Raw genomic sequence first — 56393 nt, forward strand, 5'->3', positions numbered from 1 at the left:
GATCTCGCTGACGCCCGCGCTGCTACGTTCCGGCGGGGCCGGTGGGGCGATCCCTCGCGGCTGAAGATTGCGGAAATAGACATTTGGCCCGGCGAGAAACATGTGCCGATGCTTGGAGCCGGGGATATAGATGAGGAAACCGAGGATCGCGAGGACGTGTATCCAGTAGAACACGCCTTCCCAGATATGCGCCATTGGTGCGGCCGGGGCGAGCAGGCTCGCCAGCCTGACGCTGAGCGGACGCCAGCCTGGCGCGCCGCCATCCAGGATGCGGAATGCGGACTCCAGAAGAAGGGAAGCCACGATGGTGACGATCAGGCCATAGATGATCGCCGCGTCGCTACGGCTTGAGCCTTTGAACCGCGCTGGCTTCAGGACATAGCGCTGATACATCGCCAGCCCCACGCCAACGAGCATCGCGACGCCAGCACATTCTTGCAGCAGGGCTATCCAGGTGTTACCCCCGATCGAAGCCAGCGAGAACCCCGGAAACAGCCGCGAGCCGAAAGCCTCCAGCGTCACCGTGAAAAGAACGAAAAAGCAGACAAGGATAACAGCGTGCAGGACGCCAGAGAGCGGCTTGCGAAGCATCCGCCTGTGCAGGCCGACGGCGACTGCGACGCCTTTCAGCCGCTCCAGCGGCTGGTCGAACCGGGCAGCGGCAGGCGCTGCGGCCAGCGCGCGCGCGTAATGCCGACATCGCCAAGCGGTCAGAGCGACTGCCGTGAGCGTCACGGCCCAAAGCGTGTAGGTCGCAGTCATCTCAGCGACTTGTGGTTTGCAGCCGCTCGGAGAGACTTGAGATCAGATCGAAGAGGTCGCATGTGGAGCCATAATGCGCCACGCTGAAGATCGGCGCCTTTGGGTCGGTGTTGACCGCAATGATTGTGTCGGCCTGTCCCATGCCTTCGACATGCTCCGGAGCGCCTGAAACACCGAGCGCTATGTACAAGCGGGGTTTGACCTTCTGTCCGGATTTACCGACCTGTCGTAGTTTCGGCAGCCAGCCGCTATCGACAACGGGCCTGCTGCCGGCAATCTCCGCGCCGAGCAGGTCCGCGAGACCGCGCGCAAGATCGATGCTCGCCTCGTCGCCGATGCCGCGGCCAACGCAGACGATACGCTCGGCCGCCTTGAGGTCCACGTCGCTGAAGTCTGGCAGGTCGATGGCGATTGGCCGTGCGCCGCTTGTCGCGACGGCCGACGAAGCGTCCGCCACTTGCACGCGCTCTGGCGGGATGGGCGCTATATCGGCTTCTTTGAACGCGCCCGGATTGACCATCAGCACCGCCGGCAGGGGCGCTTCGCATTCAGCAAGCACCTTTCCAGCGTACATGCGCGCGACTACCGAAAGCGTGTCGCCATTGCGCTCGATCTGATCGACGTAGCTGATCAGCGGCCAGCCGGTCCGGACCGCGACAGCCGAGGCGACGTCAAGGCCGTTGGCGGAATAGGGGACTACTACCGCGCCGGCGCCTTCGGCGGCGATAGTCGCGCAAAGCTGGCGTGCATAGACGTCGGCCGCCACGATCTCGGCACCTGGCGCGACGGCTGCGATCAGCCGGTCGGCCGAGCCCAACTTCGCACAGGCATCCTCTTTTGAGCTTCCGGCGAAGAACGCAATGACTTCGTCGCCAGGCTCAACCATCTGGCGCGCCGCGGCGATCATCTCCAGCGAAACGGCATCGACCTGTCCGGATCGGCCCTCAGTGCAGGCATAGACCTTCATGGTTCAATTCCTTCCGATGCCCTTGGTCTCGAGGATCGCGACGATGCGGTCGGCGACGCTTTCAGCGTTGTCGCCCAACTGTTCTGCCGCCCCGCTCTGTTCAGGAAGCCGCAATCTCTTCAGCTTTGCGGAAGCCGCGAAATTCGGTGCCCGCCGCTCGCTCCTGTCGATCGGCGTCTTCGAAGCTTCGCGAAGTTTGCTGCCCGAGACGTAGCGCGGCGCCTTGGTAGCCGTCTGCACGCCGAGCACTGCAGGCAGTGAAACCTCATATGTGACTGAGACGCCGGCTCCTCGTTCCTGCGTGACGTGCAGCTTGTCCCCGTCCGCGTTGATGCGGTTCGTGCCGGAAACATGCGGCCAGTCCAGCATGGCGCCGGCATAGGGTGCGAGCTGACCGAAGAGGTCTTCGCTTGATTGCACACCGCAGATGATGAGATCGACTGACCGGGACCGCGCCACATCCACAACTGTCGCGGCAAAGTCCCGCGAAGAGATTATCTCATCTTCGTCGACCGGGACCGCGATCACCTCGTCGGCGCCGCGCGCGGCTGCCATCTGCAGAATCCGGTTGGCCCCTTCGCCGATGCCGAGCGCTGATACTCGTGCGCCGGTCGCCTCCTTGAGCAGAATGGCATCCTCGAGCGCATGGTCGTCGAAATCGTTCAGCTGGAAATCCAGCCATTCCCTATCGATACCAAGCCCGTCGTCGGTCAATAGCAATTCGCCGGCCGCATCCGGCATAATGCGGAGCACAACAAGTATGTTCACGAATCCTCCTCCGGCGAGGCGCTCTGGCAAGCCCCTCACGCAAGGTGGACGATAAATGCATTACCGCGCGGCGCCCAAGTTCGAACTGGTAATAGCAGCTATTACACCGTCGCGAATTGACCGCCCGGTGTCAGCTAACGATAGTCCCTCCCTGCTGCGGTACGTCGTTTTCCCTTCTCGCTGCGCGACGGGAAAAATTACGGAAGCTGCTTTGGAGGATATATTCCGCTTTCTTCTCTGGATTGGTTGGGGAGTACTTATTCAATTCAGAGGAATTCAGCATAAAAGCGGGCGAATAAATGGATTCAGGAGGAGAAGCCAGTGCCTATAAAACAAATCCTTGATACGAAGATCTCGCGCAAGTCGTTCCTGCGTGGCATTCCGGCGGCTGCGGCAGTCGCGGCCATGCCGGGCGTTCAGCTTATCAGCGCCACTGCCGCTGCGGCGGAGTCTGCCGAGACGAAGCCCGGCTATTACGGCGCTCCGCGCACGTGGATGTGGAACCCGAATGCCAACACGATGGTCGACACGTCCAAGTGGAAGAAGGATGGCCCATACGTCATCGGCTTCTCGAACGCGTCGATCTCCAACGCGTGGCGCGTCGCCTTCCAGCATGGCGTTCTGTGGTCGGCTGGTCAGCATCGCGATGACATCTCGCGCCTTCTCGTCACCGACGCCAACGATGATCCATCAAAGCAGATTGCCGACATCCAGGACCTGATCAGCCAAGGCGTGGACCTGCTGCTCATTGCGGCCGCCACCGAAGACGCTCTCGACTCCGTCGTCGGACGTGCGTCGGAGCAGGGCATCCCTGTCGTTATGGTCGACCGCAAGGTCAAGACGCCGGAGAACTATATCACCTATGTGACGGCATCCGACTGGGCGCTGGGTCGCCTGGAAGCACAGTGGCTTTGCGAAACCCTCGGAGGCAAGGGCAACATCGTCATGCTGCCGGGAATCGCCGGCTCCAGCGTCGCGGAAATCCGCATCAAGGCGAACGAAGAGGTCTTTTCGAAGTTTCCCGACATCAAGGTTCTCGAGAAACAGTACTGCGACTGGAATCCGGCGACGGGCAAGTCGGTCATGGCCGCGCTCATCCAGAAATATGGCAAGGACATCAACGGCGTCCTCGCCGACAGCGCGCTGCAAGGCTACGGTGCGATCGAGGCCTATATCGATGCCGGCTACAAGGCTGGTGAGATCCCTCCGATGACCGGAGGCGACGTCGCACGCATGTATCAGCTCGCCAATCAGTACAATATCAAGATGTGCGGCATCGACTATCCGACGTCGATGGGCATCACCGGCATCGAGACGGCACTCGAAGTCCTCAAGGGCATCTCGGTGCCGGACAAGGTCGAGGTCAGCTTCCAGGTGGTGACCTCGCCCGATGCCGATACTGTATCCGTCAAGGGGGACCGTCATCTGCTCGACCATGTCAGCATGGATGATCCGGGCGATCTGTCGCCAAGTAACGGATTGCCGGCCGGCTACAATCCGAGCACGTTCAATCCCGACTACCCGAAGTAAGTCCTCCCTCCCTCCGGTGCGCCCGCAAGATGCGCACCGGCTTTTCATCGGATTGGGTTGGGTGCAGCCATGTCTTCCTCCGTGATCGAACTGCGTCAGATCGAGAAGCAATACCCGGGTGTAAAGTCGCTTGACCGGGTCGACTTCGCGGTTCGGGCAGGCGAGATTCATGCTTTGCTCGGCGAAAACGGCGCGGGCAAGTCCACCCTGACGCGCGTCATCGGCGGGGCAGTGCGCCCAGACAGCGGTTCGATCGCCTATCTGGGCAAGCAACTAAGTTGGAAGAATCCGAGGCAGGCGCGCGAGGCCGGCATCCACGTCATCCATCAGGAACTCGCCCTCTTTCCAGAACTTTCCGTCGCCGAGAACATCCTTGTGGATGCCCAGCCGCGAAACGCATTCGGCATCATTTCAGACAAAGCCCGCCACAGGAGAGCAGCAGAGATATTGGCGCAGCTTGGTGTTGATATTCCAACGGACGCTTACATCGATGAGCTGCCACTTGCCGACCAGCAGATGGTCGAGATCGCAAAGGCTTTGGTCGGCGACCTCAAACTGCTGATCCTCGACGAACCCACGGCAGTCATTTCGGGCAAGGAGGTCGATCTGCTGTTCGAGAACATGCGCCGTTTGCGCGCTCAGGGCGTGGCGATTGTCTACATTTCGCATCGTCTCGAGGAAATCTTCGAAATCGCCGATCACGTCACGATCCTGAAAGACGGACAGGTCGTTGATTCTCGTCCCGTGCGCGAGATGACCCGCGATGAGATGATCACCAGCATGGTCGGGCGTCAGCTAGAACAGATCTATCCGCCGCGCAGTGAGAGCGTTTCGAGGACAAGCAAAACCGTGCTTTCGATTCGCGGCCTCGCGGCAGGTCCGCGCGTACGCGATGTCTCGCTCGACGTCAGAGAGGGCGAGATAGTCGGCGTTGCGGGGATGGTCGGCTCTGGGCGTACCGAAATTGCCGAAGTCGTCTTTGGAATGCGCGACATGGAAAAAGGTACCATTGAGATCGACGGCAAACTGTTAAGGCATCATCTGCCGAAGACGGCTATCGAACGCGGCGTCGGCTTTCTGACGGAGAACCGCAAAGAAGAGGGCCTCTTCCTCAATCTGCCGATCACCAGCAACATCATCGCGCCCGACCTGGGTCGTGTAACAGAAAAGGGCCTGGTGATCCGCAAGAAGGAGCGCGACATCGCGTTGCAGCAAATCGCCGACTTCGCAATTGCAGCGCCGTCACCGGATGTGAAGGTCGGAAGCTTGTCGGGCGGCAATCAGCAGAAGGTGCTGTTCAGCCGCTGGTCGCGGATCTCCAACCGCTTGCTGATCCTCGACGAACCGACGCGTGGCGTCGACATCGGGGCGAAGGTGGAAATCTACCGGCTGGTCCGCAAGCTTGCCGATTCCGGGATCGGGGTCCTCATGATCAGTTCGGAACTGCCAGAAGTTGTCGGCCTTTCCGATCGCGTTGTCGTTATGGCGCAGGGTCATGTGATGGGGGAGGTTGCAAGGGACGATCTCTCCGAAGAAACCATCATGGCGCTGGCCGTCAGAACCGTGGACGAGCGTGGCACGGCAAAGCAGATGGACGTGGCATGACTGCATTTGTCACGGGTCTGCGGCGTAACCGCCTGATGCTGTCCTACTTCATCGTGGCGGGGCTGATCCTGCTCATACTGGTTTCAGGCGGCCTCTTGTCTGATCGGTTCCTGACCTGGCGCAACGTCACCAATGTGTTACAGCAACTGGTCGTGCTGGGGCTAGTCAGCCTCGGCCAGACCTTCGTCGTGCTGATGGGCGGAATCGACCTCGCAATAGGCTCGCTGGTGAGCGCGACAACGGTGTTTCTTGCGAACTTTCTGGATTGGCGTCCAGATCTAGTCTGGGTCGCAGTCCCGGCGGCCCTGGTCGCCGCGGCAGCCATCGGCGCGCTGAACGGCCTGTTGACGGTGATCCTCCGCGTGCATCCGCTGATAGTAACACTTGGCATGTCCTCGATCATCTTCGGCGGCACGTTGATGTACCGAAAGGAGCCCGGTGGCTCGGTGCCTCGCGCCTTCGAGGACATCGCGTACAGCAATGTGGCCGGAATTCCGATCAGCGCGATCATACTCGTCATCGTCTTCCTCATAGCCGGTCTGTGGCTTCAAAGGACTCGCGCGGGACGAAACATCTATTTCGTTGGTGGCGATGCGGAAGCTGCGCGTTTGAATGGTCTGCCGGTTGGCCGCATAACGGTCATGGCCTACGCGCTGTCCGGGCTCTGCGCCGGCATGGCTGCGATCTTCCTGACCGCGCGTACTGGTGTCGGCGACCCGCGCATCGGTGCCGCCCTGACATTACAGTCCATCACGCCCGTGGTGGTCGGCGGCACCATCCTCGCGGGCGGTCGCGGCGGCGTGTTGGGTACGTTTCTCGGCGTGCTTCTTGTCACTATGCTCAACAGCCTGCTGAACTTCGTCGGCGTGTCTTCCTACTACCAGTGGATCATTCAGGGCTTCATAATAATTGCCGCGGTCGGCTTTCATATCGTGCGGAGGAAGTGACGATATGGCTCAGCTCGACGCTACCATGCCGAAACCTCGCCCTGGATTTTTGATGGCTGCGGTCTTCGAACGTTTCGGTCTGCTGATTTTCCTTGGCGTGCTGCTTGTCGCGGCGGCCCTCCTTTCTCCAACGTTCTTGCGGCCCGCGAACCTCGTCAACGTCCTGACCATCGCTGCTCCGCTTGGCATGGTGGTGTTGGGTCAGGCCTTCGTCATCATGGTGCGCGGCCTCGACCTGTCCGTCGCCTCGCTGATGGCGACTGTCGCCGTCCTCGCCACCGCGTTCAAGGCCACCAGCAACGACATGATCCCTGCGATCTTCGTCGCCGCGATCGTGTTCTCCGCCCTCGTCGGCTTCGTCAACGGCTGGCTGGTCGCCAAGCGCAACGTCAGCCCGTTCCTGGCCACCCTTGCCATGATGATCATCCTGCAGGGCGTACGCTTCGCCTACACCGGCGGTGCTCCCATCAGCACGCTGCCGCCCGGCATGTCGTTTCTCGCCTCGGGCCGCATCTGGGGCATTCCCGTCAACCTCATGACGCTTGCGGTGATGGCGATCGTCCTGGCGTTTGTGCTGCACCGCTCGCGCTTGGGACGCGAAATATTCATGGTCGGCAGCAATCCCAAGGCTGCCTTCCTGAACGGCATCGCACCGGATCGCGTAACGATCATCTGTTACGTCATCTGCTCCGTTTGCGCGGGCATCGGCGGCCTGTTCCTTCTCGGCTATGTCGGCACGGTCTCGAACTGGGTCGGCCAGGGATACGAACTCGATTCCATCGTCGCGGCCGTCATGGGTGGCGTGGCGCTGTCGGGCGGACGGGGCAGCATCGCAGGCGCGCTTCTCGGCGTCGCTGTTCTTGTCGTCATAGGCAATCTGGTGCTGCTGCTCGGGTTTCCGATCGAGATGCAGTTGATCATCAAGGGTATCATCATCATCGGCGCCGCGGCCTTCTATCGCACGCGGCTGCCTTGAAGACCGCGGCGCGCCGTAAGTGGAGGAAAATATGACAATCGGGATAGCCGACCGGGGCGGAAGACCCAAACGGGACGAAGAGGTGGACGTCGTCATCGTCGGCGCCGGCCCATCCGGTTCGGTCGCGGCGCTGCATCTTGCACGCGCGGGTATTTCCGTGGTCGTTCTGGAACAGGGGGAGTGGCCCGAATACAACGACTACACCGGCGCGCGTCCCGAACACGAACTGGTCAGCACCAAGCTCTGGCATCCGAACCCCAACGTCCGCGACAGTCCCAACGACTATCCGGTCGACAACTCCACGACGGACATTAACCCGCTGATGTTCGCCGGTGTCGGCGGCAGCGCGACGCTCTACGGTGCGCAGTGGATGCATTTCCTGCCGTCGGATTTCCGTGTCCGTTCGATGGACGGCGTGGCGGAGGACTGGCCCTTCAGTTATGAGGACCTGCTTCCCTACCAGCTCGAGATCGAGCGTGAGGTCGGCGTGTCCGGGCTTGCGGGCGATCCTGCGTTCCCGCCGCGCCCCGCCTATCCCTTCGCCGCTCTTCCGATGGGATCGGTCGGCCGGCGCGGTGCGCTTGGCATGGAGAAGATGGGCTGGCATTGGTGGCCGGGCAGCAACGCCATACCGTCGGAGAAGTTCGGCGAGCTGAATGCTTGTGTTCGCCGTGGCACCTGCCTCACCGGTTGCCCGGAAGGCGCGAAGTCCACCACCGATCGCTCCCACTGGCCTCTGGCGCTCAAGGCCGGCGCGCGGCTTGTCACCAAAGCGCGCGTCAAGGAGATAGAAACCAACGACCAGGGGCTTGCCACCGGCGTGGTCTATGTCGATGCCAACGGCCGCGACCGCCGCCAGCGCGCGCGCGTCGTCATCCTCTGTGCCAACGGCGTCGGCACGCCGCGCCTTCTCCTCATGTCGGGTGGCGGCCGGAATCCGGATGGCCTTGCGAATTCGTCCGGGTTCGTTGGGAAGCGCCTGATGATGCATCCCTTCGCCAGCGTCTTGGCGTCTTACGAGGATCCGCTCGATTCCTGGCGCGGCCCGTTCGGCCAGCAGGTCTATTCACTGGAGTTCTACGAGACCGACGAGAGCCGCGGCTTCGTTCGCGGTTCCAAATGGAATTGCATGCCTTCCGGTGGACCCGTTGGTGTTTCCGGGGCCATGGGATCGAAGGTCTATGTGTCGGAGGAGGGGCGTTTCCAGGACTTTTGGGGCGCGAACCTGCATGACAACGTTGCCCGTCGCTTCGGCCACTCGCTGATCTGGGGTATTGTCGGCGAGGACCTGCCGGAGGAATCGAACCAGGTCGTGCTGTCTAAGGACCTCGTGGATTCCGACGGCCTTCCCGCACCGCAGATCATCTACAAGGTCAACGAGAATTCCAACCGCCTCCTCCAGTTCAACATCGACCGATGCCTTGAATCGGTGAGGGCGGCAGGTGCGATCGAGACGCTGGTTTCCACGCCCGTCCGCGAGTCCGGCTGGCACCTGATCGGCACCTGCGTCATGGGCGACGACCCGACGAAGTCGGTCGTCAATCAGTTCGGCGCCTGCCATGACGTGCCCAACCTCTACATCATGGATGCATCGACCTTCCCGACATCGGGCGCGACCAACCCGACCGCGACGATCATGGCTGTCGCACTGCGCAACACGCGCCGGATGATTTCCGAGCGCCGCAACCAGAAGGCGGCCTGACATGCAGAAGGAAGCCGTTTTTCTCTCCCTCGCCGATTTCCTGATCCCGGCGCACAAGCGGATGCCGAAGTTCAGCGATGTCTGCTCCTTCGCCGATGCGCAGGCCGCGCTGGATTTTCGCGTCGACCTCAAGGACGCCTTCGACAAATCGCTGCAGACGGATCTCGCCAACGGTGCGGAAGCACATCTGGAAAATATCAATCAGAACGACAAGCCCGCCTTCAGTGCTGTCACGACGATTGCGATCACCACCTACTACATGAATCCAAGGGTTCGCGAACTGATCGGGTATCCCGGACAGGAAAACGTCCAGTACGATCCGAAGGAGACGCAGGTGTATGTGACCGACGGTTCGCTCGGACACGTGGTCGCGCGCGGTCGCAAATACCGGCCCACGCCGGGCCTTTGACTCCTCCCAAATCTGTCATGAAAGGAAATCAGATGAATAAGGACGTGTTCGACAAGGGACTCGAAATCCGCAAGTCGGTGCTCGGGGCGGAATTCGTCGAAAAATCGATCAACAGCGCCGACGATTTCAATCGTCCGCTTCAGGAACTCGTTACAGAGTATTGCTGGGGCGCGGTCTGGGGTCGCGACACGCTCGACAAGAAGACGCGCAGCATGTTGAACCTTGCGATGCTGGCATCGCTCAACCGGCCGCATGAGTTGAAGATGCATGTAAAGGGCGCTTTGCGTAACGGCGTCAGCAAGGACGAGATCCGGGAGGTTCTTCTTCAGGTTGTGATCTATGCCGGCGTGCCGGCAGGCGTCGATTCTTTCCGTATCGCCCGTGAAGCTATGCAGGAAGTCGCCGCATGATCCCACGTTCGCCACTCGCCCAGGAAAAGCTGGAGATGCTTGTCGGCGGTCGCTGGACCGCCGCAGCTTCAGGCGACTACTTCGAGTCGGTCGATCCATTCACTGGCAAGCCTTGGGCTCTTCTCCCGCGTGCCGGGGTTGCCGATGTCGATCAGGCCATCGAGGCTGCAGCAGAGGCTTTCCGGGGCGAGTGGCGGACGATGACGGCTACTGCGCGCGGCCAGATACTTTGCCGTTTCGCGGATCTCGTTGCCGAGGAAGCCGAAAATCTTGCCGTGCTCGAGACCCGAGACAACGGCAAGCTGATCAACGAAATGCGGATGCAGTGCAAATACATCCCGCAATGGTTTCGCTTTTTCGGCGGTCTGGCAGACAAGATCGAGGGTCGGGTCATCCCGATCGACAAGCCCGGTGTCTTCAACTACACGCGCCGCGAGCCGCTAGGCGTTGTGGCGGCGATCACGCCGTGGAACTCGCCGCTCATGCTGGCGACATGGAAGCTCGCGCCCGCGCTTGCGGCCGGCAACACCGTCGTCTGGAAGCCGTCGGAATTTTCCTCTGTGTCGGCTGTAGCCTTTTCGAAGCTTTTCGAGCGGGCGGGATTCCCGAAGGGCGTCGTGAACCTGGTCACTGGCTTCGGCAGCGAGATCGGCGACCGTCTCGTCACCCATCCCGCCGTCGCGAAGGTGGCTTTCACCGGTGGCGACGCAACCGGACGCCGTGTATATCAATCCGCCGCAGGCGGCCTCAAGAAGGTGACGTTGGAACTCGGTGGAAAGTCCGCCAACATCGTCTTCGCGGATGCGAAGATGGAGGCGGCAATTCCTGGGCTCGTCTCAGGCATTTTCGCCGCGACCGGCCAAACCTGCATCGCGGGCTCTCGGGCTCTCGTCCAGCGTTCAGTCTATCACGAAGTGACCGAAAAGCTGGTTTCCTTCGCCAGGACCGCCCGTATCGGAGATCCGCTCGACCCCGACACACAGGTGGGCCCGATCACTACCGAGCCGCAACGCAAGAAGGTTCTCGATTATATCGATATCGCCCGCAACGAGGGCGCCAGTCAGCTTTTGGGCGGGAAGACACCTGACGATCCGGCAATCGCAGATGGCTGGTTTGTGGAGCCGACGATCTTCGGCAATGTCTCGCAGTCGATGCGCATTGCGCGCGAAGAGGTTTTTGGCCCCGTGCTGTCGATCATCCCGTTCGAGGACGAGGAAGAAGCTATAGCCATCGCCAACGACAGCATCTACGGCCTTGCGGCGGGCGTCTGGACCCAGGACCTCGGTCGCGCCATCCGGATGCCGGAGCGACTGGAGGCCGGCAGCGTTTGGGTGAATATGTACCGGGCCACCAGCTTCCTTTCTCCGTTCGGCGGCTACAAGCAGTCGGGCTTCGGCCGGGAGAACGGCCAGACCGCCATCAACGAATATCTTCAGGAAAAGAGCGTGTGGATCGATGCCGGAAACTCGATACCCGCACCCTTCGTGCAGCGCTGACCTGATCAAAAGACTTGGGAGGAAATCCATGACCGTACACACCGACGCATCCAAATATCTGGACCCCAAGGTTTCGGCCTTCGTCTCCGGCAAGCATGAGATGCTGATCGGCGGCAAATGGCGCCCATCTGTATCAGGCAAGACGCTGGATGTGCTTGATCCCGCGAATGGCAAGGTTATCGCCGCCGTACCGGCAGGCGAAGCCGCTGATGTCGACTTGGCGGTCAAGGCAGCGCGCGAAGCGTTCAACGGGCCTTGGTCCAGGCTCGTGCCGGCGGCGCGGGCCAAGCTCATCTGGAAGCTCGCCGACCTCATTGATCAGCACGGGCTGATGCTTGCACAAATAAACTCCTATGAATGCGGCAAGCCGATCGGCGATTCCCGCAACGGCGAGGTGCCGTTCACCGCCGAGACCTTCCGCTATTACGCGGGATGGGCGACGAAGCTGAACGGCGAGGCTATGACGATCAATGCGCCGGGCGACTGGCACGCCTATACCCGTCGCGAACCTGTCGGCGTCGCCGGTCAGATCATCCCCTGGAACTTTCCCCTGGCCATGCTGGCCTGGAAGGTCGCTCCGGCCCTGGCAACCGGCTGCACCATCGTGCTGAAGCCGGCTGAACAGACGCCGCTTGGCGCGCTCTATTTTGGCAGGCTCGTGGAGGAGGCGGGTTTCCCCGAAGGCGTCGTCAACATTGTCACCGGTTTCGGTGAAGCGGCCGGCGCTGCGATGTCCGCGCATCCCGATATCGACAAGATCGCCTTCACCGGGTCGACCGAGGTCGGCAAGATGATCGCGCGCGCGGCGACCGGCAACCTCAAGAAGGTCAGTCTCGAACTTGGCGGCAAGGCGCCGACCATCGTCCTCGGCGACGCAGATATCGAGATGGCGGTTGCCGGCGCATCCAGCGCGGCCTTCTTCAACGCAGGGCAAAGCTGCGGTGCGGGCACACGCTTCTTCGTGCATCGCAAGATCTACGACAAGGTGATGTCCGGCGTGGCGGAGCGTGCAGAAAAGCTGCGGCTGGGCGCCGGGCTCGATCCTGCTTCGGAACTTGGGCCGGTCGTCTCGCAGCAGCAGATGGAACGCATCACGCGTCTGATCTCGGAGGGCAGGGGCAGCGGCGCGGAGATCGTCACGGGCGGCGAGCGCGCTGGTGATGTCGGCTACTTCGTGAAGCCAACGATCATTTCCAGCACCACGCCGGAAATGGCAGTCATGCGCGAAGAGATATTCGGTCCGGTCGTGTGTGCGATGCCGTTCGACGATGAGGATCTCGAAACGCTGGCTCAGGACGCCAACGACACTGAATACGGGCTTGCAGCGTCGATCTGGACCAACAACCTTGGTGCCGCGCATAAGCTCGCTGCCAAGATCAAGTCTGGCACCGTGTGGATCAACTGTCACAACTTCAACGACGTCACCATGCCGTTCGGCGGCTTCAAGCAGTCCGGCTGGGGACGCGAACTGGGAGCGCAGGCGCTGGACCTCTATACCCAGACCAAGACGGTCGCGATCCGCTTGCCCTGAGGAGCAGGGAATATGTCCTGCTACGAGATCCTTGACCAGCGGTTTGCCGATCTGATTGATCCGGTCGCCTTTCTGGAAACGGTCCATACCGGCAATAGATGGGCCGAAGGGCCAGTCTATTTCTCCGACATGCGCTGCCTGATCTGGAGCGACATTCCCAATGACCGCATGCTCAAATGGGACGAGGAGACCGGCGCCGTTTCCCTGTTTCGCGGCCATATCGCCAATCCCAACGGTAACACGCGAGACAGGCAGGGCCGGCTGATTACCTGCATGCAGGGCGAGCGGCGGGTTGTCAGGACTGAATGGGACGGCTCCATCACGGTCCTTGCCGACTGCTGCGCCGGCAAGCGCCTAAATTCGCCCAATGACGTCGTCGTGAAGTCGGACGGCAGCATCTGGTTCACGGATCCGAATTACGGCATCATATCGGACTACGTAGGCCGCAAGGATCTGCAGGAGCAGGCGGGCTGCCATGTGTACCGCATCGACCCCGCGACCGGAGCGATCGCCGTCGTCGCGGACGATTTCTTCATGCCGAACGGTCTTGCGTTCTCTCCCGACGAAACCAGGCTTTATATTTCGGATTCGGGCTATCTGACCGATCGCAGCGCCCCGCACCACGTGCGGGTCTTCGACGTCAAAGGCGATCGGCTCGCAAATTCCCGGGTGTTCGCCGACATATCGCCCGGCATTCCGGACGGGTTTCGTGTCGACGTGGCTGGCAATCTCTGGATCAGTGCCTGGGACGGCGTGCAGTGCCACAACCCGGAAGGGACGCTGCTTGGAAAGATACTGGTCCCCGAAATGGTGGCCAACCTGGCGTTTGGCGGACCGCGGGGCAACCGCCTGTTCATCACGGCAACGACGACGGTGTATGCAGTTTTCCTGAATACCCGCCCCACACGGCACCCATTCGGGCTATAATGGGTGTGGATGCGGTTTGCTGCACCAGCGGGCAAGAGCAAATAGGCTTTGGAAACGAAACAGCTTCAGGTGTTTATTGCGGTAGGGTCAGCCGGGAGCTTTTCAAAGGCAGCCGTTGACCTGAACGTGACCCAGCCGATGATAACCCGGCATATTCGCGGGCTCGAGGAGGAGCTTGGCGTCGAACTCTTCTACCGCAACGGCCGAGGGGTGGTACTGACAGAAGCTGGCGTTCTCCTGAAGACCTATGCCGACGAAATCCTCGAGCGCATGCGTCTGGCGCAGAATGCGGTCGCCAGTCTCAAATCCTCGCCAAGGGGGCGACTGGTTCTGGGTGTACCGCCCTCCGTCGGGACCGTTTTGACCGTGCCACTCGTCAAGAAGATCAAGAACGAGTTTCCTCATGTCGCCCTCCAGGTCATCGAAGGGTTCAGCGGTCATATTTTGGAATGGCTGATTGCGGGGCGGATCGATGCGGCGGTGCTCTACAATTCCCCTAACCACCCGTCGGTCCTCACCGAGCCACTGGCGGACGACGAACTTTTCCTAATTGGCCCGACTTTCGGAGACATGCGCCCGCCGCGGGAGCCGGTCGATCTGGGTATCTTCGGACGCGTGCCAATGATCCTGCCCAGTCGGCCACATGGCCTGCGCCGCCTCATCGACAACATTCTTAGCGAGCACGGTATTTATCCGAACATTGAGATGGAACTGGAGGCGATGCCTTCAACCTTGCTGCTCGTCGAAGAGGGGACAGGCTTTACCGTGCTGCCCTATGCGTCGGTCCACATTCTTTTCGAAGCCGGAAGAGTCTCCGTATGGCCTTTCGATCCCCCCATCACGCGCAAGCTGATACTGGCGACATCGTCTCAAAGACCAATGTCATCGACATTCCGCCCGTTGTTCAGAACCGTCAGGACCGAACTTCGCGACATCATCTCGACGCATAACTGGAAACCAAACGGCAAAGACGCGGGGCAAAGATAGTCCACAATTTTAGGACGGATATCGCCAATTCCTACGCTTCGGTCCGCTCGCCCAGTGGTGTCCTGTAGACCGGCTGGCGTTGGAGCGCCGGCCACGCAACAGTGGCAACCAAGGACACGGCACCAATAGCGCTGCGGTTTGTTTCCGATGTATGCGGATGGCTTGTCCTCCCTATGATGGCGATGGGCAACATTTGCCGTGCGAATTATATCGCCGCTGCGCTGTTGAGCCCCGAGCTGAGCATTGGATGACTGAACCATCAGGTGGCTTCTGGCTAAAGTGTCTCTTAGTCTCACTCTCCCGGGCCATGGCCGACCGCTGCGCCGACCGCGAAGAAAACTCCCGGCATGTGGACCCGTCTAAGGTCGCTGTGCGTCTGGCTGCGCGGTTGCCCAAGATGCAACGCGTCTGAGCCCGCCGATTCAGAGTAACCAACGAACAGCAGCCGCAGCGCCGAGACCGCAACTTTAAGTGTCAGCCCGCCAGAGCTATGATTTCGTCAGCTGTCTTATTCGAACAAGGCGAGATTTTCGGCTTCGATGCTAGGCAGATCGGCGAGTATGCCGCTCAGATGGGTCTGCATGGCCTCGACTGCGGCTTCCGGGTCGCGCGCGTCGATCGCATGAATGATCGCTTCATGCTCGGAAATCAGCGGGCCCATCGAATCTGCCTTGCGCAGTTGCAGGTTACAGACCCGGTCGATATGCGCCTTGATGTCGGCGATGACGGACCAGGCCATGCCGCAACCCGCACCGGTCGCAATCGCCATGTGGAATTGCTCGTCTTCGCGCCGGAAGCGGTTGAAGTCCTGTGCCTGCCGAGCGGCTTCCTGCCGCGCCAGGATCCCGGTAATGGACGCGCGCATCCAGGGATCAAAAGTTTCGCAGGCGCGGCGCACGACGGCGGTTTCGATCGCCGCACGAACGAATCGCGCCTCCATCATCTCGCGGGCCGAAATCTTCACCACCACCGTGCCGCGCTTCGGCCGCACCTCGACCAGTTTCGACTTGGCGAGCGCGATCAGTGCCTCGCGAACGGGCTGACGGGACACGCCGAGAGTGTCGGCAATCTCCTGCTCGGAGAGGCGGGTGCCCGGCTTCAATTCGAGCCGGATGATTGCTTCGCGAAGGTCCCGCTCGACCTGGGCGGCCGTGCTGTCGCCAGTTTCGGCGCCTTTTTCGATCTTCAGCGACTGAATGTTCATACCGCTTCCTAGCACATTGACACGCTTCGGCAACTACCATACGGTACCATTCTTACATACACTACCATACAACAGTGAACGAGCCAGCTTTCCATGACCATCGCCAACACATTCATCGTGCCGAAGCTTGACGACAGCCGTCTGCGCAGCGCGCGGTATAGCATGCTGATCGGCGGCAAATCGGTTAATGCCGCGAGTGGCAAGACGATTCTGCGCGAGAGCCCAGGACATCTGGGCAATGTTGTTGGCGAATGGCCGGATGCCTCCGCTGACGATGTGAAGAATGCCATCGCTGCGGCGCGTGAGGCCTTTGACAAGGGACCATGGCCGAGGATGTCGGGCGCGGAGCGCTCGCGGCTGCTCTACCGCGTATCGGAACTGATCCTCGCCAATCTCGACGAACTGGCGCTCGCCGAATGCCTCGAGGTCGGCAAGCCGATCGCCCAGGCGCGCGGTGAGATCGAATATTGCGCCGACCTCTGGGCCTATGCGGCCGGACAGGCGCGCGGGCAGGAGGGCGACAGCTTCAACAACATCGGCGACAACCGCCTCGGCCTCGTGCTGCGCGAGCCGGTCGGCGTGGTCGGCATCATCACGCCCTGGAACTTCCCTTTCATCATCGCATCGGAGCGCGTGCCGTGGGCGATAGGCGCCGGCTGCACAGTGGTGCTGAAGCCCTCCGAGTTCACCTCGGGCACCTCGGTGCGCATGGCCGAGTTGGCGCGCGAGGCGGGTATTCCGGACGGCGTCTTCAACGTCGTCACCGGCTACGGCAATCCTGCAGGGCAGGTTCTCGCCGAAGATCCGCGCGTCGACATGGTGGCCTTCACCGGCTCGGTGCGCGTCGGCACGCTTCTGGCCGAGATCGCCGCCAAGCAGGTCAAGCGCGTCGGGCTGGAGCTCGGCGGCAAGGGTCCGCAGATCGTCTTCGCCGACGCCGACCTCGACGCAGCGGCAGACGGCATCGCCTATGGCGTCTACCACAATGCCGGCCAGTGCTGCATTTCCGGCAGCCGGCTACTGGTGGAAGAAAGCATCCGCGACGAGATCATGGACCGGGTGCTGGCGATCTCCGCAAAAGTTCCCTACGGCGACCCGCTCAACGATCGCACCCGCATCGGCGCGATGATCTCGAAAGCGCATATCGAGAAGGTCGAGAACTATGTGCGCGCCGGCGAGGCGGCGGGTGCTGAGCTTCTCACCGGCGGTCATATGGCCGGCGAAGGCGCCGGGCTCTACTACCAGCCGACGGTCTTCCGCAACGTGCGTCCCGACATGTCGATCGCACGCGAGGAGATTTTTGGGCCGGTGCTCTCGACCATCGCTTTCCGCACAGCCGACGAGGCGGTGGCGCTGGCCAACGATTCCGAATTCGGCCTGTCGGCGACCGTGTGGTCGACCAACCTTGAAAGCGCGATGCAGACAATCCGCCGGGTGCGGGCCGGCCGCTGCTGGGTCAACAGCGTCATCGACGGCACGCCGGAGCTTCCGGTCGGCGGCTACAAGAAGAGCGGCCTTGGCCGCGAACTCGGCCGCTACGGCTTCGACGAATACAGCCAGGTCAAGGGCATCCACATCACCCTTGGGCAGCCAACCCGCTGGTTCAACGGCTAAGTGCCATTTTCACGAAATCCGCCCGGGAGGAGACCCGGCGGAACATCCATCAATGGGAGGAAAGTCTATGCGAAATAAAAGCTTCAAGAAGGTATTGGGCGCAGCACTCGGTGCGACGCTCCTGTCCACGGCGGCCTATGCAGCCGACGTCAAGGCGACGATGATCATCTATCTCGACCCGAGCGTGCAGTTCTTCAATCCGGTGGTGAAGGGCGCTCAGGACGCGGCAGCGCAGTTCGGTGTCGATCTCGACGTCCAGTACGCCAACAACGACCCGGTGCGTCAGAACGACCTGATCGAGGCGGCGGCCGCCGCCGGCGTCGATGGCATCGCCGTCGCCATCTCCAGTTCCGACGCCTTCGACAAGTCGATCTGCGACGCGACCAAGGCAGGCGTCGTCGTCATCGGCTTCAATAATGACGATCTCGAAGGCGCCAAGGGCAATTGCCGCCAAGCCTATGTCGGCATGAACGAGTTTGCGTCCGGATACGAACTCGGCCAGCGCATGATCGAGAAGTTCGGCCTCAAGGAAGGCGACGTCGTGTTCAACCCGCGCGAGATCCCCGAAGCAAGCTTCGCCGTTGCGCGTGGCGGTGGCATCGAGAAGGCGATGGGCGAAAAGGGCATCAAGGTCGAGACCGTCAAGACGGGCCTCGATCTGGCGGAAGCGCAGAACATCATGGCACAGTTCCTGATCGCCAACCCGAACACCAAGGCACTTTTTGGAACAGGATCGGTCACCTCGACGGTTGGTGCCGGCGCGATCAAGGACGCCGGAGTCGAAATTCCGTTCGGCGGGTTCGACCTGGCGGTGGAAATCGTCAACGCGGTCGAGTCGGGCGCGATGTTCGCAACGATGGACCAGCAGCCCTACCTGCAGGGCTTCTATCCGATCGCCCAGATCGCTCTGGCCAAGAAGTACGGCCTGACCCCCACCGACGTCGATACCGGTCAGGGCGCATTCCTCGACAAGGATCGCATCGGCGCCGTCAAGCCGATGATCGGCACCTATCGCTGATCGAAACCTTCATCGGACCTTCCGGCTTCGAGCCGGAAGGTCACATCTTCTTTCCGGCATGAGGGCTGCGGCCTTGACCATATCGTCTACCGACGGCGGCGCCGTCCCATCCCGCACGGCCAAGAGTTCGCTGGCCAGGCAATTGCTCGCCAAGCCCGCAGGCTCGATCTTCGTGGTGTTCGCGCTGATCCAGATCGCCTGTATCGTTGCCGGCCTGCTCTTTCCCGACGATTTTCGATACCTGTCGCCGCAGAACCTCACCATCCTCATGAAGGCGGTGCCGGTGCTCGGTTGCCTGGCACTCGGTGCGGGCATCCTGATGATTGCCGGTGAGTTCGACCTGTCGATCGGTTCCGTCTACACGCTGACTGCTATCGTTATGGCGGTGCAGGTCGGCGACGGGATGAGTGCGTTCCTCGCCGCTCCGCTCGCGATCCTGATCGGCGTGGCGATCGGCATGCTCAACGGCGTCATCACGCTGCGCTTCGGCCTGCCGTCCTTCATCGTGACGCTGGGCGGACTGCTGTTCTGGCGCGGCGCCGTGCTGCTCTACAACGGCGCGGTGCAGGTGCGCTTCGATCCGGGACCGGCCTTCTCCTCGCTCTTCTCGGGCACCTTCTTCGGGCTCAACGCGGCCTTCATCTGGATCATACTGCTGGTCGTTGTCTTCCACCTGCTGCTGCACAATCACTGGTTCGGCAACCACGTCTTCGCGACGGGCGGCAACCGCGCCGCAGCGACTGCGATCGGCATAAATGTGAAACGCATAAAGATAGCTGCGTTCGCCATAGCCGGCGGCATGGCGGCTTTCGCTGGCATCCTGGCGACGTCTCGTGTCGGCAGTGTTCAGCCGGGGCAAGGCACCGGACTTGAGCTTCAGGCGATTGCAGCCTGCGTCATCGGCGGGCTGTCTCTCAACGGTGGCCGTGGCTCGGTGATCGGCATCTTCCTCGGTGTGCTGCTGATCCACACCATCACCAATGTGCTGCTGCTGGTGCGCGCGCCGGGCTTCTACCTCGAGATGTTCATCGCGACGCTGATCGTCGGCGCCGCCATCCTCAACCAGCTCATCGAACGCAAGGGGTCCGCCTGATGTCTGCCGCTCCCCTTCTCGGACTTCACGACGTCAGCAAGCGCTTCGGCGCGCTGACGGCGCTGAAGAACCTATCCTTCCACGTCAATGAGGGCGAAGTGGTTGGCCTGCTCGGCGACAACGGCGCCGGAAAATCGACGACGGTGAACCTGATCTCCGGGATTCACCAGCCGACATCCGGCCACATCTCGGTCGATGGCAAGCAGACGCTGTTCACCTGCCGCACAGACTCGGCCGACGCCGGCATCGAGACGATCTACCAGAACACAGCACTGGTAGATTCGCTTTCCATCACGCGCAACATCTTCATGGGTCGCGAACGCATCAACGGCATGGGTTTCCTCAAACAGTCGGAGATGCGCGAGATCGCGATGGAGGTGCTGAAGTCGGCTGTCCACATCTCCGGCATCGACTCGCCTGACAAGCTCGTAGGCGAGCTTTCGGGCGGCCAGAAGCAGGCCGTAGCTATTGCGCGTGCCGTGTTCTTCAAGCGCCGCGTGCTGCTGCTCGACGAGCCGACCTCGGCGCTGTCGGTGCGCGAGACGGAAGCGCTGCTGAATCAGGTGCTGAAGCTGAAGGCCGAGAACGTATCGAGCGTACTCGTGACACATAACCTCTACCACGCCTACCAGGTGTGCGACCGCTTCGTGATCATGAGTCACGGTACGAAAGTGTTCGACGTGGCCAAGGCGGACACGACCATCGGCCAACTTACGGAATATGTGGTGCTGACATGACGAACCGAGACAACGCTGCCCTAACCGAGGTGGACATCCGCCACGCCATAGATCCGCTGACCGCCGCGTCGATGGGGACCGACGAATTGCGCGCGAACTTTTTGATGCCCGACCTGTTCCAGCCCGGGAAAGTAGCCCTGACCTATACGCATTACGACCGCATGGTAATCGGCGGTGCGGTTCCGCTGGCGCAGGCATTGCCCCTCGAAGCGATCAAGCAGACAGGGACAAAGAATTTCCTCGACCGCCGCGAGCTGATCGTCATCAATATCGGCGGCGCGGGTACGGTAACAGCAGGCGGCGAGGTTTTGGCGACCAGTGCGCGCGATATGGTCTATGTCGGAAGGGGTACGGTCAGCGTCTCGTTCGCTTCCGACGATGCCGAAACTCCGGCGAAGTTCTACCTTCTGTCGGCGCCTGCGCACGCAAGCCATCCGACGAAGCTGATCCGAATCGGTGACGCCAAGCGCGTCGATCTCGGCAGCCAGCAGACGTCCAACGAGCGGTCAATCTTCCAGTTCATCCACCCGGACGGCGCGAAGACCTGCCAGCTTGTCGTCGGTATGACGCAGCTCGCACCGGGTTCCGTGTGGAACACCATGCCCTGCCACATCCACGACCGGCGCATGGAGGCCTACCTCTATTTCGACCTCGCCGAAAACGCTCGTGTCTTCCACCTGATGGGCGAGCCGGACGAGACCCGTCACATCGTCATGAAGAACGAGGAGGCGGTGGTGTCGCCGTGCTGGTCGATCCATTCCGGCGCAGGCACTTCCAGCTATGCCTTCATCTGGGCTATGGCTGGCGACAATGTCGACTACACCGACGTCGACCCCGTGCCGCTGGAAACTTTGCGATGACTGACTTTTCCGCCTTCAGCCTTGCCGGCAAGCGCGTCGTCGTGACTGGCGCCAACACCGGGATCGGCCAAGGCATTTGCGTTGCCGTCGCCAAGGCGGGCGGAGCAGTCATCGGCGTCGGCCGCTCGGCGATGGATGAGACGGAGGTAATGGTCCGGGCTGCAGGCGCAACATTCGCGCCGATCACCTGCGACCTCGGTGATCATATCGCCGCAAGTACGATGCTCGACGGCGCATGGGATTCCATCGGCCCAATCGACGGGGTGGTCAACAATGCCGGCATCATACGCCGCGCCGACGCAGTCGATTTTTCCGAGGCCGACTGGGATGACGTTATCGACGTCAACCTCAAGTCGCTGTTCTTCCTCAGCCAGGCATTCGCGCGTAAGGTGCTGGCGGCCAGCCGTGAAGGGCGCATCGTTAACGTCGCCTCCGTGCTCTCCTTCCAGGGTGGCATCCGTGTTCCCTCCTACACCGCCTCAAAACATGGCGTTCTTGGCGTGACGCGGGCGCTTGCATGCGAGTGGGCAGCGAAGGGCATCAACGTCAACGCCATCGCGCCTGGCTATGTGGTCAGCAATAACACCGAAGCGTTGCGCAATGACGCGGATCGCAGCGCGGCCATCCTCGGTCGGATTCCCGCGGCGCGCTGGGGCAAGCCGGAGGATATTGGCGGCGCGGCAGTCTTTCTACTGGCGCCGGCATCGGCCTACATGCATGGCGCTGTGGTGCCCGTGGATGGTGGTTGGCTGGCGCGATAAGAGTGCAAATCATGACAAACGAGCAGCTTTTCTCGCGACCCGACTCGAAGCCTTGGACTCAGACCCCTGACGGCAATCAGCGGCGGGTGATCCTGCATACCGAAGAACTCATGATGGTGGAGTTCCGTTTCGAAAAGGGTGGCGTGGGCGCGCTGCATTCCCATCCGCACGTTCAGTCGAGCTATGTCACGGAGGGTCGCTTCGAGGTGACCATCGACGGCAAGAGCGAGATCGTCGAAAAGGGCGGCGCGTTCATCGTACCATCGGGTCTGGTGCATGGCGTCCAGGCGCTGGAGGCAGGGCGGCTGGTCGATACCTTCACGCCGCATCGCGCCGACTTTCTGTGAAGCCAAGGCCGCTGATCACGAATGTCGCGATCGGAATCACGGCCGCTTTCGGGTCGGCGATGGCAAGGCCATTAGCGTGGCGCCTACGGCGCCGAATTCGCGACAGAGGGAAAACACGCCTTCACAGGTAGTGGTGATCTGACGATCAAGCGTTGGGATGTAGACACCGGCAAGGAGATTCTCAGCGCGTCGCTTAATGGTACGGGGCGGCTATGGCGCATCGAAAGTGGTGACCAACTAGCGATTTTGATCCGGGCACGGGGTCAATCCATTCAATTGCGTTCGCTGGCAACTCTCAGATTCCAGGAGCGCGCCACATCGATGTGGTGACGCCCTCGTCGACGAGCAGTCTCTGCATCGCGTAAGCTCTTTCCCAGCGGTCGCGCGTATCGTCATACACCGACCTGTTCGCGAGATTGGGATCGACCGTTCGGTCCCAGCGCACGAAGGCGCTTCCGGCTTCACGCAACGAACCAAACTGGCCGATGCCGACCGATGCTGCGGCCGCTCCGCCGAGCGCGGTTGCCTCGCGTACCTTCGGGATACGCAGCTGCCGTCCGGTGACGTCTGCGACGATCTGCGGCCAGAGCCTGCCTTTCGATGCGCCGCCCGCGAGCGTGAGCGGGGCCGTCGAGGCGACTTGGGCAAATTCCTCAACGCGGGCAAGATTGACCGCCGAGACGATCGCTGCGTTCTCCTGGATGGCGCGGAACATCGATCCTTTGTTGGCGATTGCGGGATCGATGGAGAGGTTCAGGAACGACGGAGCTGCATGATACCAGTTGCCGAAATTCATCGCGTCCGAGAATATCGGGATAATCCCGTTGGAGCCCGCCGGGGCCTTCATGGCAAGGTCTTCGATCAGGTCGTAGGCATCCAGTCCGCTTTCGGCAGCAGCGCGGATCTCCTCGCCGCAGAACACATCGCGAAACCAGCGTGCGCTCAGTCCAACGAAGAAGGAGATTGCCTCGGCCTGGTTTGTGCCACTGGTCGCCGCGCTGTTGACGCGGACGCGCATTGTGCGGTCGACGGAACCCTGCGGGATATTGACGACCTGCTGCCAGAACGTGCCGCCAAGCACGGCGGCATCACCAAGTTCGACAACGCCAAGACCAATCGATCCCATCTGCACGTCGCCGCCGCCGGCGACGAACGGGGTGCCAGCGGCAAGGCCTGTTTCGCAGGCCGCGGACGCGGTGACACGGCCGACGACGGTGCCGGGTTCGACAACCCTCGGAAACAGGGAGCGGTCCAGGCCAGCGCGGGCGATAAGCTCGTCGGACCAATCCCGCGTCGTCAGGTCCAGGAGACCGTTGGTGGAGCCGTTGGTTGGCTCGACGGCGATCTCGCCGGTCAGTCTTGCGCCGATCCAGTCGTTGATCATGGAGATTGCGCGCGCCTTCGCAAAGGTTTCCGGACGGTGTTTGCGCAGCCAGTTGAGGCGGGGCAGGGCGCCGAGCGCGAAGGTCTCGCCGGAAATTTCGTAGAACTCGCGCTCGAAATCGGCGGATCGAGCCTTCAGCTCCGCGACTTCCTCGCTCGCCCTGCTATCGACGTTGGCGACGGCCCAGACTTCCTTGCCCGAACCGTCATAAAGAACGATGGCTTCACGCATGCTGGTGGCGCTGATCGCGGCAATGTCTTTGCCGTCAAGGCCGCAGTTCGAGAGCGCCTTGGCGATGCAGCGGCGCAGCAGCGCCCAGCCCCCCTCTACGTCGAAGGACATCGAGCCGGGGACGCTGTCTTCGGGCAGATGCCGCCATTCCTCCTGCGCGAAACCAATCTGGTTGCCGGCGCGGTCGAAAATCACGGCCCGGCCGCTGCCGGTGCCGGCGTCGATGACAAGCAGATGGGTCTTCAATTTCCCCTCCTCAACAGTTCTTCCGCCGTGGTCTGATCGGTGATCAGGATGTTGGCGAGTCGGCCGCGAAGCAGCCCGAGTATGGCGTCGACCTTCTGCAGGCCGGCGGCAGCCGCCGCGCGATTGGGAATACGGCGCAGATCCCCGACCCCGATCGCGACGACATGGCGATGGATATCAAGGTCGATGATCTCACCCTGCGCATCGTAGAAGTAGCCGAGGATGTCGCCCACCGCGCCACGCCGCGCGAAAACCTCGAGCTCGGTACTGGTGCAATAACCGTAGCGTACCAGTGTCGCCGCGTTCGAAACCACGCCGACGCCGACGAGCGCCATGCGCGCGGTTGCTGCCATGTCGAGCACGTAGCGCACATAGGGCTCGACCCGCAGCATCTGCGCTAGCTCCTGGGAGGATACGCGCAGCGGAGTAGGGATCAGATGGGCGTTACTCTGCGGACCGTGGAGGCCGGTCGTGCCTACATAGGCCGAGACACCGCCCGTCAGGCTCACCAGCGATATGTTGTTTTGCGGAAACACGGGAGCGGCATAGCGAAGCGCCGTGGCAACAGTCTCGCCCCAACCGATTGCCAGAAGGTCGTTCGGCTCCAGCTTCTGCATTAGGAAACTCGCCGCCGCCCGCCCAATCCGCGGCACGACCGGCAAATCATTGGCGGAAGGAACGACGCGCGCATCTACAAGACCGAATGCCGTGATCAACTGCTTCTGCAGTGTGAGGCAGCCCGCGTGCGGGGCATTTATCCTGAGTTCGATCAACCCGGTCTGTCGCCCCTTTTCAAGAAGGCGCGATATCTTGATGCGCGAGACCCCGAGTACATCGGCGACTTCGTTCTGGGTCAGTCCGTCATTGTAATAGTGCCATGCGGCCCGCGTGATCTGCTCGACCTCGTCTGGGTCGAATGACGCCGCCGTCTCCGCATCATGGAGCGCCTGTGCCATCTCAAAAATCCTCCCGCATTCTGATCAAATGATCAACAGACGATCATGATGTCAACGTAAAATCGCGTTGTGCGTTGCAATAAGTCGTAAAATCTATTGACAGAAATGCACATACTAACATTCATACATCATATGATCACGATGCCTGGGGAGGAGCGCCAAGTGTCGGCCGGATCATCGACCTCAGATATTTCAGACAGGATCGATCCATGTTCGTTCAGCTTGTGCACATCCGCCTCAAACCGGGCTGCGTGGAGCAATTCCTCGAGGTGTTTCGTGTGAACTATGAAGGCACCCGCGCGGAGCCTGGCAACTACCGATTCGATGTGCTGCAGGATCCCGAGGACGAAAATCATTTCGTCATCTACGAAGTGTTCGAGAACGCGGCCGCCGTCGATGCACATCGGCAGACCGAGCACTACCGCCGGACAACCGAAGGGTTGAAGGCGTTGATGTCGACCGGCGAGCGACAGAAGCAGTTCTTCAATCTCGTGATGCCCGATCACGCGGCGGCTCTGGCGGGAGAGTGATGACCGCGACAGCCAATCCCGTGCCGCTCGTCGCGTTGCGCGACGTCTGGAAGGTGTTCGAGAGCGTCACCGTGCTGCGCGGCGTCGATATCGACATCCGCCCCGGACGGGTTCTGGCGTTGCTTGGTGGTAACGGCTCCGGCAAGTCCACGATCGTCAAGATCATCTCGGGCGCCTATCAGCCGACAGCAGGGACGATCGAGGTCCAGGGGACTCCGGCCGTCCTTGCCCACCCGTCGGACGCACACGCCAAGGGCATCTACATGGTGCCGCAGGAGCCGCATATCTTCCCGAACCTGTCGGTCATGGAAAATCTCACAGCGGGATTAAAGGGCGATACGGCAGCCAACCGCGCGAGGGCTAAGGCCGCGGCGCACGAAATCGGCCTCGACGTCGATTTCGACTCTCCCGGCGGCGAGTTGTCGATCGCCAGCCAGCAGCTTGTCGAGATCGTCCGGGGCCTGCTGCGCAACGCCCGCGTCCTCATTCTGGATGAGCCGACCTCGTCGCTGACCCGCCGCGAAGTGGCGAACCTCGCCCGGCAGATGGAACAGTTGAAGGCCCGTGGCATCGGGCTGCTGTTCATATCGCACCGACTGAACGAAGTGCTCGAACTCACCGACGACACGCAGGTGCTGCGCGACGGAAGGATCGTGTTGAACGCGCCGTCGTCCGAACTCACGACCGATATGCTGGTCGAAGCCATGCTGCCGGCGGACTTCTCAGCTCCCGCCGAAGAGGTGTCACTTCGCGAGCGCCGGACGCACGACCATTCGGTTCTTTCGGTGCGCAATCTGTCCAGCCGTCTTTTCCGGGATGTCAGCTTCGAGGTCTATCCCGGCGAAGTCTTGGGCATCTCGGGTGTCGTTGGCTCTGGCCGGACCGAACTGGCCGAAGCCATCTACGGCATTGATCCTTTCGTCAGCGGCGAGGTGCATATTGCCGGAAAGGCCGCTCCTCGCAGGTCGCCACAGATTTCGCAGGCGATGGGTCTTTCCTACGTGCCGGAAGACCGACACGCGCATGGCATCTTCCTCGCGCTGCCGAGTTCGCAAACCGTGACTGCCGGTCTCCTGTCACTCGGCAGGTCACGTTTCACGCAACGCGATCATGAGAAGTTGCTCACTCAGGACTTCATTCAGCGCCTGCGCATCAAGCTGTCGTCGCCGTTCCAGGTTGCACGCACATTGAGCGGCGGCAACCAGCAGAAGGTCGTGCTCGCCAAGACGCTCGCGCCGGGTCCGCGCGTGATCATCCTCGATGAACCGACGCGCGGTATCGACGCCCGTGCCCGGCAGGACGTGTACCGGACCATTCGCGAACTGACAGCCGAAGGGGTGGGCGTTGTCGTCATTTCCTCCGAGGTTGGCGAGATCGCGGAGGTGGCCGACCGCGTCATGGTAATGCGGCGGGGCCGACTGGTGGCACTTCCAGGCGGACCCAAAACCGTCGAGCAGATTTCAGCGGCGACCTTTGCCGCCAACGGCGCTGCAGCGGCATGAAGAAGATTCTGAAAAGCCGCGAGTTCCTTGTGCTGGCGCTGCTGGTCGTGATGATTCTTGCTGTTTCGACCGTCAACGCGGCTGTGCTGCGGCCGCTTACGCTGATCAACATAGTCAACTCTTCGCTCTTCCTGATTCTGATTGCCATCGGCCAGATGTTCGTCGTCATGACCCGTGGCATCGACGTATCTGTAGGCGCAATCGCCGGGCTGTCGGCGGTGATCTTCGGCATGGCGCTCAACGCCGGAATACCGCTGCCGCTCGCCATGGTCTGCGCGCTGCTCACCGGCTTGGTATGCGGTTGCGTCAATGCGGCTGGTATCGTCTTCGTCGGTATTCCACCGATCATCATGACACTCGGCACGCTCGGCGCCTATCGTGGCCTGATGCGTGTGCTGACCGGCGGAAGCTGGATCGAATCCATCCCGCAATCGATCAAGACACTTGCCGTAACGCGCTACATGAGCGTACCGCTGATGGTCTGGGCCGTGGCGGCGCTCATCATCGTGCTGGCGATCCTGCTGTCCCGCATCAAGGCGGTGCGCAACTTCTATGCGGTTGGTGACAATCGCGAGGGAGCATACCTGCTCGGCATCAACGTCCGGGCAACGGAATTCACCGCCTATGCGCTGGCTGGACTGTTCTCCGGCGCTGCGGCGATCGTCTTTACAGGTCAGATTGGCTTCGTGCCGATGCAGACCGGTTCCGGCCAGGAACTGAAGGCGATCGCGGCCGTGGTGCTTGGCGGCGTCAGCCTGATGGGTGGCACCGGCACGATCTGGTCCGCCGTCATCGGCGCGCTGTTCCTGACGACGGTCGACTCGATGATGATCTTCCTGAAGGTGCCGGGTTCCTGGAACAACGCCGTGGCTGGTGCCGTGCTGCTTGCCATTGTCGTGTTCGACTATTTGATCCGCCGCGCAGTGCGCAATCGACAACTCGCGATGCGCGCGGCGGAAATGCATCACGCCGAACAGGATCACGACACGGGATTCCAGCCGAGGGAGGCCGTGCGATGAAAGCCGCTACTGTCTTCAAGAGCTGGGAGTTCATGCTGGCCGTCGTGCTGGTGCTGGAACTGCTGGTGCTCGGCATGATCAATCCAGCCTTCCTCAACATCGAGAACTTGTTGTTCTCGACCAGCGACTTTGCGCATGTGATCATCGCGGCGATCGGCTTGACCCTGATCATCATGACCGGCGGCATCGACATATCCGGCGTGTCGATCATGGGCCTTGCGTCGATCGTGCTTGGCCTTGCCTTCATAGCTGGCGTTCCTATCGGATTCGCGGTGATTATCGCGCTTGGCGTCGGGATCGCTGCCGGCGCGTTCAACGGAGCCGTGGTCGCCAACACGGACGTCAATCCGCTCATCGTCACGCTGGCGACACTGTTCCTTTATGCCGGCATCGCGACCGGACTTCCGACGCTGCTCGACATGCTGGGCTTCCAGGCCTACGGGGCGGGAGGTTTCGAAGCCTATCAGTACGAAGGCATCACCGGCCTGCCGAAGGAATTCACCTGGATCGGTTCCGGCCGAATCGGCTGGGTGCCGATGCCGCTGGTCGTGGCGCTTCTGCTCGCAGCCGTCGCCACCTGGGTGATGCTGTTCACACGCTTCGGCCGCTATCTCAAGCTGATCGGCGTTTCGCCGGCCGTCGCCCATTTCACAGGCGTTCCCATCAAGCGCACGCTCGTCACCGTCTACGCGATGAACGGTTTCGCCGTCGCCGTCGCCGGCCTGGTTCTGACAGCCTATCTCGGCTCGGCGCGTTCCGACCTTGGCAGCGAGGCGCTTCTCAGCATCATCACCGCCGTCGTACTCGGCGGATCGTCGATCTACGGCGGACAGGGCTCGGTGATAGGGACGCTTCTCGCGGGCTTCGTCCTCGGTTTCATGCGGCAGGGGCTGCTTGCGCTGGGCATCAGCAGCGACGTCGTGCCGGTCATCATAGGTTTGCTGCTCGTCGGCTCGGTCGCATTGAGGATCGGCCTGGCCAAACTGAGCACAGCGCGCGCCAATCGGGCGGCCTTCGCGGCCGAGCGACTGGCCGTGGAAGGGAACGGCGGAAGATCCTGACGGGTACCGTCCGGGAAGGGCCGATGTCGGCTGAAAACTGATCGTAAAGTGGAGGAAAGTGAAATGACAAGATTGAGAACGTTGGGAATGCTGGCGGCTTCCGCCGTCGCGCTGGCCTTGACTGCCAATGCCGCCAAGGCAGTGGATTCGAAGATAGCATTCATCCCCAAGCTCACCGGCGTCGGCTTCTTCGAGTCGGGCGGCAAGGGCGCCGTGGAGATGGGCAAGGAACTCGGCATCGAGGTCAAGTACGACGGACCTTCCGAGGCATCCGTTTCCGGCCAGGTCGAATTCATCAACAACTTCGTCAACCAGGGCTACAATGGCATCGCCATCTCCTCGCTTTCGCCCGACGGTCTATGCGAGGCGCTGAAGCGCGCAATGGATCGTGGCGTGAAGGTCCTGACATGGGATAGCGACGTCAATCCGGAATGCCGCAGCTACTACATCAACCAGGGCACTTCAGAGCAGCTCGGCGCACTTCTTGTCCAGATGGCGGCCGACCAGATGGAAGATCCTTCTGCTCCGAAGAAGGTCGCCTTCCACTATTCGTCACCGACTGTGACCGACCAGAACCAGTGGGCCGAAGTGGCGAAGAAGATCATCGCCGAGAAATATCCGAGCTGGGAAGTGGTCGCGACCGAGTTCTCGAACCAGGATGCCCAGAAGGCCGTGCAGGTGCCGACGGCTCTGTTCCAGACCTATCCGGACCTCGACGCCGTCATCGCGCCCGACGCCAACGCGCTCCCCGGTACGGCGCAGGCAGCCGAAAACCTCGGCATGGGCGGCAAGGTCATCATCACCGGCTTCTCGACGCCGAACACGATGCGTCAGTATGTGAAGTCAGGCACGGTCGACCAGTTTGGCCTGTGGGACGTGGTCGTGCAGGGCAAGCTGTCTGTGTTCATGGCCAACGAGCTCGTGCAGGGCAAGACCTTCAAGGTCGGCGACAAGATCGAGGTGCCCGGTATCGGCACCGTCGAGGTCAGCCCTAACTCCGTGCAGGGCTACAGCTACGAGGCGGACAACAACGGCATCATCCTCTTGCCTGAGCGGACCGTCTTCAAGGCAGACAACATCGACAATTTCGACTTCTGATCGGAATTCGGGCTTGCCGCCGGCCGGTCGGTCAACGGCAAGCCCGAACCGAAAGACGAACTGATGGCCGTATTAAGCAGTCGCCAAGGCGCTATCTGCGTGAGCCCGTTCCTGCCACGTCCTTCGACCTTCTCCGATACGATCACCAGACCGAACCACTTCTGCGACGCGCCACTCATCACTCCGCGCACGCTGTGCTCTTTCCATGCTGTCGCTGTGAGGTAGTTGCTGGATCGTTGCGACGCGTCTGCGCAGCAGCACGGCGCTTGGCAGCGGTATCCCGAAATTTAAACCGCGCCGGCCTTATCGGAAAGAAATCCGCGCACCTGAGTATGGCTAGACCCGCCGAAACGCCTAGCACCAAATCCCAATCCGCTTAGCGCATCCTGCTAATGAGCGGCCCTGCTGGCATCTCAATGCTCCCTCATCGAGTATTGTTTATGCGTTAGCGGTTTGCACTCGCGGACTGGACGGATCTGTAAGAGCTTCTCTAGTACCAGCCCGGCTTGTAGCCCGTGCCCAGCATCCTGTCGTAGACATCCGTCCGCCGATCTCGCAAAACCTGATTAAAGTCGTTCCAGTTGCGCTTTCGGCGGGCGTCCGCGAGGTTCAACTCGGCAACGAGAACTTCTTCCTTGTCGTAGCTCCCAGGCCCGGCTGCTGGCCAGCCGGTATGACTGACGATCAGGCTCTGACCGATGAATGGCTGACCACGCTCGACCCCAACGCGGTCGGCCGCCACTATGAAAAGCGAGTTGCTGTGGGCGGCTGCCATGACCAGAATGTTCGCCATAGCCTCGCGCTGTTGGTCCTGACCGGGGATTGGCACCCAATTCGTCGGTACGCACATTAGTTCGGCACCCTGGAGCGCTGCCAGTCGAAAGCTTTCCGGAAACCAGCAGTCATAGCAAATCTGGCAGCCGATTTTGCCGACGGACGTATCGAAGACGGGAAAGCCGAGGTTGCCGGGTGTGAAATAAAGCGCTTCTTCACCCCAGAGGTGCACCTTACGATATCGTCCGACATAGCCCGATGGGCCTACTATGACGGCCGAGTTGTAAAAAACCTCGCCGTCGCGTTCGGTGATGCCTGCGACGATGTGAATGTCGAGGCGGCGCGCCGCCTCCATCCATGCCAAGGTTGACGGGCCGGCCGGGATCTCCTCCGCCAGGGCACGCAGTTCTTCACGGCTTTCGAACACATAGCCGGTGTTGCAGAGCTCCGGCAGAACCGCAAGCTTCGCGCCCTTTTCGGCCGCCACTTCGAGGAGGGCGATGGATCTGCCGACATTCTCGGCCGTCTTGCCGAAAGCCGGTTCCATCTGGATGCTGGCCACCTTGAGAGCGGCTTCCTTTACGCGTTTGGCCATACCTTGCCTACCCGTCTGGCTGGAACTCAGTCGCGGCCGATTGCCCAGAGCAGTTGCTGCTCGAACAGCTTCTTGTAGCCATCCCAGGCGATGAATTCCGATGGCAACCAATGCGGTCCGACATCCGATGTCCAGACAACCGTGCGACCCTTGCCATAGGTGCCCGACACGAGCAGCGGCAGTGACCGGTAGTCTGAAGAAACCGTAGCATGGACCTCAGCGCCATCCTTCAAGACGACTTCGTTGAAGCCGAGCAGCATCGGCCAATCCTTGCCCAATCCGGCAAGGATCGGGTGGTTAGGCGATCCGGTGATGACTGGAATGAAGCTTTCCGGAACCTCGACGCGATCGTCCACCGGCAGGCAGGTGACTGGCAGCACTTCCTCGACTGGCGTGTTGTGGTAGCGCGCACCACCATTGATACCTTGGAAACTGAAGTAGCCTCCGTACATCAGCAATGCCCCACCCTCGCGCACATAGTCACGCAGCAGGCGCAGGCGGTTGGGTGTCGGCTTGGACTTGATCCAGGTGTCGGGGTGAAGAAGCAGCGTGTTCGCGCCGATATCGGAAAGCACGATTGCATCATATTCCCGCATTGCCTCAAGTGACTGCGGGAATGCCGACTGCGCTTCATGCGAGGGCATGAAACGCACATCGAGCGGGCCATCCTTGAGTGCTGCGAGAAGCTCGTCGGCACCGGTGTGATAGGTAGAAGTCGAGAACTGGTCGAGGCCCTTTACGTGAGAGGATGCCGAAACCCAAGATTCCCCTGCGAGCAGGACTTTATAGCCGGACATGCCGTTCTCCGATTCACATGGACAGATCGTCAGGATAGTCAGACATCCAAGCAATATCCTTGAACTTCTGTCAAGTCACTTGAACATAATTCAGAACGTTGGCGGGGTGTTGACCCAAAAGATGCTGGCGCGGCCCGCGCCGATATTGCGATAGTGGTGCGGCAGGTCTGACTTGAATACGAAGGCGTCGCCCGGTCTCAACTGGAAGACTTGCACGCCTACCATCAGTTCCACCTCACCGCTGATCACGTAGCCGACCTCTTCCCCCACATGCTCGATCGGTCCCGCGCTTTGCCCACCCTCTTCTACATGGTGGATGTTGCATTGGAGCAGGTGGCCTGGGGAGTAGGGGATGACGCGCTCGAGCGAAATTCCCTCGCCACGGCGGAGCGGGTCGAGTAAGATGAGTGGACGGGTGCCGGCGCGGAACACAATGCCCTCCTCGCCGTCAGACTCCTCAAACATCCAGCCGATGTTTGTGCCCAGCACCTTCACCAACCTATGCAGCATGGGTAGCGACGGCGAGGCCTTGCCGTTCTCGATTTTCGACAGCAGGCTTTCCGAACAACTTGCCTCGTCCGCCAGCGCTTTCAGCGTCAGCCCCCTGGTCTGACGAGCGAACCGTAGGCGAGTACCAAGGCGGGCCGCGGTAGAAGGAAGTGCCAAGTCCTCGGCATCGTTCCGGTCGTTGCGCTTCATCAGATCCTCGTGTTTGGGTAGGCTTCCCTCTTGGTACGGGAGACCACACCGAACCCATATTCCCTCAATTGGGCCGGAATGCAATTCCAATCTGTTGACATCTATTCAAGCCTCTTGAATACTTAACTCGAAAAGCGAGTTTATGCTTCATGCCCGCCACTCCTCTGATCAATGGCATGCGACTCCTGGAAAGGCTGGACGCCTTCGCCGCCATCGGCGCGACGGCGGAAGGCGGCGTGAACAGGCAAGGCCTGACGGAGGGCGATAGGCGCGCATGTGCCCATCTCGAGGACATAGCCGTCGCACGCGGTTACTCGCCGCGGTCTCGCAGGACTCTGCTGCAATTCTGCGTGTTGAGCGCGGAGGTTCTTCTGCATTCGACCCTGCGCGGCATCTCAGAGATCATGGCTGGGGCAGGCTCCGTAGGAAAGATATCAATAATCGGCAACAACCAAGAAGGAATGGGAACATGAGCATGACATTGACACGCCGCGGTTTTGCCGCAGCCGCCATAGCCCTGGCGACGATGGCTGCCGCGCCACAGAATGCGGCCGCGCAAGACCTGACAAAGTTGACCTTTATCCAGGAATGGCCTGTTCCGGATGGCTTCTGGATTCCGTGGATTCTCGGATCAAAGAAGGGGTTCTATGCGGAGGAGGGTCTTGAGATCGAGATCGTCACACCCCCGACAGTCGCCGACACGATGAAGTTCCTCGGCACGGGACAGGCACAGGTCGCCTTCACCACCGTCATGGATGTCATCTTCGCCAAGGAACAGCAGGCGCCCGTGATCGCCATCGGTCGCTATGGCAGGAGCAACAACTGGGGCATCCTCAGCCCGGAAGGCAAGCCTCTGGCAATTGCCGATCTCAAAGGCAAGACGATCGGCATCTACAACGACGCCTGGACGCTCGCACAGCTCTCCATGATGCTGGCCGACGGCGGCATGACGATCGACGATGTAAAGACCGTCGCGGCCTCCGACGACACCGTCCCTCTGCTCCTGCAGAACCGTGTCGACGCCATCACCGGCATCACCAATGCCGAAGGTACCGGCATGCAGACGACCGGCGAGCAGAAAGCGGAATTCCTGCCCGCGACCGCGCATGGCGTGCCGAACACGCCGATATTCATGCTGGCCGCCAACGAAACCTGGCTCAAGGACAATCCTGAAAAGGCCAAGGCTTTCCTGCGCGCGACGCGAAAAAGCATCGAGTACGCAGTCGCCAATCCGCAAGAGGGCATAGATGCATTTTCCGAACTCTACGCAAAGGCATACGACGGCAAATTCATCGATCAGCAGTGGAAGGACACGATCCCGCTCTTCGGTGCCATGGATGCCAGCTTGATGGTCAACGACGCCGCCGACTGGACGGCACTTCTCGAAGCACTAAAGAAGTTCGAGGTGGTGAAGAACGTCGAGGCGCCTTCGGCCTACTACACGAACGACTACCTTGCCCAGTAATCGACCAGAGACATCGACATGACCGCCACCGCCCCTTCGCGTCGAGTCGTCCCGGCCTGGACTTATCGCCCCGGCCCCGACGTCTCGGATACGCCGCCGCCCGGACTTGTGGCGGCCCAGCAGATCGCGAAGGGTGCGGCGGCGGCAGGCCTTGCCGTTGCCGCTACCGGCGTCAGCGAGCAGGAGGTGGAGCTTGCCGTAAGCCGCTACCTGATCGCCGAAGGCATCGCGCATGTCTGGACGATCACCAATGTCGGGCTCGGCGAGAACACGCTCGTTTGCTTCCCCACTAATCCGCCCACGACGCTGAAGGCGGCCGAGCGCGACGTGCTGATGGTCGACGTTCACCCAATCACGGCCGACGGCTCCTGGGGTGACTGCACGCGCTGCACGGTAGTCGGAGAATGGCCGGAAGCGCGCAAGGCGCTTTTCGACCTGGAGGCGATCCACTACGAGACGCTGGCGAAATGCCGACCCGGCATGCCGGCCAACGAGCTCTTCGGCATCAGTCATGAGCGCCTCGTTGCCGAAGGCTACGTGCTGCTTGACCAACTGGGTAATATCGGCCATTCGCTTACTGCGGGCGCCGCCTATCTCCACCAGTTCATCGATGCCGGCAATGCAACTCCGATGTGGGGCGCCTGGGCGATCGAACCCTTCGCGGCGCGTGACGGCATCGCCGTCAAGGTTGAGGACCTCGTCTGGTTCGGCCGTGAAAGCTGCATCACGCTGTGATGAATCCCCAGCCCGCCCCAACCGAACTCCCTGCCAAGCTCACACTGAAGGCCGTATCCCGGATATTCGGCGAGGTAACGGCGCTGGCGCCCACCGATCTTTCGGTAGAGGCCGGGGAATTCATCTCCGTCGTTGGCCCTTCCGGTTGCGGCAAAAGTACGATGTTCAACATCATCGCCGGCGTGCTCGCGCCCAGTAACGGCAAGGTGCTGATCGATGGCAAGGATGTGACCAATAGTTCCGGTCACGTCGGCTACATGCTGCAGAAGGACCTGCTCCTGCCATGGCGAACCGTGCTCGACAATATCGTACTCGGTGCGATCCTAACCGGCGGAGCCTCCCGCGCCGAGCGCGAGGAGGGCGTGGCACTGGCGCGGCGCTATGGGCTCGGCGACTTCATCAACCACTATCCGGCGGCGCTGTCCGGCGGCATGCGCCAGCGCGTGGCGCTGATGCGAACGCTCGCCATGCACCACGACGTGATGCTCCTGGACGAGCCATTCGGCGCACTCGACAGCCAGACGCGGCTTGCCATGCAGCAGTGGCTGCTCAGCGTATGGGAAAAGGAAAAGCGCACCATCGTCTTCGTCACTCACGATATCGACGAGGCTGTCTTCCTCGCCGACCGCGTGGTGGTGATGACACCCCGCCCGGGCCGTATCCACGAGATCATTGACGTGCCCATCAAAAGGCCACGCCCTGTCTCCAGCCTTACGGACCCGGAATTCGTACGGCTGAAGCAGCGAATCCTCGCCACAATCTACCAGGACCCGCGGGCCGCGAACGATGAGGCAGCGCACGATGAGTGACACGTCGGCAAACGAAAGCGCGCTCCTGAAGATCATCTATCCCATTGCCGCGCTCATTCTGGTCGTGGTCGCCTGGGCCTTCCTCGTCTGGTTCTACGAAGTGCCGCGTTACGTCATGCCATCGCCTTTCGATGTGGCGAACCATATCGCGGATGATTGGCAAACGCTGGTAAACGGTTTTGGCGTGACATTCGTCGAATTCCTGCTCGGTTTCACGCTTGGCGCCGGGACCGGCTTCGTATTCGCGGTGCTGATGGACATGTCGCGCACCGTCCGCGGCGTCCTCTATCCGATCCTGATCCTGAGCCAGGCGATTCCGATCATAGCGATCTCGGCGGCGCTCACGATATGGCTCGGCTTCGGACTGGCGCCGAAGCTCGTCATCGTTGCACTCGTCGTTTTCTTCCCGGTAGTCGTCAACGTGCTCGACGGGCTGGCCTCAGTTGACAAGGATGTACTCAATCTCGTGCGCTCCATGGGCGCCTCGAAGTTCAGCACCTTCCGTCATGTGAAGCTGCCGGCAACCTACTCGCCCTTGTTTTCCGCCCTGAAGTTGTCCGCTACGTTCAGTGTCACCGGCGCGGTAATCGCCGAATGGACGGCCTCCACCAGCGGCGGGATCGGTGCATATCTGCTCCAGGCAAATTCTCGCCTGAACACGGCCGGTACCTTTTCTGCAATCGCTTTCCTCGCCGCTCTCGGAATCGTCGCCTTCCTGCTGGTGGTGGCGGTGGAATACGTCCTCACACCGTGGAAGAGCGTTAACAAGGCGCGTAGATGGTCGAGGTCATATTGGAAAGTAAACTAGTACCGGATCATGCTGCTCGCCACTTCTGTCGAGAATGAAGACGCTCGAGCAGCTTGGCATACCACTCCTCACCCGTGAGTTCAGGGCCTCCACCGGCAATCAGCGAGGGCGAGAACACGAGATTTCGGTGATGGCGGTGAAGTTGGGTGTTGATCTGCTCAGCAAAACGCTTCAGCCATATGGATGTGCCGCTGTCCAGCAAGGCTTCGTGGAAGGCATCGTGCCTCTGCTCCCAGCGGGCGAGCTCCGCCTCCGGCATGTTCAGGCGCAGCGGTTTGGTCTGTTTCAGCGCGTAGTGCGCCGCTACGATGCGCTGTTCCCACGCATCGTCGCCTACCTCTATCGATTCACGCAACAGGTCGCTTTCCGCGGTAGGCGCCGGAGATGCCGGCGTTCTGTCGCCCTTTCCCGTCGGCAGGCAGGCGGCTTAGCGTTCCTGCAGGCCGCCCGGGGTGACGCAATGCCTGCAATATTTCGTACTATTCAGACGCGCGCCGATCCCGGACACCAACACAACCCTCCCCGGAATTGGTCCGGAAGACCGGCTAAGCAACCCCGCATTTGGTGTAGCGCAAAATCTCATGGGCGTGCTTGAGAATGGGCATATCGACCATCCTGCCGTCCACGGTCAGAACACCGGTGCTCGAGCCAGCATTTGCGATGACCCGTTCTGCCCAGGTAATCTCTTCGGCACTTGGCCGGAACGCCAGACGCGTTGGTTCGATCTGCTTCGGATGGATCAGTAGCTTTCCTCCGAAACCCATTGAGCGGCTGTGCCTTGCATCGTCTTCAACCAGCTGAAGATCGTTGAAGTCCTGTGTTACTCCGTCGATCGGCCGCGCAATGCCTGCGCCTCGCGAGGCGAGAACAAGGCTCGAGCGGGTGTAGGCAAGCGCCAGACGGTCTTGGCCGATCCCGATGTCTGCCGCGAAATCCAGGTTGCCGAATGCCAACCTGTTCGAGGCATATGCGATTTCGTTGGCGTTGAGGACGCCCCTGGCAGTTTCTACGAGCGCAATGATTGGTTTGCTGCTTGCCTGATGGACTTGCGAGCACGTCGAGGCGGATTCAGCCTTGGGAAGCATGACGGCAACAACGGGAAGATTGGCGGCGGTGGCAACGTCTTCCGCATGCCATTCCGTGTCCGCTCCATTTACGCGAAGAACGATAGGCTTCAACGCAGCAGCCTGGTCGAGCATCCCCCACAGCCCATCGCGTGCCTGCTCCTTCTGGTCGATCGCGACCGCGTCTTCAAGATCCAGGATGATGGCGTCAGCAGTCGTGGAGACGGCCTTATCCAGCCGATCGAGCCTGTTTGCCGGTAGAAACAGGAAGAAGGATAGCTCGTCCAGTTGCATCGCGGCTTGATCCTAAGCTGACGGGTTTGTTGAGGAGCGTGCCAACTGTCGTTCCGACCTAGTCAACCAGCGGATGCAATTCCGGTACGGGTCCATAAGAGCGTTCCTCGTTCACGAAGACCGGTGCAGGGGCCGGCAAGGAGACAGCACCGTTGGGCGTTTCGACCGTGATCCGCCTGAGATGCGGATGCTTGGAAAGCGCCTCCATGTCGCTGACTCGGGCGAGGGCGATGTCGGCCGCAAGCAGGGCATCGATGGCAGCACGGCTGTCGAACCGGGAGAAACCTTCCGCGACCAAGGCATCGGTTTCCGAGCGATTCGCCACGCGCGCAACATTGGTTGCAAAGCGCGGGTCGGTGGCCAGTTCGGGCTTGCGCAGGAAGTCACGGCAGAGTTTTGCCCACTCCCTGTCGCTCTGCACCGATATCAGGATGGGTTCTCCGTCGCTGGCAGCAAAGACGCCATAGGGCGCGATGGACGGATGCGCCATGCCGACACGTGTCGGCGGCGTGCCGCCCTCATGATTGAGCAGTGGCGCGGTGAGCCAGTCTGCCATGACGTCGAACATTGCGACCGATATATTGGCGCTCTTGCCGGTTGTGGACCGGCGTATCAGGGCTTCGAGGATGGCGGAATATGCGGTTGCGCCAGTCGCGATATCGACGATGGAAATCCCGACCCGCGACGGCTCGCTAGGGCCGCCTGTGATCGAACAAAGCCCTGACTCCGCCTGCACGAGAAGGTCGTAAGCCTTTCGGTCGGCAAGAGGCCCACTATCGCCGTAGCCGGTGATCGAGCAGATGATCAGCCTGGGATGGTCGCGCGCGAGCCGTTCGGTATCGAATCCGAGCTTGGCCAGCGCGCCGCGCTTGAGGTTCTGCAGCAGCACATCTGCGTCGCCCAAAAGTCCTTCGAGCCTTGCTTTGCCTTCGGGAGTCGACAGATCGAGCGTGACGGATGTCTTGCCGCGGTTCAGCCAGACGAAATAGCTCGACTGGCCCGCCGCTGCCTTGTCGTAGCCGCGAGCGAAGTCACCTTCGGGACGTTCGATCTTGATGACCTCGGCACCGGCGTCGGCAAGCCGGGAAGAGCAGAAGGGTGCGGCCACGGCCTGCTCGATCGCGACCACTTTCAATCCGGCAAGCGGAAGATCTGCGACGGCCATCAGAACGACCTCGGCAATTCGAGCACATGCTCGGCGATGAAGCTGAGGATCAGGTTCGTGGAAATCGGCGCGACCTGATAGAGGCGCGTCTCCCGGAACTTGCGCTCGACGTCGTATTCGGCCGCGAAACCGAAGCCGCCATGAAATTGCAGGCAGGCATTGGCCGCCTCCCACGAGGCCTTGGCGGCGAGGTACTTCGCCATATTGGCCTCGGCTCCGCAGGGCAGCTTTTCGTCGAAAAGCCTGCAGGCCTTGAACCGCATCAGGTTTGCCGCCTCTACCTCGATATATGATTCCGCGATCGGAAATTGCACGCCCTGGTTTTGTCCGATCGGGCGACCGAAGACGTTGCGCTCGCGGACATATTTCGTCACCCGGTCGATGAACCAGTAACCGTCGCCGATGCATTCAGCCGCTATCAAGGTGCGTTCGGCGTTGAGACCGGTCAGGATGTATTTGAAACCCTGGCCCTCCTCGCCAATCAGGTTTTCGGCGGGGATCTCCAGATTGTCGAAAAACAGCTCGTTCGTCTCGTGATTGACCATGTTCGGGATAGGCTGGACGGTCATGCCGCTTTTGACGGCTTCCTTGATATCGACGAGAAAGATCGAGAGCCCTTCTGATTTCTTCTTCACCTCGGCAAGCGGCGTCGTCCTCGCGAGGAGGATCATCAGGTCCGAATGCTGCACCCGGCTGATCCAGACCTTCTGTCCGTTGATCACATAGCGATCTCCCTTACGAACAGCGGTCGTCTTGATCTTCGTCGTGTCGGTTCCCGTCGTTGGTTCGGTCACGCCCATCGACTGCAGGCGCAACTCGCCAGAAGCGATTTTCGGCAGATACTTCTGACGCTGCTCCTCGGATCCGTGCCGGACCAGCGTGTTCATATTGTACATCTGGCCGTGGCAGGCTCCGGAGTTGCCGCCGGAACGATTGATCTCTTCCATGATGATGGAGGCTTCAGTCAGTCCCAGCCCCGACCCGCCATATTCTTCCGGGATAAGTGCGGCCATCCAGCCCGCCTTGGTGAGTGCATCGACGAATTCTTCTGGATAGCCGCGCGCCGCGTCAATTTTCCTGTGATACTCGTCCGGGAATTCCGAGCATAGCGCGCGCACGCCGTCGCGGATAGTCTGATACTGGTCGGTCGTCTCCTGCGACATTTCCCGCTCCTGATGACTTTTCTTATAGTCCCGCAGGGCGGGAGATTTTCGTGCGGAATATGGCGCGGGGCGCGAACCGGTTGCAAATAGCCGATTTGCCTACCTCCCATAGAACACAGATATACCCCGCGTGAGTCCTCGAATACGCAGGTCGCTCGTCGAACCCGCCGCAGGGCCACGCATATCCGTGCTATATGGGGGGTATAATCGTTTTCTCTTTCTCCGCCCCGGTTGAGGTGGAATATATGTTTCGGGAACGAGCGGCCTCCGTTCGTTACCAATGGGAGGAACCAACCATGAAGTCATTCATGCTACGGCTGTCGACGCTTTGTTGCGCGGCCCTTGTGGCAACCGTGGTCCATGCCGGCGTTGATGAACTGCCGCAGCATATCCAGGACAAGCTCTACAACAAGGACCTGATCGACCCCAATCAGCCGATTGGCGACAGCGCATACCGTGATTTTGTCGCGAAGAATCCGCCGCCATGGAAGATCGGCTATGCGTCGTCCTATGCCGGCAACACCTGGCGCGCCGGCGTCATGGATCGTCTGCAGAACGAGCTCATCCCGAAGTGGAAAGAGCTCGGCCTGATCAGCGAAGTCGTGATCACGCAGTCCAACCTGAACGACGCCACGCAGATTCAGCAGATCCGCCAGCTCGTGGATCAGGGCGTCGACGCGGTTATCGTCTGCTGCTCGAATCCGACGGCGCTGAACGCATCAGTCGAATACGCTTACAACAAGGGTGTTCCGGTGTTCTCCGGTATCGGCTACCTGACCAGCCCTTACTCGGTGAATTCCTCCGCCAACTTCGTCGTCGGTGGTCGCATGATGGGCGACTGGATGGCGAAGGAGATCGGCGGCAAGGGTCGCGTTCTCAATGTCGAGGGCATCCCCGGCGCTTCCGCATCCGATAGCCAGAACCTCGGCATCGAATCAGCCATGAAGGAATATCCGGATATCAAGGTCGAGGGTCCGATCGCCGGCATGTGGACCGATCAGGTCGCGCAGGCGGAAGTGCAGCGCTGGCTGGCGACCAATCCGGGCCAGCTCGACGGAATCCTGATCCAGTCTGCATCCGAGCTTGGCGGCCTGCGTGCGCTGCTGCAGTCCGGCAGGCCGATGGTCCCGATCACGATCGGCTCGGAAGAAGGTGCACTCTGCTATTGGCGCCACAATCCCGACTATGTGTCGGGCGCCATCCACGCATGGCCTCCGGGCGATGACTTCGAGATGATCTGGAACATCATGATGCGGACGCTTCAGGGCCAGGGTCCGAAGATCCAGTCGATCCTGACCACTCCGGTGACGATGAACCGCGAAGAGATGATGGCCGCCATTCCGGAGGATTGCTCCGAGCAGTCCAGCGGCTGGTACCATCCGGGCATCGAGAAGTGGGCTGGCAAGGAGTTCCTGGACAACTTCTTCCTGCGTCCGGCCGATCCGGAAAAGTACGATCCCAAGTCGCACCCGGCTGCGAAGTGAAATTGAGGAAGGCGTGTCCGCCTGTGGCGGCGCGCCTTCCTCATTCGTGCCGCCGGCGTTAGGTTTGACTCCGGCAGGCCTTTTCCCACGATAGGATCGTATCCGTGTCTGCAGTCGCCGCAGAATTGGTCGATGTCAGGAAGACCTTCGGTCCGACGGTGGCTTTGGATCGGGTGAGCCTGCGCGCCTATGAAGGCGAGGTTCACGCGATCATCGGCGGCAACGGCTCGGGCAAGTCGACCTTGGCCAAGGTTATCTCCGGCGTCCTGGTGCCCGATCGCGGACAGGTCTCGATATTCGGCAAGAGCGCGACCACGCCTTCCGAGTCGAGGGCGCTCGGGATCGCCAACGTCTATCAGGAAGTCCTGGTGGCCGACGAATGCTCGGTCATGGACAATCTTTTTCTCGGCGCCGATGGACTGTTCGGCGCGGCGGAATCACATGAAGTCCGCTACGAGCGTGCGCGCAAGGTCATGAGCGACCTGCTCGGTTTCGACCTGGATCCCGATACGATCGTCGGCGAGCTTCCGCTGTCGATCAAGCAGTGGATCACAATCGCGCGTGGCATGCTGACGAACCCGCGCGTTTTGATTCTTGATGAAAGCTCGGCTGCGCTTGATTTTGAATCGACCGAGCGCCTGTTCGCCAAGATGCGCGAGATGAAGAAAGACGGCTGCGCCATCTTCATCGTGACGCATCGGATCGCGGAGCTCGTCCGGATCGCCGATCGCGCGACCGTGTTGCGCGACGGCGTTTCCGTCGGCACGCTCGACAAGGAAGACATCACTGAAGAAAACATCCTGCGCCTGATCGCCGGGCCCGAACGGGAACTGGCGCACTCGTCCAGCAAGCCGGTCGAGAAGCAGTCCGATCGCCCGATCCTGAGGCTGACCGATGCTCGCGTCTGGCCGGAGACCGCGCGTTTCGATTTCAACCTCTATCCCGGCGAAGTGGTCGGCGTGACTGGCCTCGACGGGCAGGGGCAGGCCGACTTCGTGCGTGCGCTGGCTGGCGTCCAGGGCCTTCTGGACGGGAAAATCCACCTTGTCAGAGACAAGAAGGCCGAACCGATCACGAGCCTCACTACCGCGCGCGAGAACGGCATCGCCTATGTCTCGGGAGACCGGAAGAAGGAAGGCATCTTCCCGAACCTTTCGATCTTCGAAAACATGGTGATGCCGATCTATCCGGATTATTCGATCGGCGGCTTCCTGAACTTCATAGACCGACGCAAGCTCGATCCGATCTTCGTTCACGAGACCGGAAAGCTCGCAACCAAGATGGGTCATTCCGGTAACCTCATTACCTCGCTGTCAGGCGGCAACCAGCAGAAGGTTTTGATCGCGCGTTCCTTTGCGGAGCGTCCGGGCGTCCTGGTCCTCAATGATCCCGCGCGCGGGATCGACATCGGCGCGAAGCTCGATCTTTACCGCAACCTTCGTGAGTTCTCGGCGCGTGGTAACGCCGTGGTGTTTCTCTCCTCGGAGATCGAGGAGTTCATGGATCTGTGCAATCGGGTTCTCGTCTTCAGAGGCGGCGTCATCTCGTCGACCTTCGAGCCGCCTTTCGATGGCCACGTCATCCTAAACGCGACGTTCGGGCGAAAGCCGGACGCACGCCTTCCCGGCGAGGCCCGAGAAGAGCATCATGAAAAAGGCAGCCGGCGTATCGTTATCGACGAGGGCCGTCCGGTCGCTCGTACCGTACGGCTGCGCCCTGCCATCAACCGGAGGATATCCATGAACCAATCGGGCTTTCTCTTGATAGCGCCCGATATCGCGCAAGGCGGCATGATCCCCGAGCGCTTCGTGGAACGGAACCGGCGTTCGCCAGCGCTCGAATGGGAGAGCGTTCCCGAGGGTACGCAGAGCTTCGCGCTCGCCATTACCGACCCCGACGTGCCGGCCGAGTTCAACTTTCCACGCAGCTTCGCACACTGGCTGGTCTACAACATCCCGGCAGACGCGCGCGGCCTTGCCGAGGGCGCATCGATGACGGCGGCCATGCCCTCGGGCTCACAGGAGCTGAACTCGGATTTCGTAACGTTCAGGATTCCCGGGTTCGGTCGGGGCTACGGCGGCCCATGGCCACCGGATCGCGCCCATCGATACGTCTTCACGCTCTACGCCCTGAAGACGCGTTCGCTCGACCTTGCTCCGGATGCGGATTTGTCCGCGTTCGCGACCGCGGTTCTGCCGGTGACGATCGACCAGACAAGTTTCACAGCAATTTACGGTCCGGCCAAGGCGGCGTTGCCGGCTGCCTGAAAGACAGGAGAAGAAGATGAGCAAATATGGCAGCAGAAAATCCATCGATCTGGAATGGATCGAGCGGTGGGCACGCCGGGTCAATGAAGACCGCGTCATGCCCAAGCTTGGCCGTTTCTTCAATGCAAGGTTCGTGCTCGGTGTCGATGACGTCGACTATCTCCTGCACATGCGCGAGGGCAAGGTCGCCAAGATCTCGGAAGGTCTCGAGCCGTCGGATTTCGGCTATGAATTCGCCCTGCGGGCCCCGTCGTCCGCATGGTCGAAATTCAGCCAGAAGACGCCACCGCCCATGTTCAACGACATCTGGGCCATGGCGCATCCTCTACACAAGCAGCTTCGGATCGAAGGCAACCAGCTGACCTTCTGGCAGAACATGCGGGCCATGCACTGGATGCTGTCCCTGATGCGCGAAGTTTAAGGAGAGCGAGCGATGAACAAACACGATCAGATCGTGGGCCGCTACGTCTATGTCACCTGTCAGGGCAAGACCTACCGGACCTACTATGAAGAAGCCGGTGAGGGCATTCCCCTGGTGTGCCTCCACACCGCAGGCGCGGATGGCCGCGAATACCGCCACCAGCTCAATGACCCCGACATCAGCGCGAACTTTCGCGTCATAGCGTTCGACCTGCCGCGCCATGGCAAGTCCCTTCCGCCGGCTGGCTGGCACCTCGAGGAGGAGGAGTACAAGCTCACGACGAACTTCTATTCGGAGTTCATTCTCGAGTTCTGCCGTGCGCTGGAATTGGACAAGCCCGTCGTCATGGGCCAGTCGATGGGCGGCAACATCTGCCTCGATCTCGCGCTCCGTTACGAGAACGAATACTCGGCGCTGATCTCGCTCGAAGGCTGCGACCACTCTCCAGGCTGGCACATCGATCCCCTGCATCATCCCCATATCCATGGCGGCGAGGCAGTTGCCACGTCGGTATTTGGTCTTATGGCGCCTGACAGCCCGGACGAGTACCGCTGGGAGACCTGGTGGTATTATGCGCAGGGCGGCCCCGGCATCTTCAAGGGCGACCTCTACTTCTACTCGGTCGATTCCGATTTCCGCGACAAGGTTCACAAGATCTCGGGCAAGGTTCCGGTCTACTTCCTCACCGGCGAGTACGATTTCGCCTGCACGCCGGAAATGACCCAGCGCACCGCCGAGAAGGTGAAGAACTCCGAATGCGTCATCTTCGGCGGCGGACATTTCCCGACGTCGGAAGATCCGGAAAAGTTCAAGGAAGTGATCATGCCGATCCTGCGCAAGATTATCCAGAACGATCCGAAGCGCCGGGGCGGAAACGCACGCGACTGGTCGTCACGCCGACAGGACGGCGCAGCATCGGGCAGCCGTGGCGAACGGTCGTCGGATCGCCGCGTCATCGATCTCTAACATTGTGAATGCTTCCCGCTCCTGGCCGTAGAAAGGCCCGGGGCGGGAAACAAAACGAAATAGAGTATGGCAAAGTCCTCTTCGTCATCGAACGCGTACCTTCTGGTTCCGATCGCCCTGATTGCGGTGTTGCTTTCGACAGCCGTGATCCGTGGGCCGAGCCTGGTAACGCCGGCTGGTATCGGCAGCGCGATCATCGTGGCCGCGCCGCTGATCATGGCGACCTATGCCCTGATGGTGCTGGCTGTCGCCGGACGGGGTACGGTAGACCTTGCCGTGGGGCCGCTCCTGGCCTTCATCAACGTGGTCGTCGTCAAGCTCAGCACGGCCGGATATCTCGCCAGCCCCATAGCGACCTTCATCGTCGCCATCGGCCTGGGCATGGCGTATCAATTGCTCTTCGCGCTGATCATCATCTTCGTCAGGGTGCAGCCGATCATCGTCGCGCTCTCCGGCTTCCTGGCGCTCACCGGCATCAACCTCGTGATCCTGCCGCGCCCCGGCGGCTCAGCCCCCGAATTCATGATGAGCTGGGGCAGCGGTACCAGCATCTTCTCGCCGGTCCTGCTGATCATCGTGCTGGCGACTGCGGGCTGGTACCTGTTCACCACGACCACCTTCTATTCCAACCTAAAGATGATGGGTTACGACGAACGCGCGGCGTGGACGTCGGGCGTGAAGACAGACATCGTGCGCATCGGCGCTCATCTGATCGCCGGTATCTACGTTGCGCTCGGCGCGCTCTGCTATACGGCGCTGATCTCGTCGGGTGATCCGACGCAGGGCCAGAACATGACCCTGACGGCTGTGACCGCGCTGGTTCTTGGCGGTGTTGCCCTGTCCGGAGGCCGTGGGGGCGCCACGGGCGCGCTCATGGGCGCGGTCAGCCTGTGGCTTATCGGCTACGTTCTGGCGACCTTCAATTTCGGCGCCATCCAGGCCTTCATGACGCAGATGGTCTACGGGATCATTCTCGTCCTGTCGCTTCTGCTGACGCTGCTTGTCCCGGTCATCTCGCGTTACGTGAGCTTCATATCGCCTTGGAGCGCGTTCCTCGTGCTCGGGCTGGTCGTGCTCGGCATCATGATGCATGTCGCAACGAGCGGGACCTATGGCGGCGCCGAGCACCAGCTTGTGACTGGCACGCTGACTGATCGTTACTTCCTGATCACTCCGGCTCGTTTCGGTGGCGGTGGCGCTGGACAATTCGTCAACTCCGTCCAGGGCATAGCCCTTCTCGTCGGACTGGCCGCAATCGTCTTTGTCGCAACCGCCAGGCTGATCAACGCCGACGCGGGCGCGCGGAGGATGAGCCTGTTCCTCTACGTCGTCGTTGCCGTGTTGATCGTCGCGCTGTTCGCGGCCGCAATCATCCAGCCAGAATTCCACCTGTTCGGGAGGGGCGCATGAGCGAGACCCCCGTCGAACGCGCCCGCTTCGCGCTGCTGCCGATCCCAAGGTCGATTGGGCTCGTCTGGCTCAACATCGTGCTGTCGCTCATCGTGGCGGCGATCGGGCTGGGCGTCGGCTTCTGGCAGGGCAGGCTTGCCGCGCAGGAGGTCATCCTTTTCACCGTCCTGCTCGCAGCCGTGCTCTTCATCCTCCTGAACTACATCGCGGTCGTGTTCGAGGCACGCGATGCGGCAGGGTCTCAGGACGAAGCGGAAGCGGAGAGCGGGCGCGTCAGGAGCCTGTGGCAGAACAACCGCGTCATGATCATCGCCATGGTCGGGCTGCTGATTCTCTATTTGCTGATCACGGCGGGCGTGCCTGAGTTCCGTTCGATCAAGAACCTGATCGCCTTCCTGATCCTTGAACTCACCCTCGTCTTCGCGTTCAAGATTTCCGGATATTTCGCGGCGGGCCGCAGCGCTTTCATCGGCCTCATCGTGCTGTTCGCGCTTATCGTGATCTCGGCCTTCTCGATCGAAGGTTTCCTCTCCGCATCCAACATCAGGGCTATCCTGCTTTTCGCGGCATTTCTTGGAATCGCATCGATCGGCCAGACAATGGTGGCACTGTTGGGCGGGCTGGACCTCTCGATCCCCTTCGTCATTGGTTCGTCCAACATCGCGCTCCTGTTCCTGATTACGGTCGGTGTCCCATCCTATGTCGCCTTCGGCTTCATTTTGGTCTTGGGGGGCATCATCGGACTGCTGAACGGCATCATGAGCTTCCGCCTGCAAGGCCAGGCACTCATCGTGACGCTGGGCACGGGCTTCGCCGTTGCGGGCTTCACCCAGATCATGACGTCCATCGGCTCGCAATATGCCGGCAACGTGTTCGGCACGGTGCCGCCATGGCTGGCCAACCTCGCCGCCATGAACGGCCGTTTCTTCGGTCTGCCATTCCCGCCGACCATCATCATCTGGGTGGTTCTCGCAATCATCCTGATCGTTGGGCTCAGGATCACGTCTTGGGGCCGCAATCTCTACGCGCTCGGCGGCAATCGCCGTTCGGCTAGCCTCATCGGCGTCAGCGAGTTCAAGTACTGGGTCGCCTGCTACGTCCTGTCAGGCGTATTCGCAGCGCTTACGGGTTCGCTGCTGCTGGGCTGGTCAGGCGGAGCGTTCATCGGCGTGGGCGATCCGTACCTGTTCACCACGCTGGCCGCCGTCGTCATCGGCGGAACGTCCCTGCTGGGGGGAAATGGCGGTTATGGCTTCACCGTCATTGGCGTCCTCGTGCTGCAGGTGCTGACGTCCTTCCTGCTTGGCATTGGCCTTCAGTACGAGTGGCAGCAGTTCATCTTCGGCTTGCTGATCCTTCCCATGGTCGCCCTGTACGGCCGTTCGCCGCACATCCGGTCTACTGTCTAAGGAAATGTGATGTTCACCACCCTCTATACGTCCAAGGATGTCGTATCGACCTCGCTGACCGGGCTGGCGCTGATGAGCCTCGCCGCCGCAGTCCTCTGCTTCGTTGGCCTGAGCTGGTCAAACGAACGCTGGCGGGTGCCGACGGCGCTGGTCGGCGCGGCGTGCCTCGTCACATCGATCTACTATGCCGGCGCGACTGGCTACTGGCTGAGCTCCGGCGCGGCGAGTGCCGGCGTTCGCTTCTCTGCCTGGTACACAGTGCATCCGCTCCAGATCGCGGCGGTTTACTTCTATGCACGGACCCAAGGCCCGGTTCCGGTCGGCGTCTTTTGGCGTCTGGTCGGCGCTTCGCTGCTGATGGTCTTCGGACGGTGGCTCGGCGACGCCGGCTTTTTTAACCCGACGCTGGGCGTGCTGATCTCGATCGGCTTCTGGCTCTACATCCTTGGCGAGATGTATTTCGGCGCCATGCCTGAAGCGGTGCGCAAGTCTTCGAGGCCGGTCCGCTTCGGATATTTCTGGATCAGGCTTCTCTTCACGCTGGGTTGGGCCGTCTACCCTATCCTGCATTTCGTCGATGTCGTCATCGGTGTCGGACAGGCGCCGTCGATCATCGTGCTCTACAGCGTTTTTGATATCGTGAATCTCATCATCCCGTCGCTGATCGTCCTGGCTGTCGCCGGCCAGGACCGGTACTGATAGTCCCCGGCGCTAAGGAAGGAACCAAATCATGACCGGTGCCGACATCATCGCCATCATCATACTTTTGACGATCCTGATCGCAGTGGGCGTCTACCTGCTGCACTGGCTCTACCGCCACTCGTCCAAGGACCAGAGCTTCGTGCGTACCGGCTCGGGCGGCGAGCGCGTCGTCATGGGCGGCGGCGCGCTGGTGATCCCGATCATCCACGACATCACCGTCGTCAACATGAACGCCACGCCGATCGAGGTCCGTCGCCAGGGTGAGCAGTCGTTGATCACCAAAAACAAGATGCGGGTGGACATCACGACCGAATTCTTCGTGCGTGTGATCGCGACCAACGAAGGGGTCTCGACCGCGGCGCGTACGCTCGGCGCGCGCACCCAGGATCCCATCGCCCTCAAGGAGGTGATTCAGGGTCGTCTGGTCGATGCGATGGCTTCGGTTACCGCAACCATGACCATGAACGAGATCCACGAGAACCGCGCATCCTTCATCAGGCAGGTGTCCGAACTCGTGAAGGGCGTCCTGGCCATGAACGGCCTCGAACTGGAGACGGCGGCCCTGACCTCGCTGAACCAGTCCGATATCTCCGTCTTCGACCCGTCCAACCATTTCGACGCTGAAGGTCTGACGCTGATCGTCAAGGAGACGGAAGAGCGCCGCAAGCTGCGCAACCAGATCGAGAACGAGACCAAGGTGCAGATCAAGCTGCGCGACTTCGAAGCCGAGCAGCGAGTGATCGAAATCGATCGCGACCTCGAATATGTCCGCATCGAGCAGGCGCGCGATATCGAGACCAAGAAGGCTCAGCAGGCGGCCGCCATCGAGGCCGAGCGCGCATCCTCGCAGATCGCCATCACCCAGTCGCGCACCAAGGCCGAGGAAGAGTCCGAGCGCGTCATGATCGCCAAGGGCCGTGCGATCGACGAGGAGAGAATCCGCGCCGAGAACGACGTCAAGGCGCTCGAGATCGAACGTCAGCGCGATACCGAGCTGACCGAGATCACCTCCAAGACGCGCATCGAGAACGAGCGCATCCAGGCGCGCCAGCAGGTCGAGGCAGAGCGCATCCAGCGCGAGCACGAAATCCGTGAAGCGCAGATCGCTTCGCGCCAGCAGATCGCCCTGCACGAAACGAAAGCCGACGGAGAGGTCGAAAGCGCGCGGCTTGCGACGCAGCAGGATGTCGAGACGGCGCGCATCCAGACTGGCAAGCTGGTCGAACTTGCCAGCGTCGAGCGCGAGAAGGAAATCAAGGTTTCCAGCGAGAAGGCGAAGGCCGAAACCGAGCGCGCGGCTCTGACCAAGAAGCTGGCTGTCGAAAACGAGCGTCTGAAGACCGAAGAGGAAATCCGCTCACGCGAGATCAACCGCCAGCACAAGATCAAGCTGGCCGAGACCGCAAGCTTCCGCGAGGTCGAGGACGCACGCGTCGTCGCCGAACGCGAGATCGAGGAGTTGCGGATCGCTGCGCGCAAATACATCGAGCGCTTCGAGATCGAGCAGGCGATGGAAATCGAGATCGCCGACAAGGAACGTCTCATCGCAGTGGTCAACAAGGCGATCGACGAAGCCGTGGTTCGGACGAACGAGGCAGAGGCGCAGCGCAAGCTTGCCCTGACGCAGGAGAAGATCGAGACTTCGCGCGCCGAGGAGAAAGCCAATCGCTCCAAGACCGTCGAGATCATCGATGCGACGGCGCGCGCGGAGCGCGAGGCGATCCGCGTGGTCAAGCAGTCGGAAGCCGAAAAGACGGCAAGCGAGCTTCGCGCCGAAGCAGAGATCGCCGAGGCAAAGGCAGCCGAGTTCCGCTACGAGGTCGATTCCGGCGGCAACCGCAAGCTCAACGAAGCCGAGAACGTGCGCAGCGAGGAAAGCCGCCGGAGCGCGATCCTCGAGGGCGTGGTCACACGGCTGCCAGAGATCATCCGCGAGCAGGTCAAGCCGATGGAAAACATCGACTCCATCAAGATCCTGCAGGTCGATGGCCTGCCTGGTCTCAACAGCCCGTCGGAGAGCGGCTCCGGTGGTGGTGGCGGGAACATCTCCGACCAGGTGGTGAATTCCGCCATGAAGTATCGCACGCAGGTGGCATTCGTGGATGGTCTCATGGAGGAGATCGGACTGCCGCTGAAGAACCTCGGCGCCGCGGGCGGGATGCAGTTCAAGAACTTTCCGCCCAAGCCCGACGACAAGGACAGCGACGACTGAGCGGCAAGCACGCGGCGAACCTGAATGAAACCCTATGACCGACTCGATCGGCATGCGCTGGTCATGGCGATCTGGACGCCATCGGCCTTCGTCGCGGCGACGTTGCTCCACAGGGGGCTGTCGTCCGGCGGGGCCTGGTGGATATTCTCGGGGTTTGCCGTCATCATCGCAGCCTTCGTCGCCCATATCATTGCCAACGCGGTCCTCGGGAAGGGCTTCACGACGGGCGAGAGGGCTCTCGGGATCGTGGCTTTCGCCGCATCGGTTCTCGCCTTGTTGCTGGCGGTTCTCGTCGGCCCGCCGGGCCTCGGCGCACGCATCTTCCTACCTGTCGGACTCGGCCTGATATCGCTTGTAGTCGCCGTGGTCGCCTATCTGGTGATCGCATTCGGCGCACGAGGAGCCTTCGAGCAGTTCGACGTGGTCCGTGACAACAACCTGCGGCCGGCGTCGCGGCTTCCGCATCGCGGGGGTCGCAGATGACGCCGCTGCTGCTCTCCATCCTTACCTTGCTGGCGCTTTACGGCGTCTATATCGCGGCGGTCACCGCTCGTCAGGAAGCGCGTCCGGCCGACTTCCTCGACGGCGCGCAGGCATTGCCGGGATGGGCAGCGATGTTCCTCTTGCCCGCCCTTGTCGCGACCGGGCTCGGACTGCAAACGCAACTCGCGATGGTCACCCGGTTCGGCTTGCAGGCCTCGCATCTGGCGGTGGGTTTCGTCCTCGCCGCAATGGCAGCGCTGCTGCTGTGGAATCGCATGTGGTACGTCGCGCGCGTCGCGGGTCTGTCGACTCCCGGCGAGGCGCTTGGCCAGTTCTACGGATCCGTTACGCTGCGGATTGTGATGCTTGGACTGGCCGTCCTGTTTGCACTGCCGTTCTCGGCGAACCTCCTCTCATCCGCTGCACACCTGCTCGAGGGAGCTACGGATGGCCTGCTGCCGCGCGCGGCCGGCGTCTGGTTGCTGGCGATCTCGCTCGCCATTCCTGCAATCATCGGCGGTTGGCGCGCAACGATCATGACGCTCGCCATGCAGGCGGTGCTGCTGGCACTTCTTTTTCCGGGCTCGACCATCCTCGCCGAGATGCTGGCATCCGCGCCCGGCTTTCCGGCCGCGCCAATCCCCGTGCAGGACGGCGTTCTCTGGGACCGCCTTCCCGGCGTCATCCAGTACAGCGCAGGTATCGGCAAGGAGATGCCGGCAACAGGCATCTTCACGACGGTTGCCCTGTCGTCGTCGGTGATAGCCCTTCTTGGCATAGTCTTCAGCCCGGCCACCCTCTACCTTGGGCAGACGGCAAGCCCGGGTCGCGCGGTTGGCCTATCGACGGTATGGCTTGCCGCCGGATTGCTTACCGGCATCTTCGTGCTTGGTGCCCCTCTACTCGCGACACGCATGGCCGACGGTCCCATCGCGTTGGCCATACAGTTCTACGCCTTCGAGCCGCTGACAGGCGTCGGCCTCATCGTCATGCTGCTTGTCGGCGCCTTGCTTACAGTCAGCTTCTTCGTCACGGGCGGTGCGATCCTCGTCACGCGCGAACTGGTGATACGCTACCTGTTCCCGGATCTGTCCGAGCAGGAGCAGCGGTTTTCGGCGCGTGTAGCCATAGGTTTCGCCTTCTTCCTCCTCGCCTTCATGGCGAGCTTCCTGCCGTTGGTTTCGGCGGTACTGGGAAGCGTTGCCCTGCCGTTCGCCGTACAACTTCTGCCGGCCTTTCTGGGCCTGACTTTCCTGCGCTGGATCAGCCGTGGCGCGGTCATCGCCGGAATGACGCTCGGCATGCTGATCGTCTTCTTCACCGAGCCGCCGGGCCTGATCCTCTTCGAGGGACTGTTCGTCAATTTGCCATGGGGCCGCTGGCCTCTGACCATCCATTCCGCTGCCTGGGGACTGGCGATCAACCTCGCTGTCGTGCTGCTCGCCTCCGCCGCGACGCTTCGTGCGCCCGACAGTCTACAGCGCAACCGCCTGCACGATGCGCTATTCCAGGCGACGGGCGTGGCGGTCGGCGGTCGTGGCTTGTTCTGGGCGCTGATGCTGCTGTGGAGCTTCCTCGCCTACGGGCCGGGCGCCGTGCTGGGCAACACCTTCTTCAGCCATCCGATCTTCACCTCTGGCGAGGCCACGCTCGGCATTCCCTCGCTTTGGGTCTGGCAAATCCTCTTCTGGCTTCTCGGTGTCGTGCTCGTCTGGTGGATGGCGTTTCGCGTCGGCTTCGGGCGTACCAGCGAGGATGCGATCCGGACGATCGAACTCGAGCACGGCAAGCGGGTTCGGCCGGATTGGCTTGCGGCGGGCCTGGACAGAATCAACGGCCGTGCGCGCTGACCTTCACGACCATGACCACGCCTTGAACGGCGCGTTGTGACATACGGGAGTTTTCCATGTTGCTGATCGACCGTGTCATCGAACTGGCCCGACTGCCCTCCGACCGTCTCCCTGCCCGGGCGATGGGGCTCGCCCGTTTTTCGCTGCTCGACTGGATGGCGTGCGGTATCGCTGCAACCGACGAACCGGTGGCGGCAAAACTTCGCCTGCTGGCGGAGCAGGAAGCGGGCAACGGCGTGTCTTCGGTCTTTGGCGATGGCGGAGTTCCTGCGCGCATGGCGGCGCTCGTCAACGGAGCAACCAGCCATGCGCTGGACTACGACGATACGCATTTCGCCCATATCGGGCATCTGTCTGTCGCTATCTATCCGGCAGCACTCGCAGTGGCCGAGGAGATCGACGCCTCCGCGGATGCCATGGTCGAAGCATTTCTGGTCGGCGCGGAAGCTGCGATCAGGATTGGAATCGTTCTGGGCAGGGCGCACTACAATCAAGGCTTTCACCAGACGGCTACCGCTGGCGCCTTTGGCGCGACCGTCGCGGCCGCGCGGCTTTATGGCCTGAACCGCGAGCAGTTGCGAAATGCGATCGGACTATGCTCGACCCGGGCGTCCGGGCTCAAATCGCAATTCGGCACCATGGGAAAGCCCTACAATGCAGGCATCGCCGCTTCGAATGGTGTCGAGTGCGCCAAGCTCGCGTCACTCGGCATGACGTCTTCCGATGACGGCCTTGAGGGGTTACAGGGTTTCATACCGACACACTCGCCTGCCGCAGAGCCGGCAAGCGACGGCTCCATCGACAACTTCATTTTCGACGACAACAAATACAAACTTCATGCCTGCTGCCACGGGACGCATGCGATGATCGAGGCGCTCCTCGGCGCGGACGCCCTGAAGGGGCGGGGCCTCGACGACATTGCCGCGCTCGTGCTGCGCACCAATCCACGCTGGCTGAGCGTCTGCGATATCAAGCGGCCGCGCACAGGCCTTGAGGTGAAGTTCAGCTATAACTGGCTGGCTGGCATGACGATCCGGGGCGATCGTACGGGCGACGACCGGATTTACCGCGACAGTCTTGTCGACGACCGTGCGCTTTCGGCATTCGCCAACAAGGTCGAGGTGATCGGAGACGATGCGCTGACCGACATGCAGGCGCGGGGCGTCCTGACGCTGAAGGATGGTGCGAAAATAGAGCTGCATCACGATCTGGACGCAGAGCTGCCGCAGCATGTGCTTGCCGGCAAGCTGCGCACGAAGGCGGAAGCGCTCATCGGAGCGCGTGGAACTGGACTTTGGCAGGCGTTCGCCGATCTGGCGGGCAAAAGCGCCCGCGCGGTAGGCAGCGCGCTGCGCAAATAACAGGTCCCGTCGCCGCGTCCCGGTCCGAGTCCTCCGCAGCCTGCCGGGCCTAGAGCAACGTCAGTTTTGCCGTCATGGAAACCACGCCGTCAGAACGCTGGATTTCCCCATGCCTCTGCTCGCCCGGAACGCCGGTCACGATCCGGATAGGGGAAGTCGTGAAGACGGGTGCCTGTGCGCGGAAAGTGAAACGCTGGGACACCAGCTTTTCGCCGCGCATCGCCTCGCACAGCTTCGTCGCCATCAACGGCCCGTGGACAACGAGATCCGGGTAGCCTTCGACGTTCCGGCAGAACTCACGATCCCAATGGATCCGGTGTCCGTTGTAAGTGATCGCCGAGTAGAACCACAATTCGCTGTCGGCGTGGACGAAGTAGCCCTCCGGAATGGCGTCTTCCTTCTGCCTCAGCGGCTTCTCTGGACCGCCCCGATCGCGATAGACGATCGTTTGCTTCTCGGAAATGCTGGGCGCGCCGTCCTGTTCGATCTCATGCGAGACGGTGACAAAACACATCTGGCCGGAATTGCCGTCTTTGAACTCCACGGCAGTGACGGTTGAACGCCGACGTGCCGGAACGCCAATGCGCAGCGGCTGGAAGATCGAGACATCCCCAGCCGCCCACATGCGGCGATGAAAAGGTGCGGCCGGCAGGAAAATTCCTGTCCGTTCATGCATGTCCGCGCCGACATCACGCGCAGGAATGCCCTTGTTGAAATAGGCCCAGTGATATGTGGGTGGCAGGTGCTCGCTGGGCAATTCGTGGCCAAGAAGGACCGCGAGC

At 61.3% G+C, this 56393-nt stretch carries 54 protein-coding genes (2 of these 54 cut by a window edge); 39 read left to right on the plus strand and 15 right to left on the minus strand.

All coding sequences use genetic code 11. The features are described from left to right. The 3 genes in view from ABMA32_RS03710 to ABMA32_RS03720 are tightly spaced (at most 3 nt apart) and all read right to left on the minus strand, a layout consistent with a single transcriptional unit that may run on beyond the window. Positions 1-762 carry the 5' portion of a heterodisulfide reductase-related iron-sulfur binding cluster gene (locus tag ABMA32_RS03710; RefSeq protein WP_349012370.1) on the minus strand. It extends 1206 nt beyond the left edge of the window, so the window shows 762 of its 1968 coding nt (coding positions 1-762); its start codon is at positions 760-762; the stop codon falls past the left edge of the window. Position 763: 1 nt separating this feature from the next. Continuing rightward, positions 764-1729, minus strand: coding sequence for an electron transfer flavoprotein subunit alpha/FixB family protein (locus ABMA32_RS03715; RefSeq protein ID WP_349012371.1), 966 nt, complete (start codon positions 1727-1729; stop codon positions 764-766). A 3-nt stretch (positions 1730-1732) separates the two neighbouring features. Then, entirely contained in the window at positions 1733-2497 is a 765-nt protein-coding gene (locus ABMA32_RS03720; protein WP_349012372.1) for an electron transfer flavoprotein subunit beta/FixA family protein, read from the minus strand. 321 nt (positions 2498-2818) lie between these two features. Between ABMA32_RS03720 and ABMA32_RS03725 the strand changes: the two genes are divergently transcribed. The 11 genes from ABMA32_RS03725 (at position 2819) to ABMA32_RS03775 (ending at position 15017) form a co-directional block, all read left to right on the plus strand. After that, positions 2819-4027: a substrate-binding domain-containing protein gene (locus ABMA32_RS03725; protein ID WP_349012373.1), complete on the plus strand. Its 1209-nt coding sequence runs from the start codon at positions 2819-2821 to the stop codon at positions 4025-4027. A 69-nt stretch (positions 4028-4096) separates the two neighbouring features. Beyond that, complete coding sequence (locus ABMA32_RS03730) at positions 4097-5632, plus strand: sugar ABC transporter ATP-binding protein (RefSeq protein WP_349012374.1); 1536 nt, start codon at positions 4097-4099, stop codon at positions 5630-5632. Then, positions 5629-6579, plus strand: a complete 951-nt coding sequence (locus tag ABMA32_RS03735; protein ID WP_349012375.1) for an ABC transporter permease — start codon at positions 5629-5631, stop codon at positions 6577-6579. Before ABMA32_RS03730 ends, ABMA32_RS03735 begins: the two co-directional genes overlap by 4 nt. A gap of 4 nt (positions 6580-6583) precedes the next feature. After that, positions 6584-7555, plus strand: coding sequence for an ABC transporter permease (locus ABMA32_RS03740; protein WP_349012376.1), 972 nt, complete (start codon positions 6584-6586; stop codon positions 7553-7555). Positions 7556-7586: 31 nt separating this feature from the next. Further along, positions 7587-9257, plus strand: a complete 1671-nt coding sequence (locus ABMA32_RS03745) for a GMC family oxidoreductase (RefSeq protein WP_349012377.1) — start codon at positions 7587-7589, stop codon at positions 9255-9257. Between the two features lies 1 nt (position 9258). Then, positions 9259-9666 carry a hypothetical protein gene (locus ABMA32_RS03750; RefSeq protein ID WP_349012378.1) on the plus strand — a complete coding sequence of 136 codons (408 nt, stop codon included), beginning with the start codon at positions 9259-9261 and terminating at the stop codon, positions 9664-9666. A 32-nt stretch (positions 9667-9698) separates the two neighbouring features. Next, positions 9699-10076, plus strand: coding sequence for a carboxymuconolactone decarboxylase family protein (locus tag ABMA32_RS03755; protein WP_349012379.1), 378 nt, complete (start codon positions 9699-9701; stop codon positions 10074-10076). Then, complete coding sequence (locus tag ABMA32_RS03760; protein WP_349012380.1) at positions 10073-11572, plus strand: aldehyde dehydrogenase; 1500 nt, start codon at positions 10073-10075, stop codon at positions 11570-11572. Before ABMA32_RS03755 ends, ABMA32_RS03760 begins: the two co-directional genes overlap by 4 nt. Positions 11573-11600: 28 nt before the next feature. Continuing rightward, positions 11601-13103, plus strand: coding sequence for an aldehyde dehydrogenase family protein (locus tag ABMA32_RS03765; RefSeq protein ID WP_349012381.1), 1503 nt, complete (start codon positions 11601-11603; stop codon positions 13101-13103). A 12-nt stretch (positions 13104-13115) separates the two neighbouring features. Continuing rightward, positions 13116-14030 (plus strand): SMP-30/gluconolactonase/LRE family protein, encoded by a 915-nt coding sequence (locus ABMA32_RS03770; RefSeq protein ID WP_349012382.1) that lies wholly within the window; start codon positions 13116-13118, stop codon positions 14028-14030. A 48-nt stretch (positions 14031-14078) separates the two neighbouring features. Further along, positions 14079-15017 (plus strand): LysR family transcriptional regulator, encoded by a 939-nt coding sequence (locus ABMA32_RS03775; RefSeq protein WP_349012383.1) that lies wholly within the window; start codon positions 14079-14081, stop codon positions 15015-15017. A 508-nt stretch (positions 15018-15525) separates the two neighbouring features. On the opposite strand, the gene ABMA32_RS03780 is transcribed toward ABMA32_RS03775, so the two are convergent. Continuing rightward, a complete protein-coding gene (locus ABMA32_RS03780; RefSeq protein ID WP_349012384.1) occupies positions 15526-16221 on the minus strand; it encodes a GntR family transcriptional regulator in 696 nt (231 codons plus the stop codon). A 93-nt stretch (positions 16222-16314) separates the two neighbouring features. Here ABMA32_RS03780 and ABMA32_RS03785 point away from each other — a divergent pair, with 93 nt between their 5' ends. The 7 genes from ABMA32_RS03785 to ABMA32_RS03815 all read left to right on the plus strand — a co-directional run bounded on the left by ABMA32_RS03785 (position 16315) and on the right by ABMA32_RS03815 (position 22651). Beyond that, on the plus strand, positions 16315-17835 hold the full coding sequence (locus tag ABMA32_RS03785; RefSeq protein WP_425475464.1) for an aldehyde dehydrogenase family protein: 1521 nt from the start codon (positions 16315-16317) through the stop codon (positions 17833-17835). A 67-nt stretch (positions 17836-17902) separates the two neighbouring features. After that, entirely contained in the window at positions 17903-18853 is a 951-nt protein-coding gene (locus ABMA32_RS03790; protein ID WP_349012385.1) for a sugar ABC transporter substrate-binding protein, read from the plus strand. A 73-nt stretch (positions 18854-18926) separates the two neighbouring features. Continuing rightward, the gene (locus tag ABMA32_RS03795) at positions 18927-19946 is read left to right on the plus strand and encodes an ABC transporter permease (protein WP_349012386.1); all 1020 of its coding nucleotides are present in this window, start codon (positions 18927-18929) and stop codon (positions 19944-19946) included. Next, entirely contained in the window at positions 19946-20683 is a 738-nt protein-coding gene (locus tag ABMA32_RS03800) for an ATP-binding cassette domain-containing protein (protein ID WP_349012387.1), read from the plus strand. The genes ABMA32_RS03795 and ABMA32_RS03800 overlap by 1 nt, the downstream gene beginning before the upstream one ends. After that, positions 20680-21543, plus strand: coding sequence for a 5-dehydro-4-deoxy-D-glucuronate isomerase (gene kduI, locus ABMA32_RS03805; RefSeq protein WP_349012388.1), 864 nt, complete (start codon positions 20680-20682; stop codon positions 21541-21543). Before ABMA32_RS03800 ends, kduI begins: the two co-directional genes overlap by 4 nt. Beyond that, on the plus strand, positions 21540-22304 hold the full coding sequence (kduD, locus tag ABMA32_RS03810) for a 2-dehydro-3-deoxy-D-gluconate 5-dehydrogenase KduD (RefSeq protein WP_349012389.1): 765 nt from the start codon (positions 21540-21542) through the stop codon (positions 22302-22304). Before kduI ends, kduD begins: the two co-directional genes overlap by 4 nt. A gap of 11 nt (positions 22305-22315) precedes the next feature. Continuing rightward, positions 22316-22651, plus strand: a complete 336-nt coding sequence (locus tag ABMA32_RS03815; RefSeq protein ID WP_349012390.1) for a cupin domain-containing protein — start codon at positions 22316-22318, stop codon at positions 22649-22651. 295 nt (positions 22652-22946) lie between these two features. Here the strand turns inward: ABMA32_RS03815 and lsrK are convergent, their stop codons facing one another. Together lsrK and ABMA32_RS03825 are read right to left on the minus strand one after the other, a co-directional pair. Further along, entirely contained in the window at positions 22947-24512 is a 1566-nt protein-coding gene (lsrK, locus tag ABMA32_RS03820; protein ID WP_349012391.1) for an autoinducer-2 kinase, read from the minus strand. Continuing rightward, entirely contained in the window at positions 24509-25468 is a 960-nt protein-coding gene (locus ABMA32_RS03825) for a sugar-binding transcriptional regulator (RefSeq protein WP_349012392.1), read from the minus strand. Before ABMA32_RS03825 ends, lsrK begins: the two co-directional genes overlap by 4 nt. 209 nt (positions 25469-25677) lie before the next feature. On the opposite strand from ABMA32_RS03825, the gene ABMA32_RS03830 reads away from it, so the two are divergent. The 5 genes from ABMA32_RS03830 to lsrB all read left to right on the plus strand — a co-directional run bounded on the left by ABMA32_RS03830 (position 25678) and on the right by lsrB (position 30678). Continuing rightward, entirely contained in the window at positions 25678-25998 is a 321-nt protein-coding gene (locus ABMA32_RS03830; protein WP_349012393.1) for an antibiotic biosynthesis monooxygenase, read from the plus strand. Further along, entirely contained in the window at positions 25998-27500 is a 1503-nt protein-coding gene (locus tag ABMA32_RS03835) for a sugar ABC transporter ATP-binding protein (protein WP_349012394.1), read from the plus strand. Before ABMA32_RS03830 ends, ABMA32_RS03835 begins: the two co-directional genes overlap by 1 nt. After that, positions 27497-28519 (plus strand): ABC transporter permease subunit, encoded by a 1023-nt coding sequence (locus ABMA32_RS03840; protein WP_349012395.1) that lies wholly within the window; start codon positions 27497-27499, stop codon positions 28517-28519. The genes ABMA32_RS03835 and ABMA32_RS03840 overlap by 4 nt, the downstream gene beginning before the upstream one ends. Next, positions 28516-29580: an ABC transporter permease gene (locus ABMA32_RS03845; RefSeq protein ID WP_349012396.1), complete on the plus strand. Its 1065-nt coding sequence runs from the start codon at positions 28516-28518 to the stop codon at positions 29578-29580. The genes ABMA32_RS03840 and ABMA32_RS03845 overlap by 4 nt, the downstream gene beginning before the upstream one ends. A 63-nt stretch (positions 29581-29643) precedes the next feature. Then, complete coding sequence (gene lsrB, locus ABMA32_RS03850; protein ID WP_349012397.1) at positions 29644-30678, plus strand: autoinducer 2 ABC transporter substrate-binding protein LsrB; 1035 nt, start codon at positions 29644-29646, stop codon at positions 30676-30678. Here lsrB and ABMA32_RS24290 read toward each other — a convergent pair. From ABMA32_RS24290 to ABMA32_RS03865, 4 genes are all read right to left on the minus strand, one after another. Beyond that, positions 30594-30965 carry a DUF3489 domain-containing protein gene (locus tag ABMA32_RS24290; RefSeq protein ID WP_425475493.1) on the minus strand — a complete coding sequence of 124 codons (372 nt, stop codon included), beginning with the start codon at positions 30963-30965 and terminating at the stop codon, positions 30594-30596. The genes lsrB and ABMA32_RS24290 overlap by 85 nt on opposite strands. A 203-nt stretch (positions 30966-31168) precedes the next feature. Continuing rightward, positions 31169-32047, minus strand: a complete 879-nt coding sequence (locus ABMA32_RS03855) for a nitrilase family protein (RefSeq protein WP_349012398.1) — start codon at positions 32045-32047, stop codon at positions 31169-31171. Between the two features lie 26 nt (positions 32048-32073). Then, entirely contained in the window at positions 32074-32844 is a 771-nt protein-coding gene (locus ABMA32_RS03860; protein ID WP_349012399.1) for a glutamine amidotransferase, read from the minus strand. A 90-nt stretch (positions 32845-32934) separates the two neighbouring features. Continuing rightward, positions 32935-33543 (minus strand): cupin domain-containing protein, encoded by a 609-nt coding sequence (locus ABMA32_RS03865; RefSeq protein WP_349012400.1) that lies wholly within the window; start codon positions 33541-33543, stop codon positions 32935-32937. Positions 33544-33692: 149 nt separating this feature from the next. On the opposite strand from ABMA32_RS03865, the gene ABMA32_RS03870 reads away from it, so the two are divergent. Genes ABMA32_RS03870 through ABMA32_RS03890 form a run of 5 tightly spaced genes read left to right on the plus strand, consistent with a single transcriptional unit; the run spans position 33693 to position 37360 of the window. After that, the gene (locus ABMA32_RS03870) at positions 33693-34016 is read left to right on the plus strand and encodes a hypothetical protein (RefSeq protein ID WP_349012401.1); all 324 of its coding nucleotides are present in this window, start codon (positions 33693-33695) and stop codon (positions 34014-34016) included. After that, positions 34013-35008 carry an ABC transporter substrate-binding protein gene (locus ABMA32_RS03875; protein ID WP_349012402.1) on the plus strand — a complete coding sequence of 332 codons (996 nt, stop codon included), beginning with the start codon at positions 34013-34015 and terminating at the stop codon, positions 35006-35008. Before ABMA32_RS03870 ends, ABMA32_RS03875 begins: the two co-directional genes overlap by 4 nt. 18 nt (positions 35009-35026) lie before the next feature. Then, entirely contained in the window at positions 35027-35743 is a 717-nt protein-coding gene (locus ABMA32_RS03880) for a M24 family metallopeptidase (RefSeq protein WP_349012403.1), read from the plus strand. Next, complete coding sequence (locus ABMA32_RS03885; protein ID WP_349012404.1) at positions 35743-36552, plus strand: ABC transporter ATP-binding protein; 810 nt, start codon at positions 35743-35745, stop codon at positions 36550-36552. Before ABMA32_RS03880 ends, ABMA32_RS03885 begins: the two co-directional genes overlap by 1 nt. Further along, positions 36545-37360, plus strand: a complete 816-nt coding sequence (locus ABMA32_RS03890) for an ABC transporter permease (protein ID WP_349012405.1) — start codon at positions 36545-36547, stop codon at positions 37358-37360. The genes ABMA32_RS03885 and ABMA32_RS03890 overlap by 8 nt, the downstream gene beginning before the upstream one ends. Before the next feature lie 7 nt (positions 37361-37367). On the opposite strand, the gene ABMA32_RS03895 is transcribed toward ABMA32_RS03890, so the two are convergent. The 4 genes from ABMA32_RS03895 to ABMA32_RS03910 form a co-directional block, all read right to left on the minus strand. Continuing rightward, positions 37368-37715 (minus strand): FCD domain-containing protein, encoded by a 348-nt coding sequence (locus tag ABMA32_RS03895; protein ID WP_349012406.1) that lies wholly within the window; start codon positions 37713-37715, stop codon positions 37368-37370. Positions 37716-37905: 190 nt separating this feature from the next. Then, entirely contained in the window at positions 37906-38718 is an 813-nt protein-coding gene (locus ABMA32_RS03900; RefSeq protein ID WP_349012407.1) for an HpcH/HpaI aldolase/citrate lyase family protein, read from the minus strand. A 58-nt stretch (positions 38719-38776) separates the two neighbouring features. Further along, positions 38777-39883, minus strand: coding sequence for a CaiB/BaiF CoA transferase family protein (locus ABMA32_RS03905; RefSeq protein WP_349012408.1), 1107 nt, complete (start codon positions 39881-39883; stop codon positions 38777-38779). After that, complete coding sequence (locus ABMA32_RS03910; RefSeq protein WP_349012409.1) at positions 39883-41046, minus strand: acyl-CoA dehydrogenase family protein; 1164 nt, start codon at positions 41044-41046, stop codon at positions 39883-39885. The genes ABMA32_RS03905 and ABMA32_RS03910 overlap by 1 nt, the downstream gene beginning before the upstream one ends. A 296-nt stretch (positions 41047-41342) precedes the next feature. Here ABMA32_RS03910 and ABMA32_RS03915 point away from each other — a divergent pair, with 296 nt between their 5' ends. The 11 genes from ABMA32_RS03915 to ABMA32_RS03965 all read left to right on the plus strand — a co-directional run bounded on the left by ABMA32_RS03915 (position 41343) and on the right by ABMA32_RS03965 (position 55611). Then, positions 41343-42530, plus strand: a complete 1188-nt coding sequence (locus ABMA32_RS03915; protein WP_349012410.1) for an ABC transporter substrate-binding protein — start codon at positions 41343-41345, stop codon at positions 42528-42530. Positions 42531-42634: 104 nt separating this feature from the next. Further along, positions 42635-44797: a YbhB/YbcL family Raf kinase inhibitor-like protein gene (locus ABMA32_RS03920; protein WP_349012411.1), complete on the plus strand. Its 2163-nt coding sequence runs from the start codon at positions 42635-42637 to the stop codon at positions 44795-44797. A gap of 16 nt (positions 44798-44813) precedes the next feature. After that, positions 44814-45218 (plus strand): hypothetical protein, encoded by a 405-nt coding sequence (locus ABMA32_RS03925; protein ID WP_292773971.1) that lies wholly within the window; start codon positions 44814-44816, stop codon positions 45216-45218. Positions 45219-45230: 12 nt separating this feature from the next. Continuing rightward, entirely contained in the window at positions 45231-46184 is a 954-nt protein-coding gene (locus tag ABMA32_RS03930) for an alpha/beta fold hydrolase (RefSeq protein WP_349012412.1), read from the plus strand. Between the two features lie 66 nt (positions 46185-46250). After that, positions 46251-47594 (plus strand): ABC transporter permease, encoded by a 1344-nt coding sequence (locus tag ABMA32_RS03935; protein ID WP_349012413.1) that lies wholly within the window; start codon positions 46251-46253, stop codon positions 47592-47594. After that, positions 47591-49003 (plus strand): ABC transporter permease, encoded by a 1413-nt coding sequence (locus ABMA32_RS03940; RefSeq protein WP_349012414.1) that lies wholly within the window; start codon positions 47591-47593, stop codon positions 49001-49003. Before ABMA32_RS03935 ends, ABMA32_RS03940 begins: the two co-directional genes overlap by 4 nt. 9 nt (positions 49004-49012) lie before the next feature. After that, on the plus strand, positions 49013-49702 hold the full coding sequence (locus ABMA32_RS03945; protein WP_349012415.1) for a bacteriorhodopsin: 690 nt from the start codon (positions 49013-49015) through the stop codon (positions 49700-49702). 31 nt (positions 49703-49733) lie between these two features. Continuing rightward, complete coding sequence (locus ABMA32_RS03950) at positions 49734-51917, plus strand: flotillin domain-containing protein (RefSeq protein ID WP_349012416.1); 2184 nt, start codon at positions 49734-49736, stop codon at positions 51915-51917. A gap of 24 nt (positions 51918-51941) precedes the next feature. Continuing rightward, positions 51942-52400 carry a hypothetical protein gene (locus ABMA32_RS03955; RefSeq protein WP_349012417.1) on the plus strand — a complete coding sequence of 153 codons (459 nt, stop codon included), beginning with the start codon at positions 51942-51944 and terminating at the stop codon, positions 52398-52400. Then, positions 52397-54250: an SLC5/6 family protein gene (locus ABMA32_RS03960; protein ID WP_349012418.1), complete on the plus strand. Its 1854-nt coding sequence runs from the start codon at positions 52397-52399 to the stop codon at positions 54248-54250. The genes ABMA32_RS03955 and ABMA32_RS03960 overlap by 4 nt, the downstream gene beginning before the upstream one ends. 56 nt (positions 54251-54306) lie before the next feature. Next, a complete protein-coding gene (locus tag ABMA32_RS03965; RefSeq protein ID WP_349012419.1) occupies positions 54307-55611 on the plus strand; it encodes an MmgE/PrpD family protein in 1305 nt (434 codons plus the stop codon). Positions 55612-55660: 49 nt separating this feature from the next. Here the strand turns inward: ABMA32_RS03965 and ABMA32_RS03970 are convergent, their stop codons facing one another. Next, positions 55661-56393, minus strand: the 3' portion of a protein-coding gene (locus ABMA32_RS03970) for an HTD2 family dehydratase (RefSeq protein ID WP_349012420.1). 113 nt of this gene lie beyond the right edge of the window; the window shows 733 of its 846 coding nt (coding positions 114-846); the start codon falls outside the window, past its right edge — the gene reads right to left on this strand; its stop codon occupies positions 55661-55663.

The sequence above is a fragment of the Mesorhizobium quangtriensis genome, from assembly GCF_040081925.1.
GTDB classification, from domain to species: Bacteria; Pseudomonadota; Alphaproteobacteria; order Rhizobiales; family Rhizobiaceae; genus Mesorhizobium_K; species Mesorhizobium_K quangtriensis.

Excerpts from the sequence above, each read along its gene's own strand:
- ABMA32_RS03715 (WP_349012371.1), bottom strand. The coding sequence starts at position 1,729 with ATGAAGGTCTATGCCTGCACTGAGGGCCGATCCGGACAGGTCGATGCC.
- ABMA32_RS03730 (WP_349012374.1), top strand. The coding sequence starts at position 4,097 with ATGTCTTCCTCCGTGATCGAACTGCGTCAGATCGAGAAGCAATACCCG.
- ABMA32_RS03735 (WP_349012375.1), top strand. The coding sequence starts at position 5,629 with ATGACTGCATTTGTCACGGGTCTGCGGCGTAACCGCCTGATGCTGTCC.
- ABMA32_RS03740 (WP_349012376.1), top strand. The coding sequence starts at position 6,584 with ATGGCTCAGCTCGACGCTACCATGCCGAAACCTCGCCCTGGATTTTTG.
- ABMA32_RS03745 (WP_349012377.1), top strand. The coding sequence starts at position 7,587 with ATGACAATCGGGATAGCCGACCGGGGCGGAAGACCCAAACGGGACGAA.
- ABMA32_RS03750 (WP_349012378.1), top strand. The coding sequence starts at position 9,259 with ATGCAGAAGGAAGCCGTTTTTCTCTCCCTCGCCGATTTCCTGATCCCG.
- ABMA32_RS03755 (WP_349012379.1), top strand. The coding sequence starts at position 9,699 with ATGAATAAGGACGTGTTCGACAAGGGACTCGAAATCCGCAAGTCGGTG.
- ABMA32_RS03760 (WP_349012380.1), top strand. The coding sequence starts at position 10,073 with ATGATCCCACGTTCGCCACTCGCCCAGGAAAAGCTGGAGATGCTTGTC.
- ABMA32_RS03765 (WP_349012381.1), top strand. The coding sequence starts at position 11,601 with ATGACCGTACACACCGACGCATCCAAATATCTGGACCCCAAGGTTTCG.
- ABMA32_RS03770 (WP_349012382.1), top strand. The coding sequence starts at position 13,116 with ATGTCCTGCTACGAGATCCTTGACCAGCGGTTTGCCGATCTGATTGAT.
- ABMA32_RS03780 (WP_349012384.1), bottom strand. The coding sequence starts at position 16,221 with ATGAACATTCAGTCGCTGAAGATCGAAAAAGGCGCCGAAACTGGCGAC.
- ABMA32_RS03785 (WP_425475464.1), top strand. The coding sequence starts at position 16,315 with ATGACCATCGCCAACACATTCATCGTGCCGAAGCTTGACGACAGCCGT.
- ABMA32_RS03790 (WP_349012385.1), top strand. The coding sequence starts at position 17,903 with ATGCGAAATAAAAGCTTCAAGAAGGTATTGGGCGCAGCACTCGGTGCG.
- ABMA32_RS03800 (WP_349012387.1), top strand. The coding sequence starts at position 19,946 with ATGTCTGCCGCTCCCCTTCTCGGACTTCACGACGTCAGCAAGCGCTTC.
- kduI (WP_349012388.1), top strand. The coding sequence starts at position 20,680 with ATGACGAACCGAGACAACGCTGCCCTAACCGAGGTGGACATCCGCCAC.
- kduD (WP_349012389.1), top strand. The coding sequence starts at position 21,540 with ATGACTGACTTTTCCGCCTTCAGCCTTGCCGGCAAGCGCGTCGTCGTG.
- ABMA32_RS03815 (WP_349012390.1), top strand. The coding sequence starts at position 22,316 with ATGACAAACGAGCAGCTTTTCTCGCGACCCGACTCGAAGCCTTGGACT.
- ABMA32_RS03825 (WP_349012392.1), bottom strand. The coding sequence starts at position 25,468 with ATGGCACAGGCGCTCCATGATGCGGAGACGGCGGCGTCATTCGACCCA.
- ABMA32_RS03830 (WP_349012393.1), top strand. The coding sequence starts at position 25,678 with ATGTTCGTTCAGCTTGTGCACATCCGCCTCAAACCGGGCTGCGTGGAG.
- ABMA32_RS03835 (WP_349012394.1), top strand. The coding sequence starts at position 25,998 with ATGACCGCGACAGCCAATCCCGTGCCGCTCGTCGCGTTGCGCGACGTC.
- ABMA32_RS03840 (WP_349012395.1), top strand. The coding sequence starts at position 27,497 with ATGAAGAAGATTCTGAAAAGCCGCGAGTTCCTTGTGCTGGCGCTGCTG.
- ABMA32_RS03845 (WP_349012396.1), top strand. The coding sequence starts at position 28,516 with ATGAAAGCCGCTACTGTCTTCAAGAGCTGGGAGTTCATGCTGGCCGTC.
- lsrB (WP_349012397.1), top strand. The coding sequence starts at position 29,644 with ATGACAAGATTGAGAACGTTGGGAATGCTGGCGGCTTCCGCCGTCGCG.
- ABMA32_RS03855 (WP_349012398.1), bottom strand. The coding sequence starts at position 32,047 with ATGGCCAAACGCGTAAAGGAAGCCGCTCTCAAGGTGGCCAGCATCCAG.
- ABMA32_RS03860 (WP_349012399.1), bottom strand. The coding sequence starts at position 32,844 with ATGTCCGGCTATAAAGTCCTGCTCGCAGGGGAATCTTGGGTTTCGGCA.
- ABMA32_RS03865 (WP_349012400.1), bottom strand. The coding sequence starts at position 33,543 with ATGAAGCGCAACGACCGGAACGATGCCGAGGACTTGGCACTTCCTTCT.
- ABMA32_RS03870 (WP_349012401.1), top strand. The coding sequence starts at position 33,693 with ATGCCCGCCACTCCTCTGATCAATGGCATGCGACTCCTGGAAAGGCTG.
- ABMA32_RS03875 (WP_349012402.1), top strand. The coding sequence starts at position 34,013 with ATGAGCATGACATTGACACGCCGCGGTTTTGCCGCAGCCGCCATAGCC.
- ABMA32_RS03880 (WP_349012403.1), top strand. The coding sequence starts at position 35,027 with ATGACCGCCACCGCCCCTTCGCGTCGAGTCGTCCCGGCCTGGACTTAT.
- ABMA32_RS03885 (WP_349012404.1), top strand. The coding sequence starts at position 35,743 with ATGAATCCCCAGCCCGCCCCAACCGAACTCCCTGCCAAGCTCACACTG.
- ABMA32_RS03890 (WP_349012405.1), top strand. The coding sequence starts at position 36,545 with ATGAGTGACACGTCGGCAAACGAAAGCGCGCTCCTGAAGATCATCTAT.
- ABMA32_RS03900 (WP_349012407.1), bottom strand. The coding sequence starts at position 38,718 with ATGCAACTGGACGAGCTATCCTTCTTCCTGTTTCTACCGGCAAACAGG.
- ABMA32_RS03905 (WP_349012408.1), bottom strand. The coding sequence starts at position 39,883 with ATGGCCGTCGCAGATCTTCCGCTTGCCGGATTGAAAGTGGTCGCGATC.
- ABMA32_RS03910 (WP_349012409.1), bottom strand. The coding sequence starts at position 41,046 with ATGTCGCAGGAGACGACCGACCAGTATCAGACTATCCGCGACGGCGTG.
- ABMA32_RS03915 (WP_349012410.1), top strand. The coding sequence starts at position 41,343 with ATGAAGTCATTCATGCTACGGCTGTCGACGCTTTGTTGCGCGGCCCTT.
- ABMA32_RS03925 (WP_292773971.1), top strand. The coding sequence starts at position 44,814 with ATGAGCAAATATGGCAGCAGAAAATCCATCGATCTGGAATGGATCGAG.
- ABMA32_RS03930 (WP_349012412.1), top strand. The coding sequence starts at position 45,231 with ATGAACAAACACGATCAGATCGTGGGCCGCTACGTCTATGTCACCTGT.
- ABMA32_RS03935 (WP_349012413.1), top strand. The coding sequence starts at position 46,251 with ATGGCAAAGTCCTCTTCGTCATCGAACGCGTACCTTCTGGTTCCGATC.
- ABMA32_RS03940 (WP_349012414.1), top strand. The coding sequence starts at position 47,591 with ATGAGCGAGACCCCCGTCGAACGCGCCCGCTTCGCGCTGCTGCCGATC.
- ABMA32_RS03945 (WP_349012415.1), top strand. The coding sequence starts at position 49,013 with ATGTTCACCACCCTCTATACGTCCAAGGATGTCGTATCGACCTCGCTG.
- ABMA32_RS03950 (WP_349012416.1), top strand. The coding sequence starts at position 49,734 with ATGACCGGTGCCGACATCATCGCCATCATCATACTTTTGACGATCCTG.
- ABMA32_RS03955 (WP_349012417.1), top strand. The coding sequence starts at position 51,942 with ATGAAACCCTATGACCGACTCGATCGGCATGCGCTGGTCATGGCGATC.
- ABMA32_RS03960 (WP_349012418.1), top strand. The coding sequence starts at position 52,397 with ATGACGCCGCTGCTGCTCTCCATCCTTACCTTGCTGGCGCTTTACGGC.
- ABMA32_RS03965 (WP_349012419.1), top strand. The coding sequence starts at position 54,307 with ATGTTGCTGATCGACCGTGTCATCGAACTGGCCCGACTGCCCTCCGAC.